The 46,204-nt window shown below is 62.3% G+C and carries 43 protein-coding genes; 17 read left to right on the forward strand and 26 right to left on the reverse strand.

The window, feature by feature from the left end:
- Positions 1-369: 369 nt before the first annotated feature.
- Positions 370-543: a hypothetical protein gene (locus CP49_RS47120; RefSeq protein WP_245310630.1), complete on the reverse strand. Its 174-nt coding sequence runs from the start codon at positions 541-543 to the stop codon at positions 370-372.
- On the opposite strand from CP49_RS47120, the gene CP49_RS09820 reads away from it, so the two are divergent.
- On the forward strand, positions 536-1,642 hold the full coding sequence (locus CP49_RS09820) for an efflux RND transporter periplasmic adaptor subunit (protein WP_245310631.1): 1,107 nt from the start codon (positions 536-538) through the stop codon (positions 1,640-1,642). The genes CP49_RS47120 and CP49_RS09820 overlap by 8 nt on opposite strands.
- Before the next feature lie 10 nt (positions 1,643-1,652).
- A complete protein-coding gene (locus CP49_RS09825) occupies positions 1,653-4,820 on the forward strand; it encodes an efflux RND transporter permease subunit (RefSeq protein WP_057850066.1) in 3,168 nt (1,055 codons plus the stop codon).
- A 159-nt stretch (positions 4,821-4,979) separates the two neighbouring features.
- On the opposite strand, the gene CP49_RS09830 is transcribed toward CP49_RS09825, so the two are convergent.
- The 3 genes from CP49_RS09830 to CP49_RS09840 all read right to left on the reverse strand — a co-directional run bounded on the left by CP49_RS09830 (position 4,980) and on the right by CP49_RS09840 (position 8,384).
- On the reverse strand, positions 4,980-5,981 hold the full coding sequence (locus tag CP49_RS09830; RefSeq protein ID WP_057850067.1) for an NADP-dependent oxidoreductase: 1,002 nt from the start codon (positions 5,979-5,981) through the stop codon (positions 4,980-4,982).
- 88 nt (positions 5,982-6,069) lie between these two features.
- A complete protein-coding gene (locus CP49_RS09835) occupies positions 6,070-7,386 on the reverse strand; it encodes a bifunctional folylpolyglutamate synthase/dihydrofolate synthase (protein ID WP_057850068.1) in 1,317 nt (438 codons plus the stop codon).
- Positions 7,386-8,384, reverse strand: a complete 999-nt coding sequence (locus CP49_RS09840) for a hypothetical protein (protein ID WP_057850069.1) — start codon at positions 8,382-8,384, stop codon at positions 7,386-7,388. Before CP49_RS09840 ends, CP49_RS09835 begins: the two co-directional genes overlap by 1 nt.
- Positions 8,385-8,674: 290 nt before the next feature.
- On the opposite strand from CP49_RS09840, the gene CP49_RS09845 reads away from it, so the two are divergent.
- Positions 8,675-9,448, forward strand: coding sequence for a ferredoxin--NADP reductase (locus CP49_RS09845; RefSeq protein WP_057850070.1), 774 nt, complete (start codon positions 8,675-8,677; stop codon positions 9,446-9,448).
- 441 nt (positions 9,449-9,889) lie between these two features.
- Entirely contained in the window at positions 9,890-11,521 is a 1,632-nt protein-coding gene (locus CP49_RS09850; RefSeq protein WP_057850071.1) for an FMN-binding glutamate synthase family protein, read from the forward strand.
- 200 nt (positions 11,522-11,721) lie between these two features.
- Here the strand turns inward: CP49_RS09850 and CP49_RS09855 are convergent, their stop codons facing one another.
- The 3 genes from CP49_RS09855 to CP49_RS09865 form a co-directional block, all read right to left on the reverse strand.
- Positions 11,722-13,725, reverse strand: a complete 2,004-nt coding sequence (locus CP49_RS09855) for a carbohydrate porin (RefSeq protein WP_057850098.1) — start codon at positions 13,723-13,725, stop codon at positions 11,722-11,724.
- Positions 13,726-14,266: 541 nt separating this feature from the next.
- Positions 14,267-14,527 (reverse strand): hypothetical protein, encoded by a 261-nt coding sequence (locus CP49_RS09860; RefSeq protein ID WP_057850099.1) that lies wholly within the window; start codon positions 14,525-14,527, stop codon positions 14,267-14,269.
- A 153-nt stretch (positions 14,528-14,680) separates the two neighbouring features.
- Positions 14,681-15,502, reverse strand: a complete 822-nt coding sequence (locus tag CP49_RS09865; RefSeq protein ID WP_057850072.1) for a creatininase family protein — start codon at positions 15,500-15,502, stop codon at positions 14,681-14,683.
- 141 nt (positions 15,503-15,643) lie between these two features.
- On the opposite strand from CP49_RS09865, the gene CP49_RS09870 reads away from it, so the two are divergent.
- From CP49_RS09870 to CP49_RS09900, 7 genes are all read left to right on the forward strand, one after another.
- Positions 15,644-16,663, forward strand: a complete 1,020-nt coding sequence (locus CP49_RS09870; protein WP_057850073.1) for an ABC transporter substrate-binding protein — start codon at positions 15,644-15,646, stop codon at positions 16,661-16,663.
- 6 nt (positions 16,664-16,669) lie between these two features.
- Positions 16,670-17,482: an ABC transporter ATP-binding protein gene (locus CP49_RS09875; RefSeq protein ID WP_057850074.1), complete on the forward strand. Its 813-nt coding sequence runs from the start codon at positions 16,670-16,672 to the stop codon at positions 17,480-17,482.
- Positions 17,479-18,267 (forward strand): ABC transporter permease, encoded by a 789-nt coding sequence (locus CP49_RS09880; RefSeq protein ID WP_057850075.1) that lies wholly within the window; start codon positions 17,479-17,481, stop codon positions 18,265-18,267. Before CP49_RS09875 ends, CP49_RS09880 begins: the two co-directional genes overlap by 4 nt.
- Positions 18,267-19,256, forward strand: coding sequence for a 2-hydroxyacid dehydrogenase (locus CP49_RS09885; protein WP_057850076.1), 990 nt, complete (start codon positions 18,267-18,269; stop codon positions 19,254-19,256). The genes CP49_RS09880 and CP49_RS09885 overlap by 1 nt, the downstream gene beginning before the upstream one ends.
- Positions 19,256-19,957: a protease inhibitor Inh/omp19 family protein gene (locus CP49_RS09890; RefSeq protein ID WP_057850077.1), complete on the forward strand. Its 702-nt coding sequence runs from the start codon at positions 19,256-19,258 to the stop codon at positions 19,955-19,957. The genes CP49_RS09885 and CP49_RS09890 overlap by 1 nt, the downstream gene beginning before the upstream one ends.
- A 140-nt stretch (positions 19,958-20,097) precedes the next feature.
- Positions 20,098-20,496 carry a YciI family protein gene (locus tag CP49_RS09895; protein ID WP_057850100.1) on the forward strand — a complete coding sequence of 133 codons (399 nt, stop codon included), beginning with the start codon at positions 20,098-20,100 and terminating at the stop codon, positions 20,494-20,496.
- Between the two features lie 31 nt (positions 20,497-20,527).
- Positions 20,528-21,802: an RNA polymerase sigma factor gene (locus CP49_RS09900; RefSeq protein ID WP_057850078.1), complete on the forward strand. Its 1,275-nt coding sequence runs from the start codon at positions 20,528-20,530 to the stop codon at positions 21,800-21,802.
- Positions 21,803-21,804: 2 nt separating this feature from the next.
- Here the strand turns inward: CP49_RS09900 and CP49_RS09905 are convergent, their stop codons facing one another.
- The 6 genes from CP49_RS09905 to CP49_RS09930 form a co-directional block, all read right to left on the reverse strand.
- On the reverse strand, positions 21,805-22,116 hold the full coding sequence (locus CP49_RS09905; RefSeq protein WP_057850101.1) for a putative quinol monooxygenase: 312 nt from the start codon (positions 22,114-22,116) through the stop codon (positions 21,805-21,807).
- Positions 22,117-22,404: 288 nt separating this feature from the next.
- A complete protein-coding gene (locus tag CP49_RS09910) occupies positions 22,405-23,022 on the reverse strand; it encodes a DUF6064 family protein (RefSeq protein WP_245310632.1) in 618 nt (205 codons plus the stop codon).
- Positions 23,023-23,087: 65 nt separating this feature from the next.
- Positions 23,088-24,005 carry an aldo/keto reductase gene (locus CP49_RS09915; protein ID WP_156438228.1) on the reverse strand — a complete coding sequence of 306 codons (918 nt, stop codon included), beginning with the start codon at positions 24,003-24,005 and terminating at the stop codon, positions 23,088-23,090.
- A gap of 329 nt (positions 24,006-24,334) precedes the next feature.
- A complete protein-coding gene (locus CP49_RS09920) occupies positions 24,335-24,523 on the reverse strand; it encodes a hypothetical protein (protein WP_057850080.1) in 189 nt (62 codons plus the stop codon).
- Between the two features lie 139 nt (positions 24,524-24,662).
- Positions 24,663-25,832, reverse strand: coding sequence for a saccharopine dehydrogenase family protein (locus tag CP49_RS09925; RefSeq protein WP_057850081.1), 1,170 nt, complete (start codon positions 25,830-25,832; stop codon positions 24,663-24,665).
- A 456-nt stretch (positions 25,833-26,288) separates the two neighbouring features.
- Positions 26,289-26,753 (reverse strand): cupin domain-containing protein, encoded by a 465-nt coding sequence (locus tag CP49_RS09930; protein WP_057850082.1) that lies wholly within the window; start codon positions 26,751-26,753, stop codon positions 26,289-26,291.
- A gap of 364 nt (positions 26,754-27,117) precedes the next feature.
- Between CP49_RS09930 and CP49_RS09935 the strand changes: the two genes are divergently transcribed.
- Positions 27,118-28,098, forward strand: a complete 981-nt coding sequence (locus CP49_RS09935) for an alpha/beta fold hydrolase (protein WP_156438231.1) — start codon at positions 27,118-27,120, stop codon at positions 28,096-28,098.
- Positions 28,099-28,637: 539 nt separating this feature from the next.
- The gene (locus CP49_RS09940; protein WP_245310633.1) at positions 28,638-29,660 is read left to right on the forward strand and encodes an alpha/beta hydrolase; all 1,023 of its coding nucleotides are present in this window, start codon (positions 28,638-28,640) and stop codon (positions 29,658-29,660) included.
- 420 nt (positions 29,661-30,080) lie between these two features.
- Here the strand turns inward: CP49_RS09940 and CP49_RS09945 are convergent, their stop codons facing one another.
- A complete protein-coding gene (locus tag CP49_RS09945) occupies positions 30,081-30,287 on the reverse strand; it encodes a hypothetical protein (RefSeq protein ID WP_057850084.1) in 207 nt (68 codons plus the stop codon).
- Positions 30,288-30,601: 314 nt separating this feature from the next.
- Positions 30,602-31,612, reverse strand: a complete 1,011-nt coding sequence (locus CP49_RS09950; protein WP_057850085.1) for an AraC-like ligand-binding domain-containing protein — start codon at positions 31,610-31,612, stop codon at positions 30,602-30,604.
- A 335-nt stretch (positions 31,613-31,947) separates the two neighbouring features.
- On the opposite strand from CP49_RS09950, the gene CP49_RS09955 reads away from it, so the two are divergent.
- The gene (locus CP49_RS09955) at positions 31,948-32,829 is read left to right on the forward strand and encodes an MBL fold metallo-hydrolase (protein ID WP_197423064.1); all 882 of its coding nucleotides are present in this window, start codon (positions 31,948-31,950) and stop codon (positions 32,827-32,829) included.
- Positions 32,830-32,880: 51 nt separating this feature from the next.
- Positions 32,881-33,549 (forward strand): DUF1326 domain-containing protein, encoded by a 669-nt coding sequence (locus tag CP49_RS09960; RefSeq protein ID WP_057850104.1) that lies wholly within the window; start codon positions 32,881-32,883, stop codon positions 33,547-33,549.
- A 36-nt stretch (positions 33,550-33,585) separates the two neighbouring features.
- Here the strand turns inward: CP49_RS09960 and CP49_RS09965 are convergent, their stop codons facing one another.
- From CP49_RS09965 to CP49_RS09990, 6 genes are all read right to left on the reverse strand, one after another.
- Complete coding sequence (locus tag CP49_RS09965; protein ID WP_057850105.1) at positions 33,586-35,040, reverse strand: GntP family permease; 1,455 nt, start codon at positions 35,038-35,040, stop codon at positions 33,586-33,588.
- Between the two features lie 14 nt (positions 35,041-35,054).
- Positions 35,055-36,083 (reverse strand): patatin-like phospholipase family protein, encoded by a 1,029-nt coding sequence (locus CP49_RS09970; RefSeq protein WP_057850087.1) that lies wholly within the window; start codon positions 36,081-36,083, stop codon positions 35,055-35,057.
- Between the two features lie 38 nt (positions 36,084-36,121).
- Positions 36,122-36,352, reverse strand: coding sequence for a LapA family protein (locus CP49_RS09975; RefSeq protein WP_057850106.1), 231 nt, complete (start codon positions 36,350-36,352; stop codon positions 36,122-36,124).
- A 58-nt stretch (positions 36,353-36,410) separates the two neighbouring features.
- On the reverse strand, positions 36,411-36,986 hold the full coding sequence (locus CP49_RS09980) for an HdeD family acid-resistance protein (protein ID WP_057850088.1): 576 nt from the start codon (positions 36,984-36,986) through the stop codon (positions 36,411-36,413).
- A gap of 348 nt (positions 36,987-37,334) precedes the next feature.
- Entirely contained in the window at positions 37,335-38,039 is a 705-nt protein-coding gene (locus tag CP49_RS09985) for a class I SAM-dependent methyltransferase (RefSeq protein WP_057850089.1), read from the reverse strand.
- An 18-nt stretch (positions 38,040-38,057) separates the two neighbouring features.
- Positions 38,058-38,771, reverse strand: a complete 714-nt coding sequence (locus CP49_RS09990; RefSeq protein ID WP_156438232.1) for a hypothetical protein — start codon at positions 38,769-38,771, stop codon at positions 38,058-38,060.
- Positions 38,772-38,909: 138 nt separating this feature from the next.
- On the opposite strand from CP49_RS09990, the gene CP49_RS09995 reads away from it, so the two are divergent.
- Positions 38,910-39,506, forward strand: coding sequence for a TetR/AcrR family transcriptional regulator (locus tag CP49_RS09995; RefSeq protein WP_057850091.1), 597 nt, complete (start codon positions 38,910-38,912; stop codon positions 39,504-39,506).
- 60 nt (positions 39,507-39,566) lie between these two features.
- On the opposite strand, the gene radC is transcribed toward CP49_RS09995, so the two are convergent.
- From radC to CP49_RS10020, 5 genes are all read right to left on the reverse strand, one after another.
- Positions 39,567-40,283: a RadC family protein gene (radC, locus tag CP49_RS10000; RefSeq protein WP_057850092.1), complete on the reverse strand. Its 717-nt coding sequence runs from the start codon at positions 40,281-40,283 to the stop codon at positions 39,567-39,569.
- A 112-nt stretch (positions 40,284-40,395) separates the two neighbouring features.
- The gene (locus tag CP49_RS10005) at positions 40,396-41,355 is read right to left on the reverse strand and encodes an MBL fold metallo-hydrolase (RefSeq protein WP_057850093.1); all 960 of its coding nucleotides are present in this window, start codon (positions 41,353-41,355) and stop codon (positions 40,396-40,398) included.
- Positions 41,356-41,517: 162 nt separating this feature from the next.
- Complete coding sequence (locus tag CP49_RS10010; RefSeq protein WP_057850094.1) at positions 41,518-42,417, reverse strand: SMP-30/gluconolactonase/LRE family protein; 900 nt, start codon at positions 42,415-42,417, stop codon at positions 41,518-41,520.
- 95 nt (positions 42,418-42,512) lie between these two features.
- Entirely contained in the window at positions 42,513-43,337 is an 825-nt protein-coding gene (gene map / locus CP49_RS10015; protein ID WP_057850095.1) for a type I methionyl aminopeptidase, read from the reverse strand.
- 115 nt (positions 43,338-43,452) lie between these two features.
- Positions 43,453-44,769 (reverse strand): mechanosensitive ion channel family protein, encoded by a 1,317-nt coding sequence (locus CP49_RS10020; RefSeq protein WP_057850096.1) that lies wholly within the window; start codon positions 44,767-44,769, stop codon positions 43,453-43,455.
- Between the two features lie 229 nt (positions 44,770-44,998).
- Between CP49_RS10020 and CP49_RS10025 the strand changes: the two genes are divergently transcribed.
- Positions 44,999-46,204 (forward strand): potassium/proton antiporter (locus CP49_RS10025; protein ID WP_057850097.1); only part of this gene is annotated, 1,206 nt, incomplete at its 3' end.

Here is a 46,204-nt window from a genome sequence, read left to right on the forward strand (position 1 = left end):
CAGCGCTCTGGCAACTCGATGAAAGGCTCGACATGTTCTTCTGCAGGCATTGCAGCGACGCCTCGGTGCCCGGCGGCACGCTGGAGCAATGCGCCATGTAATCGGAACGACATTGGGACTTGATCGCGTCGCGTTGCGCCTGGCTAGGTGCCTGCGCAAGCGCGGGTGCTGCGGTTGCGAATATCGCGGCCGCCAATAGCGGGCCTAGCTTTCTCGCCCGCATCAACGTGTTGATCATTGAATAAATCCTTTGTCGTCGCCGGAAGCCCCCGCTTCGACCGAAGTGAATTCTCGAATGCGCCTTTAGGAAAAAATCGGGCTGCATCATTTTCGCTTTCCGGTTCCGCTGCAAGCGGATTGTTGCTATTTTCATGGGGTGGCGGAAAGCCAGTTTTTGAATAAAGCCTTTTCCAGAACAAAACCTATTGGGGCACTAAAAATGAAGGCTTCGCGTTCGCCTGCACGCTTGAGATCATACGGCATCGCCGGACAAAGGGGCGCCGCGGCCTGCCGTGCAGGTTTCGCGATTGCGGCGATGGGCATCTTAAGTGCCTGCGAACAAAATACTTTTGTCCCGCCGCCGCCGCCGAAGGTCGATGTCGCGGTGCCGGTGCAACGGCCTTTCACGCGCTATCTGGAAGCGACCGGCAATACCGCAGCGATCAAGAATGTCGATCTGGTTGCGCGCGTGCAGGGCTTTCTGCAATCGATCAACTACACGGACGGCGCCTACGTGAAGGAAGGCACGTCCCTGTTCACGATCGAGCCGGACACCTACAAGCTGAAGCTCGAGCAGGCGCAGGCCGCGGAAACCGGCGCGCAGGCAACGGTGAGGCAGGCCGAGGCGGACTTCAAGCGCCAGCAGGAATTGGTGCAGCGGCAGGCCGTTTCCCAGGCCACGCTGGATACCTCAACCTCGACGCGCGACAACGCGCAAGCGAACCTGCTTCAGGCCCAGGTCAATACCAAGATCGCGGCGGTCAATTACGGTTATACCAATGTGACCGCGCCGTTCGACGGTGTCGTCAGCGCGCATCTCGTCGCTGTCGGCGAACTCGTCGGCGTCTCGTCGCCGACGCAGCTCGCCACCATTGTGGCGCTCGATCCCATCTGGGTGAATTTCAACGTCAACGAACAGGACGTGCTGCGGATACGTACGGAGGCCCGCCGGCGCGGGATGACGGCGGACGACCTCAGGCAATTGCCGATCGAAGTCGGGTTGCAGACCGAGACCGGCTATCCGCACAAGGGCAGGCTCGACTATGCCGCGGTGACGCTCAACCAGTCGACCGGCACGCTCCCGGTGCGTGGCGTGCTGCCCAATTCCGACCGCGCGTTGCTGCCGGGGTTCTTTGTCCGCGTCCGCGTCCCGATTGATCAAGAGCAGAATGGGCTGTTCGTACCGGATGTTGCGCTGGGGAGCGATCAGGCCGGACGCTACCTGCTGGTGGTGAACGGCGAAAATATCGTCGAGCAGCGCAAGGTGCGGGTCGGGCCGCTGGAAGGCGAGCTGCGTGTCATCGAAGAAGGCCTGAAGGCCGACGACCGCGTCGTCACCGCCGGGCTGTTGCGCGCGATTCCCGGCCAGAGGGTCGATCCGCAACTGAAAAAGATCGAAGCACAGCCAATAGCGGCCAAGTAGGAGCCGGGCCATGATTTCGAAGTTTTTCATCGAGCGGCCCGTTCTTTCCAACGTCATCGCGATCCTGATGATCCTGATCGGCGGCGTGTGTTTGTTCCGGCTGGCCGTCGCGCAGTATCCTGAGGTCGTGCCGCCGACGGTGCAGGTCACCACCCGCTATCCCGGCGCCAGCGCGAAAACCGTGATCGATACGGTGGCGCTGCCGATCGAGCAGCAGGTCAACGGCGTCGAGGATATGCTCTATATGCAGTCCTACAGCGGCGCCGACGGCACCTATACGCTGACGGTTACGTTCAAGATCGGCACTGACCTCAACTTCGCGCAAGTGCTGGTGCAGAACCGGGTGTCGAGCGCGCTGGCGCAGCTGCCGCAGTCGGTGCAGAACCAGGGCGTCACCGTGCAGAAGAGATCGACGGCGATCCTGCTGTTCGTGACGCTGACGTCGCCGAACGCGACCTATGACAGCCTGTTCCTGAGCAACTACGCCACCATCAACATTCGCGATGAGCTGTCGCGTCTGCCCGGCGTCGGCAACGTCACCGTGTTCGGGGCCGGCCAGTACTCGATGCGGGTCTGGCTCGATCCGAACAAGCTGTATGCGCGCGGGCTGATGCCGCAGGATGTCATTTCGGCGATCCAGCAGCAGAGCCAGCAGGTCACCGCGGGCCAGGTCGGGGCACCGCCGGCGCCTGCAGGGCAGGCGTTCCAGTACACCCTGAACGTCAGCGGCAGGCTCGCTGACACCAGCGAGTTCGAGAATGTGATCGTCAAGACCGGCACCAGCGGCGACGTCACGCGCGTGCGCGATGTCGGCTGGGTGGAACTCGGCGCTCAGACCTATAGCCAGGCGTTCTCGCTCAACAACAAGCCGGCCACCGGCATAGGCGTATTCCAGTCGCCGGGAGCCAACGCGCTGGAGGTCGAGCAGGCGGTTCAGAAAAAAATGGCGGAGCTGGCGAAGGGATTTCCGCAGGACATCAAGTACGACACGCCGTTCAACACCACCAAATTCGTCTCCGAATCGATCAATGAGGTCTACAAGACGCTGATCGAGGCGGGTTTGCTCGTCCTCGTCGTGATCCTGATCTTCCTGCAGGACTGGCGCGCGATGCTGGTGCCCGCGACCACGGTGCCGGTGACGATCATCGGCGCCTTTGCTGCGATGGCGGCGCTCGGCTTCACCATCAATATCTCGACCTTGTTTGCGATCGTGCTCGCGATCGGCATCGTGGTTGATGACGCCATCGTCGTGGTCGAAGGCGCCGCGCATAATATCGAGAAGGGCATGTCCGGCCATGACGCCGCGATCAGCGCGATGGACGCGCTGTTTGCGCCGATCATCGGCATCACGCTGGTGCTGATCTCGGTGTTCCTGCCCTCGGCGTTTCTGCCGGGATTGACCGGGCAGATGTATGCGCAGTTCGCGCTGGTCATTGCCGCAACCGCGCTGCTCAGCGCCATCAACGCGGCGACGCTGAAGCCGACGCAGTGCGCGTTGTGGCTGCGCCGTCCCGTGCCGCCGGAACAGCGCAACTTCTTCTACCGCGGCTTCAATGCGGTCTATAACCGCGTCGAGGCCGCCTATGGCCGGTTGATCGGCCGCCTGGTCGCGCACAGCAACGTTTCGGTGATCTGCGCGCTGATCTTGATCGCGATCGGCGGTTATGGCCTGTCGCGGGTGCCGACCGGCTTCATCCCGATCGAGGATCAGGGCTATCTCTTGGTCGCCGTACAACTCCCCGACGGCGCGTCGCTGGATCGAACCCAGCGCGTGCTCACGCGGGTCAGCGAGATTACCGGCAAGGCGGCGGGCGTCGAGCAGGTGATCAGCATTGCCGGCATCTCCGCGCTCGACAATTCTTCCAGCCTCGCCAATGCCGGCGTGGCCTATCTGATCCTGAAGGAGTGGAGCGTGCGCGGCGAGGGCGAGGATTTACGATCGCTGTTCGTCGGATTGAACGAAAAACTGTCAGTGATCGAGGAAGCGCGGATCCTGGTAGTCCCGCCGCCGCCGATCCAGGGCATCGGCAACGCCGCCGGCTTTGCGATGCAGGTGCAGCTCCGGGACGGCAATTCCGATTTCAGCAAGCTGCAGGCTATTACCGGCGCGATCGTTGCCAATGCGTCATCACAGAGCGCGCTGCAGCGGGTGAGTTCGCCGTTCCGCTCGATGGTGCCGCAGTTCGACATCGAGGTGGATCGAATCAAGACCCAGACGCTGCATGTCACGACCGACCAGATCTTCTCGACGCTGTCGTCCTACATGGGTTCGACCTTCGTCAACCAGTTCAACAAGTTCGGTCGTACCTTCCAGGTCTATGCGCAGGCGGACGCGCAATTCCGCCTGACGCCGCGTGACATACAGAACATGATGGTGCGTAACAGCAATGGCGACATGATCCCGCTCGGCACCGTGGCAAAGATCACGCCGGCGGTCGGTCCGTCGCTGATCAGCCTGTACAATCTGTATCCTTCCGCAACCATCATCGGCCTGCCGGCGACGGGTTACAGCTCAGGTCAGTCGATGAATCTGATGGAGCAGATTGCCGCGAAGACCATGCCGCCCGGCACGGGCTTCGAGTGGACGGCGATGTCGTACCAGGAGAAGGTCGTCGGCGGCCAGATCTACTGGGCGTTCGGCCTGGCCCTGCTGCTGGTCTACCTCGTGCTGGCCGGACAATATGAAAGCTGGTACGCGCCGATCTCAGTGATTCTCGCGGTGCCGCTGTCATTGCTCGGCCCGATGATCGTGCTGGCGGGCTTAAGGATCGAGAACAACCTCTATACCCAGATCGGCATCATCCTGTTGATCGCGCTGTCGGCCAAGAACGCCATCCTGATCGTCGAAGTGGCGTTGGAATTGCACGTGCGCGACCGCAAGCCGCTATTGGAATCCGCCGTCGAGGCGGCGCGAGCCCGGTTCCGGCCGATTCTGATGACGTCGTTTGCGTTCATCTTCGGCATGATCCCGCTGGTGCTTGCGACCGGTGCCGGCGCCAACGCCCGGAAGTCGATCGGCATCACGGCGGCCTCCGGCATGCTGGCCTCGACGTGTCTCGCGGTGCTGTTCGTGCCGACCTTCTTTGTCGTGATCCAGCGGTTCGAGAACTGGCTGAAGGAGCGGAAGGCGAAGAAGGCAGGGGTGCAGGCGGCGCCGCAAGCGCCGGCGGCGCATTAGGCAACAATTTATCCGTCGTCCCTGCGAACGCAGGGACCCATAACCGCAGGTTTTCATGGTTATGGCGAGCTGGAGCTCCAGCTCGTCGCCAAACTCGATGCGGTGGCTATGGGTCCCGGCTCGCGCTTCGCTTGGCCGGGACGACGGCTGATAGAGAGTCTACACCCTCACCATCCGCTTGCCGCGGTTTTCGCCGGCGAGCAGGCCGATCAGCGCTTTCGGCGTGTTCTCGATCCCATCGATCACGTCTTCCTGCACCTTCAATTTGCCTGACGCGACCCAGGACTGCAGGTCGGCGAGCGCCTGACCGCTCTGGTCCATGTAGTCCATCACGATGAAGCCCTGCATGATGAGGCGTTTCACCACGATCAGGCCGGGCACGCCGCGCGGGCCGTGGGCGGACGGCACGCCGTCATATTGGGAGATCGCGCCGCAGCAAGCGATGCGGCCGCGGTTGTTCATCAGCGAAAGGCAGGCCTCGAGAATGTCGCCGCCGACATTGTCGAAATAGACGTCGATGCCCTTGGGAGCTGCGGCGCGCAGCGCCTTGAAGGTGGCGCCGTCCTTGTAATCGACCGCGGCGTCGAAGCCGAGTTCGGAAGTGAGCCATTGGCACTTGTCCTTGCCGCCGGCGATGCCGATAACGTTGCAGTCCTTGATCTTCGCTATCTGCCCGACGATCGATCCGACCGAACCGGCGGCTGCCGACACAACGACAGTCTCGCCTTCCTTCGGCTTGCCGACGTGCAGGAGACCGAAATAGGCGGTGAGGCCGGCGATGCCGTAGACGCTGAGCAGATGCGTTATCGGTTCCATCCTTGGCATCTTCGTGAGATGTTTTGCTGGTACGGCGGCGTAGTCCTGCCAGCCGGTGTCGCCGAACACGATATCTCCAGGGGCAAGTCCAGGCGCCTTCGAGGAAACGACCTCAGCAATGCTGCCGCCCGCCATCACCGTGTTGGCCTCCACCGCAGCGCGATAGGTGGCGCCGTGCATCCACGCCCGGTTGGCGGCGTCAAGCGAGATATAGCGTGTCCGCACCAGCGCCTCGCCGTCCTTCGGCGCGGGCACGGTACCCTGGACCAGGTTGAAATGCTCAAGGCCGAGCTTGCCGCTCGGCTTCTCGACCAGCAGGATCTGACGATTGACGGTGTCACTCATGATGCTCTCTCCCCTCGGTGTCGTTATATTCTGGCGTTTCCCGGATGAAACCGGCCGCGCATCCGACTGCGGGGATTGTGCGCCACGTTCAGAAAAACTCCAAATCCTCGGCGCGGCCGCCCTTGACGACGGTCGCGTATTCGACCGCCAGGAATAATCCGCCGGCCACATATACGCTTCGCTTTTGGCGCCGAGCCATCTCCTGCGAGAGCCGCGCCGCGTCTGCGACCGTCGCGGCGACATGAATGTTCGCCTTGGGATTGCCGAGCCGCGCCGCGGCAGCGATGGCTTGCGCGTCGGCTCCCTTGTGATGCGCTGCCGTACAAATGATCGTGTCAAAGGATGGCGCCAGCGCGCCGACGATTTCGTCGGCCCTTTTGTCGCGCGACGCGCCGGTGACGAGAATCCAGCCGTCGCGGCCATGAGTCGACATGAGGCTTGCGAGCGATTGCCGGATGCCATCAGGCGTGTGGCCGACATCGATCACGGTGAGCGGGTCTTGCCGGATGGTTTCGAGGCGGCCGGGCCAGCGCGCCTCGCGCAGTCCGGCGCGTATCGCGGCTTCGATCCGGTCGGGAGCCTTGCGCGGCTGCTCGCGCTGCAGCCAGAGCAGAAACAGGGTGACCGCAATGGCTGCATTGTTGAATTGAAACGCGCCAGGCAGGCTCACCTCAAGGCGGCGATAATCATGATATCCGAACTGGAAATCAAAATACTGATCTGAGGCCGCCACAGTCTCGTTGTCGATCCCGATCTCGTCGCGGACAAACAGCGAGGTGCGGCCCGCGCCGCGATTGTGTTCGACGAGATGCGGCCGCAGGCCTCGGCAGTTCTCGCCATAGACGATCGCGCCGCCGGCGACGCAGGCATCGCTCTTGTCGGAGGCGATCAATTCGAGCGAACTTCCGAGCAGTTCGACATGCTCGTAGTCAACAGAGGTGACGCAGGTCTCGCGCGCGCCGATCAGACGCACCGGATCGTAGCGGCCGCCGATGCCTGCCTCGAACACGACGAAGTCGCACTCGCTTTCCTGGAAATGCAAACAGGCAAGCGCGAACAGTGCTTCGAAAGCGCCGAACTTCTCGTCCACACGCTTCGAGACGGTGGCGACAGCGGCTTCGACCCGCCGCTTCAGGCGCACGAGTGCGTCGTCGCCGATCTCGACGCTATCGATCTGAATCCGTTCGTTGAAGCGAAAGAGATGCGGCGACGTGAACAGACCGGTGCGCAGGCCGTAGGCGCGGCCGATAGCGGCGCACATCGCCGCCGTGCTGCCCTTGCCGTTCGAGCCGGTTACCACCACCGCGTTGCGCTGCAGCCGCGCGCGATCGATGGAAAGATGCTCGAGCAGCTCGGCCATGCGTGCGAGGCAGACGCCGTCGCCGTATTTCGGCAGGTCGAACACTACAGCAGTCCCATGGCGGAGAAGGTGTGATGCCAGATCTTCAGGATCAGGTCGCCGCGACTGGAATCTTCCAGCAGCCGGATCGCCGGGTTGGAATTGACCTCGATGATCTCGATAGCATCTGGATTGCCGCCGATATCGACGAACATGTCGATGGCCGCAACGCGAAGCCCGATCGCGCGGGCGGCCTGCCGCGCCAGGGTGACGGCCTTTTCGGATGGCGCCGGCGCCAGCACCATCGTGCCGCCCGCGCTCAGATTCATGCGCCCGGGGATCTCGCGACGTTCGCCCTTTGCCGGGACAGTATCGAGCGACGGATCCTGGTTCGGCAGCGAAGCAGGCGAGAGGCCGCGTGCGCGCAAGGCATCATTGTGGACGGTGAGCAATTCACGCATGGTGTGCACGCCGTCGCCCGATACGAATGGCGGATATTTTCGCGCGCAATAGAGCGCGTCATCGTCGAGCAGGAAAATGCGATACTCTGTTGCATCGACGATCGGCTGGATCAGGACGGCGTCGTAATACTTCATGACGTCATCGAGATACCGGACGAGCGCTGCTTCGCCGTGAACGGCCTGCGCGAAATCGCCGCGTGATCCCGTGAGCGGCTTGACGAAGGCCGCGCCGCCCAATCTTCTGAAATAGTCGATGGCATCGCCGCGCTCATGTCCCGCCGGGCGATGCGCGCGGTGGCGGTCGTGCAGGAAGAAATATTCGCCGCCGAGCGCGGGCACGCCGGCTTCTCGCAGAATTCTGCTTGCGAAGTGCTTGTCGGATGCCAGCGTGGCAGCGGTCGCGCTGTTCTGCGGATACCAGGAGCATCGGCCGGCGCCGAAATGAAGCAACCCGCCGCGCGAGGCAACGCTGAAGATCAACCCCGACCCGCCGTCGAGGTCGCGAAACGCCAGCCCGAATTCGGCGCAGGAAAATTCGGCATAGACCGCCTGGTCCGGATAGAAGCCCGGTTTTCCCTTTCGAAACTCACTGGGGCTTCGCATGCGATCTCTTTTGAAACGTTCTTAATTCGGCGTAGTCATTTATTGCCAGATCGGCGCCGAATTCAGCAAGTTAATTGCGTGAAGGTGGCGTTAACGAAGCCAATCGAACCTTTTTGCAAATTAAGCCGACTGCCATTCCGAGTTATCGATTGTGCTGCAGGTCATATTGACTATGTCTGTCCCGTGCGCAAATGAAGCGCCAAATTGCCAATGATTTCGCTGATTTTTGGCACTTCGAGGCCCGAAGACCGAAACGTTCTACATCGAGACGTCAGGAAAAACGAAAACCCATGAGCGCATTCTATAGAGAGAAGGTTCTTGCTGTCCGGCACTGGACCGATACGCTTTTCAGCTTCCGAGCCACCCGCGATTCCGGTTTTCGCTTCCAGAACGGCCAGTTTGCGATGATCGGCCTCGAGGTCGAGGGCCGGCCACTGCTGCGCGCCTACAGCATGGCGAGCGCCAATCACGAGGAAGAACTCGAATTCTTCTCCATCAAGGTCGCGGACGGGCCGCTGACCTCGAAGCTGCAGAAGATCCGCGAGGGCGACGAGATCCTGATCGGCCGCAAGGCGACCGGCACGTTGATCACCGACAATCTGATTCCGGGCAAGCGCCTGCTGCTGCTGTCGACCGGCACTGGTCTCGCGCCGTTCGCGAGCCTGATCAAGGACCCCGATGTCTATGAGCGCTTCGAGACCATCGTGCTCGTTCATGGCTGCCGTCAGGTTTCCGAACTCGCCTATGGCGAGGAACTGGTCGCCAAGCTGCGCGAGGACGAACTGTTTGGGCCGCTGCTGTCGGAGAAGCTGCTGTACTACCCGACGGTGACCCGCGAGCCGTTCCGCAACCGCGGCCGTATCACTGACCTGATCTCGTCCGAGCAGTTGTTCAAGGATATCCATCAGCCGCCGCTCAACATCGAGACCGATCGCGTCATGATGTGCGGCAGCCCGGGGATGCTGGAAGAGCTGAAGCAGATGTTCGAGTCCGGCGGCTTCCTCGAAGGCAGCCACAACACGCCCGGCCATTTCGTGATCGAGAAGGCGTTCGTCGAGCGCTGAGACGGTGTTGTCATTCCGGGGCGATGCGAAGCATCGAACCCGGAATCTCGAGATTCCGGGTTCGCGTCTGCGACGCGCCCCGGAATGACAGCTTGGCCAGTAGCTCCCCCCACACCCCCACTGCGATAACAACCCCCAAACGTCGCGCGGCCCGTGGCCGACGCGGCGATGAGGGAGCGTTTGCGTGGCCGGTACGCGACGAGATCGGTCCGCCGCTATGCCCGCTAGCGGGCGGTTGCACAGCCACCTGAGCGGCGGGGCGCCGGACCGCTACGCTGCACTGCAAAAGGTGACGGGTTCATTTCGGTCTGGTGAAGCAGCTGATATTTTTTTGAGCCACCGTCACTTCCGTGAATGCCGCCCGGTATATCCGTGTAGCGTTCGTTCCGGCGGTTGGACTAAGCTGGCGCCGGCGACGCGACAATCCGGCTGAGGGGTTCCATGGATACGCTGCTGCTTCCGTTCTCGCCACGCTACATTATTCTAACGGTCTGTGCCGTCGTGACGGCGTTGCTGATCGGCATCGGGATTTTCGACAACAATCTAAAAGTCTGGGAATTTCTGCTGGTGCCGATCGCGATCTTCGGCGCGCTCACGGTGCTCGGCATTCGTGATCTCCTGCAAAAGAATCACGCGGTCCTACGCAACTATCCGATCTCGGCGCACATCCGTTTCCTGCTCGAGGAAATCCGCCCCGAGATCCGGCAATACTTCTTCGAGAGCGAGAAGGACGGCATGCCGTTCTCCCGCGATACCCGCGCTTTGGTCTATCAGCGCGCCAAGATGGTGCTCGACAAGCGGCCGTTCGGCACCCAGCAGGACGTCTATCGCGATGGTTATGAATGGATGCACCATTCGATGGCGCCGAAGCCTCGTGCCGTCGAGCAATTCCGCGTCACCATCGGCGGACCCGATTGCACCAAACCGTATTCGGCATCGGTCTTCAACATCTCGGCGATGAGTTTTGGCGCGCTCAGCCCCAACGCGGTGCGGGCGCTAAATGCCGGTGCGAAGAAGGGCAGCTTTGCGCATGACACCGGCGAGGGCGGCGTCAGTCCTTACCACCGCGAACACGGCGGTGACATCATCTGGGAAATCGGCTCGGGCTATTTCGGCTGCCGCAACCGCGACGGCTCGTTCAACCCGGAGGAATTTGCCCGCGTCGCCAGCGACGATCAGATCAAGATGGTCGAACTCAAGGTCAGCCAGGGCGCCAAGCCTGGACATGGCGGGGTGCTTCCGGCAGCCAAGGTCTCTGAAGAGATCTCAAAAATTCGCGGTGTCCCCATGGGCGAGGATTGCATTTCTCCGGCCACGCACCGCGCGTTCTCGACGCCGCTGGAAATGATGGTCTTTATCGGCGAGATGCGACGACTGTCCGGCGGCAAGCCCGCCGGATTCAAGTTGTGCGTCGGTCATCCCTGGGAATTCCTGGCGATCTGCAAGGCGATGGTTCAGACCGGGATATATCCTGATTTCATTGTGGTCGACGGCAATGAAGGTGGCACCGGTGCTGCGCCGCTGGAATTCATGGACCATCTGGGGATGCCGATGCGCGAAGGCGTCAGTTTCGTCCATAATGCACTGATCGGCATCAATGCGCGCGACCGGATCAAGATCGGCGCCGCCGGCAAGATCGCGACCGCTTTCGACATGGCGCGAGCGATGGCGATCGGCGCCGACTGGTGCAACTCGGCGCGCGGCTTCATGTTTGCTCTCGGCTGCATCCAGTCGCTGAGCTGCCATACCGATCGATGCCCGACTGGCGTGAGCACCCAGGATCCGCTCCGCGCCCGCGCGCTGGTGGTGCCGGACAAGACCGCACGGGTCTACAATTATCACCACGCTACCCTGCACGCCCTGTCCGAACTTATCGCCGCCGCCGGCCTCGACCACCCGCGGCAATTGCGGCCGATCCATTTCTCGCAGCGATCCTCCACGAACGACACATTGTCATTCGTGCAGCTCTATCCGTCGCTGCGTCCGGGCGAGTTGATCGAAGGTACTCAGGATCCGCGCTTCCGCGATGCCTGGGCGATGGCGCGCGCGGATTCGTTCCAGCCAGCGGGATGAGCGTTAGCGTTGGAGGCGCGTGCTCGCTGTCGTCCCTGCGAACGCAGGGACCCATACCGCGTGATCTATCGATGGCGCGGGATGGCAGACGGCGGGAGACAACAATCTGGGCCGGTGGCTATGGGTCCCTGCGTTCGCAGGGACGACAGAGAGTATCCGGGCTACGTTCCCGCTTTCTGCAGGGACAACGGAGAAAATATTTAGAATTCCCCGTGGAAACGGCCGGAGAAGATGTGCACCGGACCGCGGTCGGCGTTGTAGGCGGGGTTGGTGATAAACTGGTAGTCGGCGGTGAGCGTGAAGTTCTTGTCGATTGCGTAGGCGTAGTAGGTCTCGAGGATTCGTTCGTTGCTGTAGTTGAGACGGCCGTCGCCGATCAGCAGGCCGAGACCGCCGGCTGCCAGGAAATCGCGGTGCGCGCTGGAGAGACCATTGATTGCACCGCCCAAACCGAATGTATCGCTCGGGCGTCCCCAATAGCTGCCCTTGACTGACAGGCCTGCCGAGACGCTGCGGTCGATGTCGGTAAATGACAGGATTTCGTTGCGGCCGTCGTTCCAGCTTGCGCGGGCGAACAGACCGACGTCTTTCATGACCTGTTGTTCGGCGTTGACGTAGAATCCGTATTTGAGATTTTGGCGCCGGATGTCTGTCATGACGTTGTTGATATCGAGCGCCGGGTCTGCGGCGCTGATCGCCAGCGCGTTGCGGTAGTTGCCGGTATTGCCGCGATTGGCGAAGATGCCGAGCCGCAATTTGCCGGGTTGGTCGAACACGGTGTGACGTTCTTCGAATTCGATCACCGCGCCGCCGGTCTTGAAGGTGAGAACATCGCTGTTGGGAGCAGAGGGCACCTGAAACAGGCCGGCGCGCACCGCCCAGTCCTTGCGATTGAGTTCGACCACGGCGCCGCGGGTAAATCCGGGGAGATCGGCCGGAAAGTCATAGGCCGCGGACGCCCACATTGCCCAGTTCATGAAATCCACGCGCGGGTCTTTTGCGTAGGAATTGCCGTCAAAGATATCTCCGACGGCAAATCGCCCGACCGTCACCGTGACCCGGTCGATGTCGCGCTTGCCCGGCAACTGATTGGCCGCATCGGCCACTTCTTCCTGTTCGCCGCCCAGCCCGAACGTCTGCCGGAAGAAATAGCGCTGTGCGCGGAATCTCGGATATTCGGCGCCGCCTTTTTGCGCTTCGCCGTTTGAAAAACCTGCCAAGCCTAGTGTGCCGCCGATTCCAAAGCCCTGCGCAAGCTCCGGACCAAAATAGAACTCTCCGCCGTCCCACAACCGCCAGCCGAGAAAGGCTCCGACCGTCCAGGTCTCTCTCACGCGTCCGGCGCCCGGCAGGCTGTTCGTACCTTGATACGGCGAGCGGAAGCTCGGATAGCCCTGCGGAAGGAATGTCGTCTGGGCGTGGACGTTCCAGTCCTTGGACGCGGGAGGGGTGGGTGGCCTGATGGCGTAATCGCTTGATGTCGCGGAATCCGGCCCGTCCCAGATCTTGTAGTTCAATCCGAGCTTGACCGTATGGATCTTCGGATCGACCCTGACGTCCGGCAGCGGCACGTCCGCAAGCCCATAGGCTCGGGCTCCCAGATCGATGTAGTCGTATTCGAGTTTTGCGCTCCATCTGGCGTCGGCGGCATACTCGACGCCAGCGCCCGCGGTCCAGCCGAGATGTGTACGCCCGCGCGTAGATAACACGCTTCCGTCGACATCATTGATGTCGACATGGGCCCTAGCCCAGGCGACGCCGCCGGTCACATAGGGCAACAGCGTTCCGAAGGCGTAACCGACACGGCCCCGGGCCGTGGCAATATAGTCGAACGTCGTGTTGAACGGAGCCGGCGCAAGCCTCGGACGATCAAGCGTGCTCAGGAACGAAACATCGGCTTCGCCCCCCAACACCAGGTTGTTCGGGAGCTGAAAATTGTAACCGGCCTGATAGCCGCCGATCAGGCCGGTGATGCTGTGGGGAAAAAACACGCCTTGCAGCGGCAGCGGATTGGTATCGGGGCCAAAGCTGCCGCCGCCATAACCGACATGGCCGCCGAGATAGAAGCCGGTCCAGTTGTGGACGGCTCTAACGGCCGGGGCCTTTAGGGACATGTCGGCGGCGCTGGCAACGCCGTCCAATGCGAGCAGGCTGAAGCCCAGGCCAGCCAACAAAGAATCTCGGGATCGGCTGCGGCGGGTCATCGTGCGGGCACTCTCGGCGCTGACATTCCGGCGGTCGCTCTTATCACTGCTGATTTGCCGGCGCGCGACCACCAAAGAGATCGCATGAAATCACCGGCCCAGCCTCTATTTTGTGGATTAGCGGCTGTTCCCCGGCCGAAAGCCGGATCGAGCAGGAGCGCAATCCGCTTTGCGAGCTTTCTTGGGAACAGTTCGCAATTGCAAGAAGGATTGAACCGTTTCGTCTAAATGACATCGTCGCGTGACGTGCGTGCAACATACCGGCCCTGGCCAGGGCGACGGTTCGCAAAAAGGTTGACCCGCCCGGGGGGGACAACCGGGCGGGTCGGGTTCGGCACGGGAGTGGATGAGGCGCCCGTGCCGGACGCAAATCCACGACAAAAGCGTTTTCGAGCGAAGCATGCCCTCGGACTTGATCCGTGGGTGGCCTTCCGGTTCGTGTGAAGAAAACGCGTTAAACAAAAGAAGCTTTTTCCTGGTCTGAAGTGGTTTGCTTGGAAAGAAGACGCTTCTCAAACTGCAACCAAGTCAGCCGCAGAAATCAGTAACCGCAGGTACGCACGCGGCCGATGTAATTGCCGAAGGCGTCGAACTGGCGAACCCAGCCGCAGCGGCGATAGCCGTCATAGTAGTAACCGGGGCCTGAAGCGGCGATCGCGGTGCCGACGATGGCGGCGCCAACGAGGCCGGCTCCGACGCCCCAGTGCAGCGGCTTGGCTTGCGCCTGGGTGGTGGAAGCGATCGTGCCGGTGGCGGCAAGGGTAGCGAGAGCGAGAGCGGCGAACTTGATCTTGATCGACATGGAAGGCTCCATCCTGTGTTAAGCGGCCATTGTGGTCCGCATGCCCAGTTGGACGGAGGCTCCTCGAAAGCGGTTCGAGGCTGTGGCTGGAAATATGGTTTCGTCGTTTATTTCTTCGATATTTCAAATGGTTACGAGAATAAGTCTTCGGTTCTATGCTTTACGAAGAAACAATTCCGGATCGAATTTGTCGACGTCGTCGAGCAATTCGCAGAACGCACGCGCGCCGTGATCGAGCAATTGTTCGCCTTTCTCCGCGGAAGCTTTGGTGGCGTCGCCGACCGCCCCGCTTTCATTGAGGTCCTGCGCCTGCCATGCGAAGGGGACCGGCCGATGAGCCGAGAGCCAGCGAAATTTCTTCTCCATCGCGATGCTGGCGGGACGAAAATCGGCGATCGCTTCCTTGCGCACAGTGTGCGGATAGCGCGCCAGCATGATCGAGGTCTCGACCGCGCCGCCATGAATGCCGTGCCGCAATTCTTCCGCGGAAAACAATCCATCCGGCGTACCGAAGCGCGACCAGCTCGTCGTCACCACGAGCAGCCCGTGATGGGCGCGCAGATCCTGCGCCACCAGCGACATCGCCGCACTGTTGCCGCCATGGCTTGTCACGATCACAAGCTTGCGGATTCCGGACCGCGCAACGCTCTTGCCGATCGCCATCCACTCCTTCAACGCGACTTCGGTCGGCAGCGTCTGCGTGCCTGCATAGTCGATATGCTCAGTGGAGATGCCGACCGGCTGCAGCGGCAGAAAGGTGACGGGAAGCGCGACAGGCAACAGCTCGCGCACCCGCGCCAGATACGCCTCGCCGATCAGGACGTCGGTTTCCAGCGGCAGATGCGGGCCGTGCTGCTCGGTGGCCGCCAGCGGCAGCACCGCGATCCACCGTGCGGCGTCGGCCTTGGTGCCGGCCTTGGCGATGTCGGGCCAGCGGATGTCGGTCCAGTCGCGGGGCGGAACGGTTGAAGCCATCGAGCGAAGCGTTTCTTTGGATGAATTTGCAGGGTAGTTTGTTATTCCGGGGATTGGTCCGATCCCTGGACCAAACCCTTAGGGGACGTAGTCAACGTCCACAGCCCCATCATGGGCCAGAACGATCGACGGAGTCCAATCATGAACCCGGCCTTTTTGCTGCGAGCGTTAACCGCAGGTCTTCTGGCGCTGCTGACGGGGCTGGTCCCAGCGCGCGCGGAAACCCTCGACAAGGTGTCGTTTGGAACCAACTGGGTGGCGGAGGCCGAGCATGGCGGCTTCTTCCAGGCGGTGGCCGACGGCACCTACAAGAAATACGGCCTCGACGTCACCATCGTGCCGGGAGGCCCCAACACCAACAATCGCATCCTGCTGACCGCCGGCAAGCTCGACTTCTTCATGACCGCGAACACGCTGCAATCGTTCGATGCGATCACCAATAACGTACCGGTGGTCGCGGTCGCTGCCATCTTCCAAAAGGATCCGCAGGTTTTCCTGACCCATCCGGAAGCCAAATTCACCAAGCTCGAGGATCTCAAGCCGCTCACGCTATTCGTCTCCAAGGAAGGCGTCGCGAGCTACTTCCAGTGGCTGAAATCCGAATACGGGTTCAGCGAGAGCAAGGTGAAGCCCTACACCTTCAATTCGCAGCCCTTCATCGTGAACAAGCAGAGCGCGATGCAGGGCTATGTCACTTCCGAGCCCTTCGCCGTCGAGAAGGCGGCGGGCTTCAAGCCCGGTGTGATCCTGCTCGCCGATCACGGTTTCAACGCCTATTCGACGCTGATCGAGACACGCCGCGAGATCGTCGACAAGAAGCCGGACCTCGTGCAGCGTTTCGTCGATGCATCCGTCATCGGCTGGTACAATTATCTCTACGGCGACAATTCTGCCGGAAATGCGATGATCAAGAAGATGAATCCGGAAATGACCGACGAGCTGCTGAGCTACTCCGTCACCAAGATGAAGGAATACGGCATCGTCGATTCCGGCGATACTTTGCGCGACGGCATCGGCGCCATGAATGACGCGCGGGTGGCGAGCTTCTTCGACAAGATGGTGCGAGCCGGCGTTGTTCGCCCCGATATCGACTACCGCCAGGCCTACACGCTGCGCTTCGTCAACAAGGGCGTCGGTGTCGATCTGCGGCCGAAGAACTGACCGAGAATGGCCGAGCCCGCTTTGTCCGAGACGGATATCGATACCGCGGGCCTTGCGGTGCGTCTGCGGGCCGTTATCAAGACCTATGAGAACGGCGTGACCGCGCTCGGGCCGCTCGATCTCGATGTCGCAAAAGGCGAATTCATCTCGTTGCTCGGGCCTTCCGGCTGCGGAAAATCGACCGCGCTCCGGTTGATCGCAGGGCTCGGCGCGCCGAGTGCAGGCACTGTGAGCGTTTCCCATCGCGTCAACAGGGCGGATGGGCGGCATCCCATCGGTTTTGTATTTCAGGAGCCGACCCTGATGCCGTGGGCGAGCGTGCGCGAAAATGTGCGCCTGCCGCTGAAGCTTGCGCACGCGACGGCGGCCGAGGCGAACAGCCGCATCGAGAACGCGCTGGCGCAGGTCGGGCTTTCCGAATTTGCCGATGCATACCCCCGTGAATTGTCCGGCGGCATGAAGATGCGGGTTTCGCTGGCGCGCGCGCTCGTCACCGACCCGGATATTCTCTTGCTGGACGAGCCGTTCGCCGCGCTCGACGAGATCACGCGCTTTCGGCTCAACAACGATCTGCTTGATCTGTGGCGCAAGCTGCACAAGACCGTCGTCTTCGTCACCCATTCGGTGTTCGAGTCGGTCTACCTGTCGCAGCGGGTGATCGTGATGACGGCGCGGCCGGGCCGTCTCGCCAGCGAGTTTCGCATCGCCACAGTGGAGCCGCGCGGAGAGGAGTTTCGGACCTCGGCGGAATATGCCGGCTATTGCCGCGCGGTCTCCAGCGCCCTGTCGCCGTCCTATTCCGGGCAGCGCAGCGCATGAATTCCTTCCAGAATATCGGCCGGATGCTGCTTCCCGTCGCCGTGCTGGCGGCGGGCCTTGGCTTCTGGGAACTCGTGGTGCGCGTCAACGACATCCAGCCCTACGTGCTGCCGAGCCCTTATGTCGTGTTTCAGACGCTCGTCGGTGACTGGCCGGTGCTGTCGGAATCGCTCGGCGTCACCCTGCTGACCACGCTGGAAGGCTTCATCGCTGCGGCGGTCGGCGGTGTCGCGCTGGCGCTGTTGTTCAATCAGTCCAAATGGCTGGAATATTCGCTGTTTCCCTATGCGGTGATCCTGCAGGTCACGCCGGTGATCGCAATTGCGCCGTTATTGCTGATCTATCTGCCGCAACAGACTGCGGTCATCGTCTGCGCCTGGATCGTCGGTTTCTTTCCGGTCCTGTCCAACACCACGCTCGGGCTGAATTCGGTGGACCGCAATCTGTCCGGGCTGTTTCAGCTCTACGGCGCCTCAAAGCTGCAGACGCTGCGGTACCTGAAATTGCCGGCGGCGCTGCCGTATATTCTCGGCGGCCTGCGGATCGCGGGCGGCCTGTCGTTGATCGGTGCCGTGGTCGCCGAAATCGCGGCGGGCACCGCGGGCGCCGGCTCCGGCCTTGCGTTCCGGATCGCCGAGTCCGGCTATCGCCTCAACATTCCCCGAATGTTTGCGGCGCTGTTGTTGCTGTCGGTGGCCGGGATTGTCATCTATGGGTTGCTGGCGCTAGTTTCGCATCTGGTACTACGGCGCTGGCATGAGAGCGCGCTTGGAAAGGAAAATTAATGGCTGCCGCGAATACTTCGTCCGAAAAGATCGATGTCCTGATCTACGGGCCAATCAGGCCGATTCTGGAAAACGGCTTTTCGGACCAGTTCGTCCTGCATATGGCGGAGAGCCGCGCCGACCTCGAGCGATTGACGCCCGAAACGATCGCGAAGATCCGCGGCATGGCGGTGACCTATCACATGGTGCCGGCGGACGCGAAGGCGCTGTCGCAATTTCCGAAGCTCGAGATCATCGCGAGCTTCGGCGTCGGCTACGACCACGTCGATTCGTCTTACGCGCGCGAGCACGACATCGTCGTCACCAACACGCCTGACGTGCTGACGGAAGAAGTCGCCGACGTCGCGATGGGGCTCCTGATCGCGACTTTGCGCGAGTTCGTCAAGGCCGACCGCTATCTGCGCTCCGGCCTGTGGCAGACGCAGAACTATCCCTTGAGCGCCGGCTCGCTGCGCGACCGCCAGATCGGGATCGTCGGCATGGGTCGCATCGGCCAGGCGATCGGCCGCCGGCTTGAAGCGTCGCGCGTGCCGGTTTCCTATCATTCGCGCAACCCGTCTTCGGCCGTCTCCTACAAGCACTATCCCGACCTGATGGAAATGGCGAAGGACGTGGACACGCTGATCGTGATCGTACCCGGCGGCGCCTCCACCGCGAAGATGATCAATGCCGACGTGCTGAAGGCACTCGGGCCGCGCGGCGTGCTGATCAACGTCGCGCGCGGCTCCGTCGTCGACGAACCGGCGCTGGTCGCGGCGCTGAAATCCGGCACCATTCTCGCGGCCGGCCTCGACGTCTTCGCCAACGAGCCGAACGTGCCGGACGAATTGAAGGCCATGCAAAATGTCGTGCTGTTGCCACATATCGGCTCAGCTTCGGTGGTAACGCGCAACGCCATGGATCAGCTCGTCGTCGATAATCTGAAAAACTGGTTTGCCGGCAAGGCGCCGCTGACGCCTGTTCCGGAAACCCCGGTGAAGGGGCGCTGATGTCGCTTGCGCGTTCCGGTATCGCAGTGGCAGCGCTAACGGCGCTGCTCATGCTTGCGTCGCCGTTAGCGGCGCAGGATGCTGCGAGCTTGAAGAAGGAGATGATCGGGCAGTGGGAGCTCGCTACCACCGAGCGGAGCAAGACCTGTGTCATTACGATGAAGGCTGATACGACGCCGCAAGGGCTCAAGCTCGAGCTTGAGCCCGGATGCGCCAAAGCGTTGCCGTTCACCAAGGACATCGCGGCCTGGAATATCAAGGGGCTGGACATCGTGCGGCTGCAGGACGCCGCCGGGCAGCCGGTGATCGACTTCACCGAAGTTGAAAGCGGCATCTTCGAAGGCTTGCGGACCGGCGAGGGTGTCTACATCCTGCAGAACCTCGCCGCCGCCCGTTCGCTCGCCAAATCGATGGACCAGATGATCGGCGACTGGTCGATGGTCCGCGGCAACGGCCAGACGGTCTGCGGGCTGACGCTGACCAACACCGAAGCGACCGGCGATAATTTCCAGGTATTCCTGAAGCCGAAATGCGATCCGGCCGTTGTGGCGTTTGCGCCAAACCAGTGGCGGCTGGAGCGCGGACAGATGATCCTGATGTCAGCCAAAGGCGACACCTGGCAGTTTGAGGCAGACGACAACGCGCAGTGGCGGCGGGTGCCTGACACCGCCGACCCCCTGATCATGATCCGCGGACAATAGTCCGGGGCAGGGCAGCCGGTCCGTCTCGCCCGAAATATTTCCGAAGCGCATGTCGATCCGGCCGCCGCCCGATCGTCGTTCCCTATAGCGAGACGGAATGGCCGGCCTGATGCCGCCAGCTCGCAGCACAGGAGTTGTTCATGCGCTTCATGTCCATCGTCACTTCCCCGCAACCGATGAAGGCCCCGACGCCCGCCCTGATGGAAGCGATGGGCAAGCTTGCCGAACGCGAGATCAAGGCCGGTCGGATGGTCGACATGGGCGGGCTGACCCCGCTGCAGCAGGGGGCGCGGGTCTCGATCGAAGGCGGCAAGCTGAGGGTCACCGACGGCCCGTTCGTGGAGGCCAAGGAAGTGGTCGGCGGCTACGCCATCTTCGAGTTCCGCGACAAGGCGGAAGCGCTCGCCATGGCCAAGGAGTTCATGCAGCTTCATCTCGACCACATGCCCGGCTGGGAAGGCACCTGCGAGCTGCGCGCCATGGCCGGCCACGGCCTGGAAACGACCTGCGGCGACGTCGAATCTCCCGCGCACGCCTGATGGCGCGGCAAAGCCGATCTGATCGGCGGCGATGACGGCCGCCGACGTCCACCGCACCATTCTGGCGGTCTGGCGCATCGAACAGCCGCGCCTGATCACCGGCCTGTCGCGGATATTGCGCGATGTGACGCTGGCGGAAGACCTGACGCAGGAAGCCCTGGTGGCGGCGCTCGAACATTGGCCCGCCACCGGCGTGCCTGAAAAGCCCGGCGCATGGCTGATGGCGACCGCCAAGCGCCGTGCGCTCGACGATCTGCGCCGCCGCAGCATGCTCGCTCGCAAGCACGAGATGCTGATACGCGATCTGGAGCAGGAGCAGCAGGCGATGCCCGATCCGGACGCTGGCCTGGACGATGATATCGGCGACGAACTGCTGCGGCTGATCTTCACCGCTTGCCATCCGAAATTGTCGCGCGAGGCCCGCGCGGCGCTGGCGCTGAAGATGATCTGCGGCCTGACGACGGAAGAGATCGCGCGCGCCTTCCTGCAACCGGAAGCGACCATCGCCCAGCGCATCGTGCGCGCGAAGCGGACGCTGTCGGAATCCGGGCTCGCCTATGAAACCCCGCGCGGCGCGGAGCTTTCGGAACGGCTGGCCTCGGTGCTGGAGGTCGTCTACCTCATCTTCAACGAGGGCTACACGGCCGCCCACGGCGACGAATGGCTGCGGCCGCAGCTCTGCCACGATGCCTTGCGCATGGGCCGCGTGCTGACGCTGGTCGCGCCGCAGGAACCCGAAGCGCACGGCTTGCTCGCGTTGATGGAATTGAACGCATCGCGCACCGCGGCGCGCACGGATGCGGCCGGCGATCCGATTCTATTGATGGACCAGAACCGGGCGCGGTGGGACCGGCTTCAGATCCGCCGCGGGCTATCGGCGCTGGCGCGGGCCTGCGAACTCGGCGGCGGGCCCGGATTCTACGCGTTGCAGGCGGCGATCGTCGCCTGTCACGCCAGAGCCGCCACACCCGATGAAACGGACTGGCCGCGCATCGCAAAGCTCTACGCCGAACTCCTGGGCCTGGTGCGCTCGCCGATCATCGAGCTCAACCGCGCGGTGGCGATCGGCATGGCCGAGGGGCCGGCGGCCGGCCTCGCGATCGTGGACGGATTGGCAGGCGAGCCTGCGCTGAAGACCTATCACCTCTTGCCAAGTGTCCGCGGCGATCTGCTTCACAGGCTCGGCCGCTTCGCGGAAGCCCGCAGCGCGTTCGAGCTTGCGTCAACGCTTGCGACCAACACGCGCGAACGCGAATTGTTGAAGCGACGCGCCACCGAGGCCGGCGGTGACGCGCCGCAGCTTTGATTTCAGATGAAACGGAACTGTGACCGTTCGCGCCTGGCGAGTTTCGGGATCGCCTGCCCGAGGATGATGTTCTTGAAGTGGTCGGTCTGCTGATGCTCGGCGAAGGCCGCTTCGCCCGCGAATACCTCGTAGAAGAAGAATTCCCGCGGCTTTGCGACGTTCTGGTGAATCTGGAACGCCTTGACGCCTGGCTCGCGCTGCGCCTGTGGCAGAAAATCCTTCAGAAGGTCCGCGACGGTACCCTCTTCGCCCGAATTGACTTCCCAGAAAGCGGTGACGACCAGGTTCTGGTTTGCGTTGTCTGTGGCAGCCATGGTGTTCTCCTGTGAAACATCCAGCACGCGCTCGATCTCGAGAGCTGGCGAAGCGATAACCGATTTCGTGACAAGAATGATTCGACATAAGTCGAACCGTGATGTCATGGCAAGGCCGGAACACGAGCCGAGCAAGCTGCCGATGACCTTTTGTCCGCGGGCGCGGAGCTTCTTCAGATTCCCCAGTAGCCGCCAACGTGCGCAGCGATGGCACGACAGGCGATCAATTGGGCGTTCGCGGCGCGGCTTGTTGAGGAGGGGTGTCGGTGCGTATCCGGCTGCCCGCATTTACGCGGGCAGAGACGATCCGCGCTGACGGATGATCGTCCAGATCCAGCCTGCAGCGGCGAGCGCCAGGGCGGCATAAGGGGCCCAGGCTTGTGGCTCTCCCATCGTCCTGAGGGTTATGCCGCTCAGGAGGCACCAGAGAACGGGGATTGGCAGCAGCACTGGCAAAAGCCTGCCGCGGGCGAGGAGCAGAACGCCGAGCGTCGCGATCGCCGTCGGATCCGGCGCGATACCAAAGACTTCAGATGAGGCCCAGCCGCGTCCCTGCAGCGGCGCAAGCAGAGGCTGTCCGGCAATCGCGAAGCCAAGGACGAGATATCCGATCCAGCCGGCAGGCCCGCGCCGGTCGAAGGCAAGACTATTGAGCGAGGACGCGACGATGAGCAACATGCCTTCAACGGCGAAAGCCGGCGCGACATAGGCGGCAGCCCAGTTGATGGTCGCGTAGCGCTGCCACAGGAAGGACCACCCGACGAAGATCCAAAGGATCGCGAGGACGAGTGCGATCCAGCGTGCCCAGGTTCCTGGCCGCCACGCGATGAGCAGGATGATGATGACCCCGGTGGCGAGCGCTAGGACGTGCAGCGGCCAGAGCGCCGCATTGTGCGATTCGAACATGCGCCAGTAGACGCGCGGCGAAAACAGCAGGAAATCCTCTGCCCGATAGGTCCACCACTCCGACATCAAAGAGCTTTCACGTGGGCCGAGATGCGCTCGCGCATAGCGGGGTCCGGCATGGGACCAGCGGTGGCCGAGATGTTTTCACGGACGTGGTCGACGCGGCTGGTCGCCGGAATGGCAACGGTAACGGCCGGGTGGGAGAGGATGAACTTCAGCATGAGCTGCGCCCAGCTTGAGGCGCCGAGTTCGGCTGCCCACTCGGGCAGCGACTTACCCTGGAGCCGCTGGGTCAGCGCACCCTGCCGGAATGGCCGATTGACGATCACGGCGATGCCGCGCTCCGACGCCAGCGGCAACAGCCGCGCCTCCGCCTCGCGGTCGACGACGTTGTAGGAGAGCTGCACGAAATCGATAGGCTCGTTCCGCATGATCTGTTCGACGAGATCGTGCCGGCGGCCTTCGGACGTGGTGATTCCAACGTAACGGATGGCACCGGCCGCCTTCATCTGGAACAGCGTCTGCAGATGCGGCTTCCAGGCGAGGAGATTGTGAACCTGAACCAGGTCGAACTTCGGCACGCCCCAGAAGCGACGCGATTGCTCGATCTGGGGCGGGCCTGCCGCGCCTGAGGACGTCCAGACCTTTTCGGCCGAGAATAGCGCGGAGGGGCGCCCGAGCTTTTGAAGGCCGTAGCCTATCACCGGTTGCGACGAGCCATACATGGGGGAGGAGTCGATCATGCGGCCGCCCGCCTCGAAGAAGGCGGCCATGACTCGAGCGCATTCATCCCTCAGCGCCGGATCATTACCGACGTTGAAGGTGATCCAGGTCCCCAGTCCGACGATCGGTATCTCCTCACGGGTCGAGGGTATAGCACGGCGGGCGGGTTGCCCTTGCTGGGCATGCAGCGCGCTCGGCAAGAGCGCGGCTGCGGCTGTTGCCATGGAGGCTTGCAGGAACGTTCGGCGTGTGGTCCGCATCCGATGCTCCATCATTGCGGCGAAGGAAACTTCCGCGCAAAAGGCGCAGAAACGCCGCCGCCAGCTCTGCAATACAAAACTGCAGATTAAGGCATTGGATCAGATATGTAGTCGCGTCCCGAGCTCAATCTACGATGGACCGCCGATATCGCCAGGTGGAATTCGGTCCTCTCAAACTTGCGTGACCGTTCCTGCCGACGATGATATTGACCGGGCGCTGGCGATAAGCTGGCGTCGATGTGGTTGATCGAATGGCATCCGACCTCAACGCAACCGATCATCGAGCCGCACCGCGGCCAGGGCTGGCGAGCTGTTGCGAGCCCTCGCGCTTATTCGTCTTCGTCGGGTTCTCTGACGATCGGCGGCTGCTCGTCGTCCGGTTCGGTGTCGTTGTCTTCATCCTCGTCCTCGTCATCATCATCATCGTCATCGTTGGGGACACGCGGCGGCAGCGCGCCCATGATGGTGACGAGTCTCCAATCGGCCGCGGAATAGTTCTCAGGGATGCGCTGGGTCATGGTCGGCTCCTTTGCTGGACTTCGCGACAATCATGTGTGGCGCAAGCGGCCATTGAACCGGATTTGAGGTTCGCGCTCGAAGCCGCGGTTTCGTTCAACTCACGTAATCCAGCACGCCGCAGCATTTCTGAGCGTTACCTCAATGCGCACTGAAGGTGAGGCCGGCGCGCTGCTCCAAGCGCTTGCGCAACGCCGGACCCATCAGCGCGCCCGGCGTCCAGGCGCCACCCTCGCCCTGCACGTCGCGCACGAGGCAGAGAGCGCTCTCGGCGATCATCTTGCTCGTCGAGCCGTAGCCCGGATCGCGGTCGCCCGTGACTACCGCCTCGACCCGTCCGCCATCCGGCAACTCGCCCCGGAAGAGGATGTCGTAGAAGCCCTTCTCGCGCTCTTCCCGAGAAGGACCTCCGCCGGGTTTGAGACCGCCAGTCCGGAACAAGGAAACCATCGTGGTGAGCGCCTCCGTCGCCACGCCGGCGATTTCCCCAAAACCCGGGGCGACCATCATCTCGTCGTAAACGAAGTCCGCGCCGTAGGGATGACCCAACAGGAGATTCGTGCGGTGCACGTTCTTGGTGTTGATCGGCGCCATTGGGAAAGGCACGAGCCATACATTCAGGCTCGGGTCGTATTCGGGGACAAGGCCCGACGGCTGAGATGGCCCGGTGAATCCCGGGGTCAGCGCGAAGGGATCGCTCAGCAGCCGGATCAGGGCGGGGTCGCGTGCGGCAGCGGCCAATGTCGCCTGAGCGCTCGCCGCGGTGCCGCCAGACATGCCGCCTTTCACCTTGCGCAGCCGGGCCTTGACCCGCCGCGCGGGGCGTCCGAATTTCTCGCGCGCCTTCTCCTGCAACGTGAGCACGCCGAGATCGAACGGGATTGAATCGAAGCCGCAGGAGAAGACGATGCGCGCGCCGGTCCGTTTCGCCTCTTCGTGATGGGCGTCGATCATGCGCCGCATCCAAGCCGGTTCGCCGCACAGATCGACATAGCCAGTGCCCGTCGCCGCGCAGGCCGCCACAAGCTCGGGACCGTGGAGCTGATAGGGTCCGACCGTCGTGATAATCACGGCCGCACGTTCGCACATCGAACGCAGGCTGGCCGGCTCGGCGGCATCCGCCTTCACCAAAGGCAAATCGCCTGATGCGCCGATGTCGGCACGCACCTTCTGGAGCTTGGCGGTCGAGCGTCCAGCGATCGCCCAGGACGGAGCATCATCGCCGCGATAGGATGTCGCCAGATATTCGGCGATCAGACGGCCGGTGTAACCCGTCGCGCCATAGACGATGATGTCGAAGTCCCGCTTCACGGCGTTGGTCCTCCTCGAGATCCGGAAGAGCTATCTTCAGACCGCGTGCAATCGCAGGACACGGGAACACTCAGCACGAGCAGCAAGTGCCATTTGAGGGGCCGCCGCTTCGTTGAACCGTCCCATCGCGTTTGACGGAGGATACCACAGTTCCTGCCTTGGGGCGCGCAACGTCCGGCTGGGCTCAAAAAAGGACATCGGACCCGAGAGGGGACTGGTCTGCTTTACCCTCAAGAACGGACATCAGCTTTGGCGGTTACGGTGTCTGCTTTGTGCCAGGACCCGACATACCGCTTAGGCAAACACAGCGGCAAGACTCTCGCTCAATATGAAGGCCCCGCTCGGCTTCGGCCGCAGCGGGGCCGGTCTAGGGGTGGTCTCATGGTGCCAAGGAGGCTCGCTTCCAGACACGATAGTGATGGATACCACCGGTTTGCAGATTAGAGTTGGTATGCTTCACTGTGTCTTCTTGCGGGGATCATCAGCCGGGTTGATGTAGTCGATGCCACCTGGGCCGATGAACTGAACTTGGAGGATCCCCTCCTCGTTTCCCGTCCAAACATAGTGAGCGTGCTTCGCCGGCAGCGCCTGCAAGGCACCCGCCTTCATCACCTCGCCTTTCGTAGAGTCAAACTGTTCGCCCATGCCAAAGCCGACGCTACCGCTGATCACGGTGACGGTCTCGGCATAGGGATGGGTGTGTGGCGGAACTTTATAATTGGGCGGAAGCTTGACGCGCTGGACCACCACGCTGCCAGCTTTCGTTGGATCGCCTACCAGGACCGCGATTTGGCCGCCCTTCGGAATGTTCGGACTGTCCTTCCATGTCAGCGCATCTGGTTTGACCATGGTCACGGCATCTTGCGCCAGTGCCGAACCCGCCAGTGCGATTAAGGCTGCCAAGGTCAGAAGCTTTTTCATGAGGTTCTCCTTACATGGTTGCTCCATTTTTCAGAGTGCTATTGCTTGCCGACGGCACGATTGCTGCCCAATCCCCCAGGAAGGATTTCGGCACGTCCCGCTTCAGGGCAGTTTGAGATAGTCTACTCGACGCCGCCGAGCCACGAAAGGGACCCAATGACTTGCCCGCGTGGACTCTCAACAAAGCGATGTCGGGTCAGGGTCATTTCGCGTCGGTTTGGCCGCATACCGACGACTTCCGCTCTATCCCTATAAACAGACATCGTTACCGTGCGTCGGCATGTCTCAAATGCCAACAACGGACCTTCAGGCACCGTTCGACGCGACGCCGCGGCCATAATACGGGCGAGATTCGGGGTGACGGTTGCGCATCCCCGACGAAAAAGAATCAAGACGAACAGCCGGGGAAAGAAGCCAGCAAAACTGGGAGGAAGCCATGGTCCGCTTATCGGTCCTTGCCTCTTTGCTGCTGAGCCTTGTAATCCCGTCCAGCGCAACGTCTGCCCCATTGGCCAAGGAGGTCGAGATCAATGGCGTGCGGCTGCCATATGTAGAGCAAGGCTCTGGGGAACCCGTGGTCTTCGTTCATGGGGTACCCTCCGACCTTCGCTCTTGGGAGCCGGTCAGGGAGAGCATCGCCAAGAAGTATCGATTCATCGCCTACACCCAGCGATATTTCGGGACAGGGCCGTGGCCCGACGATGGGAAAAACTTGAGCGTTGCGACCCTAGCGGACGACCTTGCCAAGTTCATCGCGACGCTCAATGCGGGGCCTGTTCATCTCGTCGGCTGGTCCTACGGCGGCCAGGTTATCACGACTGCAGCAGTGAAGAATCCCTCATTGGTCCGCAGCCTCATTCTGTATGAGGCGAGTGTCGCTTCGATGCTGCCGACTGACAGCGCGGAAGGGAAAGCGGCGCGCGAGGACCGCGCCAAAATGCTTGCCCCGGTTATCGCAGCGGCCAAGGCAGGTGACGCTGTTCAGGCTGCCAAGCTACTACAGGAGGCTGTGTTCCAACTCCCGCCCGGCGAGTTCGACCGCTTCCCGCAGGACCGGCAGACTCGCGTGCTGGACAATGCGAGGACCCTGCCGCTGGTGTTTGCAGCTCCGCCACCGCCGGTTATCACCTGTGACATGCTGAAAAGTTTCGCCCGGCCGACGCTGGTCATGCGCGGGGAGAAGACGCAAGCCTTCTATACGCTGATCGCTGAGGCGATAGGCAAGTGCGTGCCGGGTGCCCAGTTGGTCGTTCTTCCGAATGTCAACCATGACGGGCCGGTTCGTGATCCGGCAGCCTTCAGCGCTGCCGTTCTCGACTTCCTATCGAAGCATCCAGGACTCTGATCTCGTACACCGATGCGGCGAAGCGCACGAAGTCAATATTGACAAGTCGTGCGCTGCGTCCATCGCTTCCTCTTGCCGTTCACGAGCGTTGAACGCTCGTAGGGTGTGTCGGCGTATGCCGACGATGTGATCGACCGCACTCCTCAACGATGCATCGAAGCGAAGTCCGTTCCGGGTCAATCGCTACCGAATTGGGCTGCCCGCACGAAGTCCGATTTACGCCCGTTAGCGACCGGATAGCGGACAGCTAGTATTGGCGGCTTCGTGGCAAGAGCCGACTTAGCGCTGTTTGCTGCCGGTCGAGGAATGCCATCGCGAGATTTGGGCAGACATACTGCCTTGTAACGCACCCAAACCTGACGGAGGGTTAATCGGTTCCGACATGACTCGACGGTCTGCGCGTGATCGCGCGGCAGAGTGAAGGTAAATCGCCTGCACTTGCGGCCATAGGGGCCGCGGCTTCGCGGACGAACATCGACCGCCAAACTTCTCCGTCATTGGAGGCTAGAGCGATGTCTTACAGAGCACAAATCGTCACGTTGCTGACGGCCGCGGCTTTGACCACGTTCGCAGCGTTCTCATCCGGCAGAGCGGCCGATCAGACTCCGAAACTCTTGACCGAGCACCTCATGATTGACGCTGTCGATCCTGGGATAAAGCTGTACGTGAGAAACAAGCGCCCGGAGGGCATGACGCAATTTACAGCACAAAAAACGCTGCTGTTTGTCCATGGTGCGACCTCGCCGGGCGAGGCGACATTCGATTTTCCGCTCGAAGGACTATCCTGGATGGAACACATCGCCCAGCGCGGCTGGGATGTGTATCTGGTGGATGTGCGCGGCTACGGTCGATCGACGCGGCCGCCGGAAATGGATCAGCCGGCCGCCAGTAATCCTCCCATCGTCACGACCGATGTCGCGGTGAGGGATGTCGGCTCCGCCATCGCTTTCATCATGCAGCGGCGAGGCGTCTCCAAGCTCAGTCTCGTCGGCTGGTCATGGGGGGCAGTCATCGCCGGTGCTTACACGGCCGACCACAACGACAAGGTCGACAACCTCGTGCTCTATGCGCCTGTATGGCTGCAAGCCCCGCCGCCCGCGCAAACTGCGCCCCCTCCGTTGGGCGCCTACGTTGCTGCCCCGCCCACGCGGGAGCGCCTGCAAGCCGGCGCACCTGATGATCGAAAGCGCGACTTGATACCGGAGTTCGAGGCGTGGGCGGCGGCCGCCATCGCCTCCGATCCCGTCGGCTCCAAACAGACCCCTCCGGTGCTCCGGAGCCCGGCCGGCGTATTTCAGGACAACAGGAATTACTGGCAGGCAGGCAAGCCATATTATGATCCGGCGCAGATCAAGGTCCCTACGCTGGTGATCGTCGCGGAGTGGGATGGGCTCGCCCCTCCGGAGGGCGCGCAAGCCGTTTTCCGCAAACTACCGAGCGGCCCAGACAAGCGGCTTGTCATGCTTGGCGAGGGGACCCATTTGCTTATGCTGGAGAAGAATCGGATCCAACTTTTCCATGAGGTGCAACTCTTCCTCGATAGGGCGCGTCTGACAAACTGAAAGCTCTTCGCCCTCTTCGCGGAGCAGTGCCGCCATTTCGATCACGACGGTCGTGCGCGTCATTGGGTGCCGGCTACTTGGCAATGCGCCCTTTAAGAAGTTGCGCTGAGAAGCGCCGAGAGTCCGGTTTGGGTCATTCGCGTCGATCCCGACGGCGCCCAGCACGTCCCCTTTAGCGCCGCCAACGGACATCAACCCCCCATGACCGCGTAAAGGTGCCAGGGTCGGCCATCCAGATGGTTTACCGAAGCGGTCGGCAAACGGCCCAAAGCAATTGCTTGACCATTATCAAGCGGCCGGCAGGAACTCACATCCCGATCCAGCTACTTGTACGCGACCGCACCGCTCGACAGGCCCGCCAGTGAGAGGAATCTTGAAGTCTCGGAATTCGGCCTGCGGGACGCATAATGCGTTCCACGATCACCGATCAAGGTTGGGGACCCATTCCTCTGCGGTTGAGTCCCAATGATGGGTATCGTCGAAGTGTTTCCAGAGCGGCCGCCTTGGTTTGCTCTCACCCTTCTGCCGTTTTGCATTCAGTGCGCTGAGTTGGACGACGAGCGCCCCAGCCATCATCACCCATTCGCGAGCGTTATATCGGGAGTTCCATTTGATTGCCGCGAGCATCGGATGCCTCCTTCAAAGTAAGAAGCCTTCGCCATCTTAGCCCGGCCAAGAACACAGTGATGTAAAGTACTTCACAGTCAGCCTTACATCTTCGACATAGCCGCGGGCGATCCTATCAGGGAATGCGTCTGGCGGGGCTGCCGGAGGGCGGAGTGCCCCAGATCATGTCCTCTCTATACAATGACCGGACATCATCGACGAGGTCGGGTGGGTCCGAAAAGTGCCAGAAGTAGACCTCAGCACGAAGCCAGTCGGTTGCCTTGGTGGATCGACTGAACGCAGCAAACGCGATTGCCGGCCTGGAGCTTCCCAAACTACGGTTGCTTCCGAAGCTGCTGCGCTTGACCTCTCAGCGTCTCCGAAGGACTTTCCCCAAAATACGTGCGGTACGTGATCGAGAACCGGCCCATGTGGGTGAACCCCGTGCTCATGGCAATCTCGGTGACATTCGCTTCCGGATCAGCCCGCAGCAAGGCCTGGCGAGCTTGCCTCAAGCGGGCGTTCCGCAGGTAGCGCATCGGCGAGACGCCCTTGAAATCCCTGAAGTGCATAAAGAGTGTTCGGCCCGCAACCCCAGTCGCCGAAACGAGGTCGGCCACTGTGACCGCCTGATCGAGGTGGGCTTCGATGTAGTCGACCGCGCGCCTTACGTCACGCGGCGCAATCGGCCTCTCGAGGCGTCGCAGCGCGTTGCTGTAATTGTGCGGATGCGACAGCAGCAGTGCGGTAATAATGAACTGCTCGAACTGGCTCATCGTCGCCGGGCTCCAGAGCACCGATCCCGTCTGTTCCAGGTCCGCGACGGCCATCATCACGTAGCGTGCCAGACTGCGGCCGTACCCGGCGGCGAGGTCGACGGTGGGCGCAAAGTCGAGGGGAGCGGTTGGTGCCTCGCCGAGCAGGGCGGCAAGCTGACCTGTAAGGCTGGATTTCGTCAAATACAGTTGGATGCGGCTGCTATCGGCCTCCGATACCAGCCGACATCTCTCGCGCGTCGGCGAGATGATCGTGGCAAGGTTCGGATTGCAAACGACGTTGTCACGGCCAATGGTGGCTTCAAGTTGCCCGCGAAGCGGCAGGTGGATCCAGGTGTCCGTGCGGGCGGGGCTCGGAGACAGGACAACCGATGCGCCGCCGTATTGCACGTAGCCCATGTAGAAGCCCGGCGTATAAACGCCGTTGAGGCGCGCATCGAGCTGGCGGGCCTGCCGCCCTGCGATGTCGAAGCGGTAGCCTTTCGCGCGCAGGAACGCACCGGTCTCTTCCACATTGCGGCTGCGGAAGATGGGCATCTGCTCCAGAAGCGGCGCTGTGCCAGGCTGCATGCTCGCCTCCGTGTTGATCGAGCATACCACGCATACCGGGGGCATGGGCATCGGGGCCGGGAAATGTTCCGATCATTCTTGCAGTTTCTGGATAATGATCGTTGGTTCCCGGAAGGCGATTTCCACGTTTTACGCGCTTTCCGGATAGAGCCTCGCGGCACCCGGATATCCAGCACCCAAATGCGCCAGTTAAGCTTCGCGCCCAACGGAGCGATGCCTATCGATGGGGGCCAATCAAGGAGGAAGCAGTCGTGACTGCAGGGCATGTTCACAGAATAGCTCGTCGCCAATTTCTGCGTGAATCGGCTGCAGCGGCTCTGGCCGCAGCTGCATGCGTGTCTTCGCTGCGACCGACAAGGGCAGCCGTCCATACGGTACCGGTCCACAAATCAGGCAGCCTCGAGACTCTGGTCGTAAGCGACGGCCATTTCTTCCTTCCAGCGGGCTTCCTCGTGACGCCGGCCTCTCCGCCTGCCGAACGCGAAGCCGCCCTGAACGCCGCCGGACAAACCGGCGAACGGCTCCAGCTCGTGAACACTGTCGCGGTAATCCGTAGCCAGTCCGATGTGGTCCTGGTCGACACGGGCACCGGCCCGCGCCACCAGCCCACGGCGGGAAAGCTTGCGGAGAACCTCGAAGCTGCCGGCATTCCACCGGCGGCCGTGACCAAGATCGTCCTGACCCACGGTCATCCCGACCACCTCTGGGGCATCCTCGACGCGAATGACAAACCGATCTATCCGAATGCGAGCTATTTCGTTTCGGCCGTCGAATGGAACCTTTGGGCTGACCCGGATGTGATGCGAAGGTTGCCGGCAGTCTTGGCAACCAGCGATCGCATCACCAATGGCGCCAAGAACCATTTCTCGCGCGTCAAGGACAAGATAAGGACGGTACGGGATGGCGATGAGATTGTCAGTGGCGTGCGGGTCATCGATACGCCAGGGCATACGCAGGGCCACATCTCGGTCGAAATCGCAGGTGGAGATGGTCTCGTCGTCGTTGCGGACGCGCTTACGCACGCTGTGATCTCATTCCAGCATCCGTCGTGGCCGGTGCCAGTCGACCATGAACCCGATCGGGGCATCTCGACCCGCCTACGCCTGCTTGATCGACTCGTCGTTGACAAGCGCCGGCTGATCGGCGCTCACCTGCCGTTCCCTGGCACCGGCTTCGTAGAGCGCAAGGATGGCGCCTATCGCTTCGTTCCGACTTGAAGTTCGCGCAAAGCCGAATTGAGCGTGGTCGCTTTCGGGAGGCGCAGTGAGATGGCTGATCAATGGCTATTCAAGAGCGAGACTTACGATAACTGCAATTGCGCCATGAATTGCGGTTGCCAGTTCAACTTGCCGAGCACCCATGGCTACTGCCAGTCGGCCTTTGTCGGCACCGTCGTCGAAGGCCACTTCAACGATACGCCGCTCTCAGGCTTGAAGTGGGCGGCGCTGTACAAGTGGCCTGGCGAAATCAAGGACGGAAACGGCCGGCGCCAGATCGTCATCGACGAGCGTGCAGATGAAGCTCAACGGATCGCGCTTGAAGCGATCATCTCGGGCGAGGCATGCAAACCGTTGAGCAATCTTTTCGCCGTATTCGCGTCCACTTGCTCCGAATTTTACGAGACGTTGTTCCTGGCGATTAATCTCGATGCCAACTTGGAACTCAGAACGGCAAGGGTAGAGATACAAGGCGTCATGCGGAGCGCCGGCAGGCCGAAGATCGACGAGTTCACTGGGCAGCCATTCCACATTGCGCTGGCGCGTCCTAGTGGCAGTTTCGAGTTTACCTACGCAGAAGTCGGGTTGGGTACCACCTCGGTCACAGGTGACATGGAAATGGCGTTCGAAGATTCATGGGCGCACTTTTGTGTTCACCACTTCAATCAGGATGGCTTGGTCAGGCAAAGATCGCGGCTCACGGCATGGCTTGGCACATGACCCCGCGTTCCCGTGAATGACGTCGGTGCCGATGGCTCAGAACGATCCCGCCACCGAGCCGAGCGCGATGACGGCAGCGAGGGCGACGAGTGCGCCGACGATGCCGACCATGACGATGTCGCGATAGCTCTCCCGGTGCGTCGATCCGCAGACAGCGAGCAGCGTGACGACCGCGCCGTTATGCGGCAGGCTGTCGAGCGTACCCGAACTGATCACCGCCACGCGATGCAGCAGCGCGGGATCGAGTCCGATCTCCGCCGCGCGCGCCATATACGTCCCCCCGAGTGCGTCGAGCGCAATCGTCAGCCCGCCCGATGCCGAGCCCGTGAGCGCGGCGAGCACGTTGGTCGCCACCGCGAGCGAGACCAGTGGTCCGCCGCCGATGCCGAGAACGGTGTCGCGCACGACGTCGAAGGCGGGCATCGCCGCCACCACGGCGCCGAAGCCGACCAGGCTCGCAACGCTCACAGCCGGCAGTACGGCGGCGTTGGCGCCGGCGTCCATGGTTGCGCGCAGGGCCGGCAATCGCCGATGGCTGACGGCGAGGACCGTCACGATCGCACAGGCGAGGGCTGTGATGACAGCCCATACGCCGCCGACGGCTGCGAGCGACGTTTCGCCCCAGCGAGCATCGGCGAGAAAGCGGGTGTCCAGCGCCGGCAGGATGAGCAGCGACATCGCGAGATTGACGAGAATCACCACAATGAGCGGCAGCCCGGCGAGTGCAACCGACGGCGGCGCGTCGGTTACTGCACCGTGTAAGATCTCCGCCGGATCGAACTCCCGTGCGGTGGTGGCGCGTTCGCGCAGCTTTTCGTCGGTGGCAAGACGGGCGGAAGGCATCGGCACGCCGTCGCCGAAGCCTTCGCCGTTTTTTCTTGAACTGGCCTCTTCGCGGTTGAGCCACCACAAGCCGAAGCCGAGCATGATCAACGATGCCAGAATGCCAAGGCCGGGCGCGGCGAACGGCGTGGTGCCGAAGAACGGCATCGGGATGGCGTTCTGGATCGATGGCGTGCCGGGCAGCGCCGACATTGTGAAGGTGGAGGTGCCGAGCACGATCGCCGCCGGCATCAGCCGCCGCGGGATGCCGGCGTTGCGAAACAGCTCGTGCGCCATCGGTGCGAGCACGAAGAAGGCGACAAACAGGCTGACGCCGCCATATGTGACCAGCGCTCCGGCGAGCACCACCGCGAGCACAGCCCGCCGCGTGCCCAGCCGCTGTGTCATGAAGGCCGCGATCGCGGCGACCGAGCCGCTGTCTTCCATCAGTTTGCCGAACAGGGCGCCGAGCAGAAACAGCGGAAAGAACTGGGCCAGAAAGCCTGCCGCGCTGACCATGAAGGTCTGGGTCCAGTGGGCCAGCAGCGGCTCGCGGGAAAACAACGCGGCGACCAGCGCGGCGAGCGGCGCGAGCAGCAGCACGCTCCAGCCCCGATAGGCGAACAAGATCAGCAGGCCGAGCCCGATCAGGATGCCGAGAAGTCCCAGCAGAGTCATCGCCCTCAGCACTCCGCAAGCAGTGCATCGATATCCGCGGTGGAGCGCTGGCCGAGGTCGTCAGCATGCGCCTTGAGGAATGCGTCGGCGCTCTTGCGTCCCTCTTCCCTAAGCAGCGACACGAACTCCCATTCAGCATTGAGTTTCGATGATGCACCGAACTCCGTCAGTTTGTCGGTCATGATCCGGTGCGTGCGCATTCCGGCCCAGCGCGCGCCCTCGCCGTGGCCGGGGTCCGCCACCTGGCGCAGCAGCGCGATCATGCGCAATTCCTTCATGAGCGGCGAGTTGAAGGAGATTTCGTTGAGGCGGTTGAGAATTTCGTTCGCCGTGCGCGGCGGTTTCGGTCGTTCGCGCGGATTGATCTGCACCAGGATGGTGTCGTGAGCGTCGCTTTCGCGCACCAGCGGCGTGAGGGTCGGATTGCCGGCATAGCCGCCATCCCAATAGGGTTCGCCGTCGACCTCGATCGCCTGGAACATGGTTGGTAGACAAGCCGAGGCAAGCAGGACGTCAGCCGTGATCTCCGCGTTGCGGAAGATGCGGCCGCGGCCGGTTCGCACATTGGTCGCGGTGACGAACAGCCTGATTGATGCCCGCGCCAGTCGGTCGAAATCGATGCTTTTGGCGAGGATGGCACGCAGCGGGTTGAGGCCGAGCGGATTGAGATCATAAGGCGAAAGCACACGGGCCATCAGGTCCATGGCGACATAGGCGGGTGACGTGTCGAGCGTCCAGCGGCCCATCAGTCGGTCGAGCGGCGAGCGCTGCAGCGGGCTGAACGCGGCGGCGTGCGACACGCTTCGCCAAAAGGCCGCGAGCGCCGCCCGCGCGCCATCGGCACCGCCTTGCGTCCATCCGTCGGCCACCAGGGCTGCATTCATTGCGCCCGCCGACGTGCCGGAGATCGCCTCGATCCGCAGCCAGGACTCCTCGATCAGCCGGTCCAGCACGCCCCAGGTGAAAGCGCCGTGGGAGCCTCCGCCCTGCAAAGCGAGGTCCACCAGGACAGGTTCGCGCGCTGTTTCGTCCATCGTCACCCTCGTTGATCGGAGATGAAACGACACTCAACTCAGGACGCTCCGATACTTCCTCTCGATCCTTCGTAAGACCGGCGCAGTAGTGCGAACAGGCTGCCGCCCGTCGCCGCGCCAAGCAGGTAGGCGACGGCGACCAGCACAGCGAGCGGCACGCGGGCATTCAAGCCGAGGAAGGACATGGTGACGACCTCGAAGTTCTGCAGCGCGAAGATGACGGTCGCAGCGACGAACAGAATGATGACGGCGAGGTATATCCAGCGCATGGGCGCCTCCTTTTCGTCGATCAAGGGACTGCGCCGCGCGTAGTCCGCCAGTCGCACTTCAGCGAGCGCGGCGCAGGCCGAAGCCGAGTCCGATCCAGCCGGCGCCGGCCATGATGAGATCGATGGCGAGGAACAGGCCGAGGATATAGAGACTCGAAACCGGCCAGCGCAGCAGGATCAGTACGCCGAGCAGTAGCGTGATCACGCCTGATAGCGCCACCCAGATCCAGGGCGCTTCCCGTTTCATGCTGAAGGCCAGCACGATCCGCATGATGCCCGAGACGAGCAGCGATGCGCCGAGAACGAGGGTCAGTAGCACTGCGGCTAGCAGCGGATTCTGGAACGTAACGAAGCCGGCGATGATGTAGAGCACGCCGAGCAGGGCCCAGAGCAGGAATTTGCCCCAACTCTTGATCTGGAAGGCGCCAAACACCTCTGCGACGCCGGCGATGATCATCATCACGCCGACCACGAGGACGCTCACGAAGGTGGCCATCGCGACGCTGCCAAGCGCGATAAACCCGGCGATGAGGTAGACGACGCCGAGCGCGACGATCCAGCCCCACTTGGCGCGCAGCGGCGCCGTATCCGAGCCGGCCTCAGGGCCTCTTTGGGTGTCTGAAGTGCTGGTCATGACGGTCCTCCGATGCGAAAACCTATCCGACGTTATTTGTCGGTCCGTCGATGCGACAGTGCGCGGCGCGGAATGTTCGACGCGTGGATATTAGCGCAACTGCGCGTTGCGATCACCTGGTTTCAACATCGTCGGTCGTGATTTCCATCGTGCGAGGTCTTGCCGCGGCGCGATGCGGATCGGCTCGCTGGGATGGGCGATTTGTTGAGCGGTAGCAGTATGCTAGATCAGCCGCATCCCCTTCAGGCTCGCGCACCCGCGAGAGGGGACGCGGGCAGGGGGCCGTAGCTGACGATCATTCATGATGATCCGGCGGCGGCATTTTCCCTCTGCCCAAGGCAACCTCGGTCACGGCGAATCAGACAGCGGCTCTGCAAACGTTCGTCTCTTTGTTGCGCGCAAGAAGTGGAGGCTGAGCCATCGCAGCGGTCCGCCGTCGAGTTCATCCAATCCCTCGTCTGACAGCGGCTCGCTCAAACTGTATAGATCGAAGCGCCCATGCCGGCCGTGTTTCGCGCTCCAGTGACTCCGTGTTTCGAGATTGCCGGCGTAGTCGATCAGCAGCAACCGGCCGCCGCATCTGAGAACCCTGGACGCTTCACTGAGACAAAGCCGGCGCCGGCTCGGCGGTATCATGTGCATCACGGTCGTGATCGTAACGAGATTGAAGCGGCCGTCGTCGAACGGCAACCGAGCCGCATCCGCGTGATGAAACGCGATGTCAACGCCGGCGCGGTGGACCTTGCGGCGTGCGGTAGTGAGCATGTTCTCGGAGACGTCGATACCGACGACCGACCCGCCCGGCTGCGCTCGCCGGTAAGTTGCTATCGCCTGTGTGCCCGTTCCGCATCCGATGTCCAGCACGCAGTGACCCGGGGCGACGCCCGCAAGGTCAAGCAGCTCCTCCCGGTACTGCTGCTCCCGCCCTCGCGTCAGGATCCACATCAGCAGATCATAGATGCGCGGAAATCCGATGCCACGGCTTGCCTCGGCGCCGGCGGCTTTGCCGCTGGCTTCGGTGATATCCGCGTTTCCCAACGGTTGATCACCCATGGCTTGTTCCGTTCTCGATTACGCAACCGCCAGGCGGCCGGGCTTCGCGGCGGCCGTTCGCAGCTTTGCCGCAATTGCAAAATGCACGAAGAGAAAGATCGGAACGACCATCCCCGGCACGAGGACTCCTGGTACCGTGCTCATGACCAACGTGCCGGGTTCTTCGGTGAAGATACGGAACGGTGTGCCAGGCATTGAGAGCAACCCGAGCGAAACCGCGACGACAAGGTCGAGAGCGCCGAACGCGTTCCAGGTGGCGAGCAAAATCCGGGGTACGCCAAGGCTGAGTGCCAGCGCTGACGCCAGCGCGATCGCGAATGCCGCTGTAAGGATGTCGCCGATCCCGGCGACTGGCGCGAACGGTGCAGACAAGCGGCCGTCCGCATGGAAAAGTAGAAAGACAACGCCGCCCAGTCGCCCCGCATGCACCCCAACCAAGGCCGGCAGCGGCACGGCGAGAACGGCACTGCGGAATTCGGGGACAAGAGACCAGCCTCCGAAGAGGAGCGCGAGGATCGTGGCGAACGGCAGTAGAGTGCCCGGCATCGGGCCAAAAGCTCCCGGCGCCAGCCAGCCGAGCGCGGCAATCGCGACTACAAACCCGAGCCATGCCGCCGCCGCCGCGAACAGGGCGAGCTTTGCCGCGGCCGATAGCGGCGACAGCCCGACCAGCGTACCGACGAGGGTTGTGTACAGCGCCGCAACGAATATGGCAGCGATGATATCGAGCATGGTGTCCTCCTTTGCGCGCATCAGTACAGGGTGTATGATGATGAACACCATGTTCGGTATGGTCCACGGACGAACGACGAGCGATGTTCGCTATCGGACAATTTCGAGAAATTGTCCGGGAATTTATGGCTCTGATAGATGGCCGAGGTGATCGATCGCCGCGCGCTACGCACCCGCAAGGCGCTGCACAGCGCGCTCATGTCCTTGATTTTGCGCAAGGGCTACGAAGCCACCACGATTCAAGACATCATCGACGAGGCCGATGTCGGCCGCTCTACCTTCTATGGTCACTACACCGGCAAGGAAGACTTGCTGCGGAATGGCTTTCAGATTCTGCGCCGCGAGCTCACAGATGCACAGCGCGCTGCCCGCGCCGGGACTGATGGAGCGCAAGACGAGCCTCTGGGGTTCAGCCGCGCCATGTTCGAGCATGCTGCCGGCTACGCGGACGTCTACCTTGCGATGGTCGGCGGGCGCGGAGGCGTCGTGGCGATCAGCGAACTTCGCAAGGTTCTCTCGGAGTTCGTGCGTAAGGAGCTGCCGGCTGCGCGGGACGACGGCGCCGTCTCGCGCGAACTGGTGGTGCAATTTGTCGTCGGCACCCTCTTGACTGTGCTGACGTGGTGGCTTGAGCGAAGGCCCGGACTGACGCCGTCTCAGGCCGACGCGATGTTCCGCCGTTTGGCGCTCAATGGAGCAGGGGCATCGATCCGAACCAGGTCACGTGTTGGGTGAGCTTCGCCACGTGGTAGCGCCATGTGGTGGCTGGCTCTTCCAATGCGGTGGTCCGCCCCGCTAAGACAGCAGCCCAAGACTCCTGAAGCTCGCGTGCCCGTTCTTGCCGACGATGATGTGGTCGTGCACGGCGATTCCGAGCGGCTTTGCGATCTCGACGATCGCCTTGGTCATGTGGATATCGGCCTGCGAGGGCGTGGGATCGCCGGAGGGGTGGTTGTGCACCAGGATCAGCGCAGTCGCCGATAGTTCGAGCGCGCGCTTGATCACCTCGCGCGGATAGACCGGGGTGTGGTCGATGGTGCCGGTCTGCTGCACCTCGTCTGATATCAACTGGTTGCGCTTGTCGAGGAACAGCAGGCGAAACTGTTCCTTGTCGGCGAACGCCATGCCGCTGCGGCAATAATCGATCACGTCATTCCAGGACGACAGCGCAATCTTGCGCTTTATCTCGCCTTTCGCGACGCGGTTCGCGGCGGCCGCCAGCAGTTTGATCTGGTTGACCGAAGCCTCGCCGATGCCGTCGACCTCGCGCAGCCGCGCCACCGGCGCGTGAATGACTTCGGCGAACGAGCCGAATCTTTTCAAGAGCGCTTTCGCCAACGGCTTGGTGTCGCGGCGGGGTAGGGCCGGGAAAAGCGCCATCTCCAATAATTCGTAGTCGCTCAGCGCCTCCGGACCGGCCGCATAGAAGCGCTCGCGCAAGCGTTCGCGGTGGCCGTGATAGTGCGGCGTATCGGCGGGTTGATCCGGGGGATTGCTGGTCTTGGCTGGCATCGGCCGTAAACATGCCGTGCTGCCCAGCTTTTGCAACCCGGAATTGCGGGTACCTGAGGAAAAGGCGCCGTGCAGAGCACGGCGCCCTCGGGTCGTTCAAAACTTGCCGCGATCACGCTTTCACGGCCGCGAACGCATAGCCGTTGCCGTCCTTTGACAGCGTGCCGACATTCGGGAAGCCGAAGTGATAGCCGGCGATCATGCCCTTTTCGGCGATGACGCGATCGAAGAACGCGCGCCGCGTGGCTTCCGCTTTCGGTCCGTCCGAATCGAACATCGAGAACCAGCCGGGATTCTTGACGAACAACTGGTGTATACCCGTGACGTCGCTCTGGATGAACAATTGCTGGCCGCCCGATGCCACCAGGAACGACATGTGTCCGATGGTGTGGCCGGGCGTGGCGATGGCCTTCACGCCAGGCGCGAGCTCGGCGCCGTCATTGTACTGTTTGATGTTCTTCCAGGTCGGGAAGGTCGCCTGAATCCGTTTGACGTGGGGGCGGAAGGATTCCGGCATCTTCTCTACCAGCGCCGGATCGGTCCAGAACTTGTACTCCACCTCGGGCATCAGGATTTCCGCATTCGGAAATACTTGCGCGTTGGTCTCCTTCACCCACAGGCCGGAGATGTGATCGGGATGGAAATGCGAGATCACCACCGTGGAGACGCTAGCCGGGTCGAGGCCGGCCGCCTTCATGTTGTCGGCGAGCTTGCCCACAGTCGGCGGCCCGTTGCTGCCGAAGCCGGTGTCGAACAGCACGACCTTGCCGCCGGTCCGGATCGCGGTCACCGTAAAGGGATTGTCGAACTTGTCGGGGCCGATCCCGCCGGCCGTCAGCGCCTTCTTGACGTCGTCGAGCGAGGCGTTCTTGACGAAGCCCTCATTGAGGACACGCTCGATGGCTCCTTCATGCAGGCTGAAGACCTCGATCTCGCCGACCTTGTATTTGAGGCTGTCCGCGGCCCGCTGCGCCTGCGCCGCCCCGATGAATGAAACCGGTCCCTTGAGGCCGAAAACGAGCGCTGCCCCGGTGCTCCCGAGAACCAGATCGCGACGTGAAATTTCGAACATTGCCCATGCTCCCTTGGTTGATCCCTTGCCCGCCAGAGACTTCTGTTCCGAAGGGCCCCACGCTACGTGCTACCCCACACAACCCAGGATATTCCGGTGGCATTGCGACTCAATGACAGGTGGGCTGCCGCAAATGCGGCGCGGCTTGGCGAGGCAGGGCTTTCAGCACATGCGAGGCATTTGCAAACAAGGTTCGCGGCCGGGGCGGTCCACACGGAAGGCCTCGATGAAACGGCCCTCCTTCTGGGTCACGAACACGGTTCTGCCGTCGGGGCCGCCAAACGTAAGATTGGTCGGCTGCTTTCCGCGCAGGGGCACCTCGCGCTCGAGCGACCCGTCGGGCGCGATAATGGCGATCGTGCCGGCCGAAAGCCGCGCGAGATAAATCCGGCCGCTGGCGTCGGTGCGCAGGCCGTCGACCTCGAAATCCGCAAAACCCCTGACCAGACGCGGGTTGAGCAATTTGCTGCCGTCGAGGCGATAGGCCCAAACCTGCCGAGAATTCGACTCGCTGACGTAAAGCGTCGCGCCGTCCGGGCTCAGATCGATCCCGTTGGTCACGCCGAGGCGTCTTGTGCTGGACATCACTTCACCCCGACCCTTGTCGTCGGCGCCGCGCGTAATGCGCCAGATCTGACCGCCCGAGGGCGATGCAAATCGCGGGTCGCTGGCATAGAGCGTGCCGTCCGCCGCGATCGCGAGGTCGTTCGGCTGATTGAACTGGTCGGAGTGAAAGTAGATGCGCGGCGCGGTTTCGCCGGGCGCGATGACCCAAACATTGTGCTTCTTGAAATCGGCGATGTACATCCGCCCCTGCCGATCGACGCGGATGCCATTGCCGATGCTATCAGCAGGAAGCGACGTGAAGAGCTCGGATTGCAAGGCGCCGGGCGCCAGCTTGCCGATCGTGCCGCTACGTTGAAAATTGACGACGTAAAGGTTGCCTGATGCGTCGACGGCGGGACCTTCGATGCCGGGAGTGTACTCGCCCTCTGGCGTCTCTTGCTGGCGAACAGGAGATCTTCGGCCGCGTTGCTCGGACGCACGAGAAGGACGGCACATGCGATGAGGCAGGCCGCAACGAGTTCCGCCAGAGGGCCGCGTTCCGCCGTCGCCAACATCAGCTCCCTGCGCGGGAGAGTCAGGCACCGACCCAACTACGCCGTAACCAGCGGTTTCTCGCCGTTGCGCTGCGACAGCGTGAAGATCTCGACGCCGGTCGCGGTGACGCCGACCGAATGCTCGAACTGCGCCGAAAGCGAACGGTCGCGGGTTACCGCGGTCCACCCGTCGGACAGGATCTTCACATGCGGCTTGCCGAGATTGATCATCGGCTCGATGGTGAAGAACATGCCGGGCTTCAGCATCACGCCCTCGCCGGGCCGGCCGATATGGATGATGTTCGGCTCGTCATGGAACATGCGGCCGAGGCCGTGGCCGCAGAAATCGCGCACCACGCTCATGCCCTGCGGTTCGACAAAACTCTGGATGGCGTGGCCGATGTCGCCGGTGGTGGCGCCGGGCTTCACGGCGGCGATACCGCGCATCATCGCCTCATAGGTGACCTCGATCAGCCGCTCGGCCTTGCGGGCGATCGGGCCGATCGCATACATGCGGCTGGAATCGCCGTACCAGCCGTCGACGATGAAGGTGACGTCGATATTGACGATGTCGCCTTCCTTCATCGCGCGCTCGCCCGGCATGCCGTGGCAGACCACGTGATTGATCGAGGTGCAGGTCGAATAGCGGTAGCCGCGGTACATCAGCGTCGCCGGATAGGCGCCATGGCTGAAGGCGAAGTCGCGGACGAATTCGTCGATCCGTGATGTCGGGACGCCCGCCTTGACGATGTCGGTGAGCTCGTCGAGGCATTTGGCGACCAGCGCGCCCGCCTTGCGCATGCCGGCGAACCCGCTCGCGCCATGCAGCTTGATCTGGCCGGTTTTTCGCAAGGAGGTGTCTGACGCTTCGATATAGCTCATGGGCGGGTCATGCTTCGGGGAACAGGAATGGTTGATTTAATGGTTTAATCTAGTGATCGGAGCGGTCTGCGGCAAGCCGAGCTTGAGGTGCCGGAGACTCTAAAAAGACTTGCATCTACCCGGAAACTTCCACCACGGGCTCGACCGGCAGCGCACCGCCACGGATGCGGATTTCGCGCACCGGATAGGGAACACGGATCCCCTCGCGCTTGAACGCATCCCACAACTCCAGCATCACCTCGCTCTTGACGTTGTCCAGGCCGTCCGGATCGGGCAACCAGAAGGTCAAGGAGAACTTCATCCCGGCCTCGGCGAATTCGGTCAGGATGCAGTTCGGGGGCTTGCTCTTGATCGCGCGCGGCACGGCGCCGGCAATGTCGATGGCCAGCTTGCACACCGCCCGCGGATCGGCGTCGTAATTGGTGCTGAACAGCACCTTCACCAGCGTGTTCTTGTCGGTATAGGTCCAGTTGACGACCTTCTGCGTCACCAGATCCTCGTTCGGGATCAGGAACTCGCGGCCGTCGCCGGCGGCAACCGAGATGTAGCGCGTCTTCATCGCGCTGATCCGGCCCGAACTGTCGCCGATGGTGACGAGATCGCCGGGCTTCACCGATTTGTCCGCCAGCAGGATGATACCCGAGATGAAGTTGGCGACGATCTTCTGCAGGCCCAGACCGATGCCGACGCCGGCCGCGCCGGTAAAGACTGCAAGCGCCGAAAGATTGATGCCGACAGCGCCAAGCGCGATCGCGATCGCCACCACCATCAGTCCGATGCGGATAATCTTGACCAGCAGTACCTGGATCGACGGCGTCAGGTCGCTGGCGCGGGTAATCCTGCTTTCGATGAAGTTGCTGGCGATGTTGGTCAGCCACAGCGCTGCGATCAACAGTGCGCCAGCCTTGATCAGAAGCAACGGCGTTAGCCGCAAGCCACCGATCTCAATCGCAAACGAGTCTAGCGTTTCTGCTGCCGGTTCGAGCTGACCGAGGATGCTCAGCGCCGCGACAAACCATGCCGTTATCGACACAAGCCTGACGATGAAGGCATTGCGGATCACCGAGGTCACGAGCCGGATCACGAGCCACGCCAGCGCCAGCTTGGCGGCGACCATCAGGAGGTAGCTGCGGCTTGGCCACGTCAGGTGGTACATCGTGACGCGCTCCGCGATCACCATGACCGCGAACACTGCGGTCGACGCGCTACCGACCAGCACGCGGACGAAATGCCGGAGCGGCAACGGCCAGCGCATGGCCAGCGACATCATGTCGACCCGCGCGCGGATTGCCGTATCCGCCGCATAGGCGATGCCGGCGGCGGCCAGGATCAGCCCAAACTGCAGATAGAACCATGGCGAGGTGATCTCTGCACCGACCGATCGCGCGGTCGATTGCAAAAACTCAATGATCTCTTTCGGGAACATGTCCATCGGCAAAATCTCGTCAGACGCAGCGCAGACAAATTTGATTCGAACGGTGGGCAGATTTCCACAAACAGGGCGGGCGGGCCATCGATACATGGGCCGGCCAAGTCAGTTTAAGCCCTTAAACTCGGGCACATTGCCGCTATCGCAGAAATGGGTTGGCGATCAACTGTGGCAACGATAAGGATGCAATTGCAAGTATTTGCGACGATTGCGAAGGTTATTTCGGAGATTCATGGCTTCTCTCGACCAGGTCAGCATAGCCATCTTTCTGGGCGCCATTCTGGTCATGGCGGGCATTCTGTCGAGCCTGCTTGCACTGCGCTTCGGGGCGCCGTTGCTGCTGGTCTTCCTCCTGATAGGCATGCTGGCGGGCGATGCCGGGCCGGGCCAGCTCAGCTTCGATGACGTCCGCACCACCTATCTGGTGGGATCGGTGGCGCTGGCGCTGATCCTGTTCGACGGCGGCCTGCGAACCAAGTTTCAAAGCATTCGGACGGTGCTTGCGCCATCGATGGTGCTGGCGACGATCGGCGTGCTGCTCACTGCGCTGATATCAGCGCCGGCCGCTAAATATGCGCTCGATCTGAACTGGACCGAAGCGCTGCTGGTCGGCGCCGTTGTGGCATCGACCGATGCCGCGGCGGTGTTCCTGCTCGTTCACACGCAGGGCCTGCGCCTGCGCCCCCGTGTCGGAGCAACCCTGGAAGTCGAATCCGGTACCAACGATCCGTTCGCGATCTTTCTCACCCTGATGCTGGTCGAATTCATTTCACGCGGTGAAAGCTCGCCTGCGCATGTTGTCATGGAACTCGCGCGCGAAGGCTTGCTCGGCGCCATCCTCGGCGTGATCGGTGGCCGTCTGGTGGTGGTGGCGCTTAATCGCATGGCGCTGCCGCAAGGCTTGCATGCGCCCTTTGTCGCGACCGCCGCCCTGGTGATCTTCGGCGTGGCGCAGATCTCGCACGCCTCTGGATTTCTCGCGGTCTATCTCGCCGGCATCATCATCGGCAACCGGCCGACGCGCGCGCATAACTCGGTGGTGACGTTTCTCGATGCCGCGACCTGGCTGGCGCAGATCGTGATGTTCGTTCTGCTGGGCCTTCTGGCCTCGCCGCAGCGCCTTCTGGACAGCGTGGGTCCCGCTATGATCGTGGCGCTGGTGCTGATGCTGGCGGCGCGGCCGCTCGCGGTGCTGCTGTGCCTGGCGCCGTTCCGGTTCAACTGGCGGGAAAAGGTCTTCATCGCCTGGACCGGACTGCGCGGGGCGGTCGCGATCTTTCTCGCGTCGATCCCGATGCTGGTCGGGCTGTCGAAAGCCTATCTCTATTTCGACGTCGCCTTTGTCGTGGTCGTGATTTCGCTGCTGCTGCAGGGCTGGACGCTGGCGCCGGCGGCGCGCTGGCTGCACGTGGCGCTGCCGCGCGCCGACCGCGGTCCG

The sequence above is a fragment of the Bradyrhizobium valentinum genome, from assembly GCF_001440405.1.
Classification (GTDB): domain Bacteria; phylum Pseudomonadota; class Alphaproteobacteria; order Rhizobiales; family Xanthobacteraceae; genus Bradyrhizobium; species Bradyrhizobium valentinum.

What these genes read in the sequence shown, in the direction of transcription:
- CP49_RS09820 (WP_245310631.1), top strand. Translation starts at nt 536, where the DNA reads ATGGGCATCTTAAGTGCCTGCGAACAAAATACTTTTGTCCCGCCGCCG.
- CP49_RS47120 (WP_245310630.1), bottom strand. Translation starts at nt 543, where the DNA reads ATGCCCATCGCCGCAATCGCGAAACCTGCACGGCAGGCCGCGGCGCCC.
- CP49_RS09825 (WP_057850066.1), top strand. Translation starts at nt 1,653, where the DNA reads ATGATTTCGAAGTTTTTCATCGAGCGGCCCGTTCTTTCCAACGTCATC.
- CP49_RS09830 (WP_057850067.1), bottom strand. Translation starts at nt 5,981, where the DNA reads ATGAGTGACACCGTCAATCGTCAGATCCTGCTGGTCGAGAAGCCGAGC.
- CP49_RS09840 (WP_057850069.1), bottom strand. Translation starts at nt 8,384, where the DNA reads ATGCGAAGCCCCAGTGAGTTTCGAAAGGGAAAACCGGGCTTCTATCCG.
- CP49_RS09845 (WP_057850070.1), top strand. Translation starts at nt 8,675, where the DNA reads ATGAGCGCATTCTATAGAGAGAAGGTTCTTGCTGTCCGGCACTGGACC.
- CP49_RS09850 (WP_057850071.1), top strand. Translation starts at nt 9,890, where the DNA reads ATGGATACGCTGCTGCTTCCGTTCTCGCCACGCTACATTATTCTAACG.
- CP49_RS09855 (WP_057850098.1), bottom strand. Translation starts at nt 13,725, where the DNA reads ATGACCCGCCGCAGCCGATCCCGAGATTCTTTGTTGGCTGGCCTGGGC.
- CP49_RS09860 (WP_057850099.1), bottom strand. Translation starts at nt 14,527, where the DNA reads ATGTCGATCAAGATCAAGTTCGCCGCTCTCGCTCTCGCTACCCTTGCC.
- CP49_RS09865 (WP_057850072.1), bottom strand. Translation starts at nt 15,502, where the DNA reads ATGGCTTCAACCGTTCCGCCCCGCGACTGGACCGACATCCGCTGGCCC.
- CP49_RS09870 (WP_057850073.1), top strand. Translation starts at nt 15,644, where the DNA reads ATGAACCCGGCCTTTTTGCTGCGAGCGTTAACCGCAGGTCTTCTGGCG.
- CP49_RS09875 (WP_057850074.1), top strand. Translation starts at nt 16,670, where the DNA reads ATGGCCGAGCCCGCTTTGTCCGAGACGGATATCGATACCGCGGGCCTT.
- CP49_RS09880 (WP_057850075.1), top strand. Translation starts at nt 17,479, where the DNA reads ATGAATTCCTTCCAGAATATCGGCCGGATGCTGCTTCCCGTCGCCGTG.
- CP49_RS09885 (WP_057850076.1), top strand. Translation starts at nt 18,267, where the DNA reads ATGGCTGCCGCGAATACTTCGTCCGAAAAGATCGATGTCCTGATCTAC.
- CP49_RS09890 (WP_057850077.1), top strand. Translation starts at nt 19,256, where the DNA reads ATGTCGCTTGCGCGTTCCGGTATCGCAGTGGCAGCGCTAACGGCGCTG.
- CP49_RS09895 (WP_057850100.1), top strand. Translation starts at nt 20,098, where the DNA reads ATGCGCTTCATGTCCATCGTCACTTCCCCGCAACCGATGAAGGCCCCG.
- CP49_RS09900 (WP_057850078.1), top strand. Translation starts at nt 20,528, where the DNA reads ATGACGGCCGCCGACGTCCACCGCACCATTCTGGCGGTCTGGCGCATC.
- CP49_RS09905 (WP_057850101.1), bottom strand. Translation starts at nt 22,116, where the DNA reads ATGGCTGCCACAGACAACGCAAACCAGAACCTGGTCGTCACCGCTTTC.
- CP49_RS09910 (WP_245310632.1), bottom strand. Translation starts at nt 23,022, where the DNA reads ATGTTCGAATCGCACAATGCGGCGCTCTGGCCGCTGCACGTCCTAGCG.
- CP49_RS09915 (WP_156438228.1), bottom strand. Translation starts at nt 24,005, where the DNA reads ATGCGGACCACACGCCGAACGTTCCTGCAAGCCTCCATGGCAACAGCC.
- CP49_RS09920 (WP_057850080.1), bottom strand. Translation starts at nt 24,523, where the DNA reads ATGACCCAGCGCATCCCTGAGAACTATTCCGCGGCCGATTGGAGACTC.
- CP49_RS09930 (WP_057850082.1), bottom strand. Translation starts at nt 26,753, where the DNA reads ATGAAAAAGCTTCTGACCTTGGCAGCCTTAATCGCACTGGCGGGTTCG.
- CP49_RS09945 (WP_057850084.1), bottom strand. Translation starts at nt 30,287, where the DNA reads ATGCTCGCGGCAATCAAATGGAACTCCCGATATAACGCTCGCGAATGG.
- CP49_RS09950 (WP_057850085.1), bottom strand. Translation starts at nt 31,612, where the DNA reads ATGCAGCCTGGCACAGCGCCGCTTCTGGAGCAGATGCCCATCTTCCGC.
- CP49_RS09960 (WP_057850104.1), top strand. Translation starts at nt 32,881, where the DNA reads ATGGCTGATCAATGGCTATTCAAGAGCGAGACTTACGATAACTGCAAT.
- CP49_RS09970 (WP_057850087.1), bottom strand. Translation starts at nt 36,083, where the DNA reads ATGGACGAAACAGCGCGCGAACCTGTCCTGGTGGACCTCGCTTTGCAG.
- CP49_RS09975 (WP_057850106.1), bottom strand. Translation starts at nt 36,352, where the DNA reads ATGCGCTGGATATACCTCGCCGTCATCATTCTGTTCGTCGCTGCGACC.
- CP49_RS09980 (WP_057850088.1), bottom strand. Translation starts at nt 36,986, where the DNA reads ATGACCAGCACTTCAGACACCCAAAGAGGCCCTGAGGCCGGCTCGGAT.
- CP49_RS09985 (WP_057850089.1), bottom strand. Translation starts at nt 38,039, where the DNA reads ATGGGTGATCAACCGTTGGGAAACGCGGATATCACCGAAGCCAGCGGC.
- CP49_RS09990 (WP_156438232.1), bottom strand. Translation starts at nt 38,771, where the DNA reads ATGCTCGATATCATCGCTGCCATATTCGTTGCGGCGCTGTACACAACC.
- CP49_RS09995 (WP_057850091.1), top strand. Translation starts at nt 38,910, where the DNA reads ATGGCCGAGGTGATCGATCGCCGCGCGCTACGCACCCGCAAGGCGCTG.
- radC (WP_057850092.1), bottom strand. Translation starts at nt 40,283, where the DNA reads ATGCCAGCCAAGACCAGCAATCCCCCGGATCAACCCGCCGATACGCCG.
- CP49_RS10005 (WP_057850093.1), bottom strand. Translation starts at nt 41,355, where the DNA reads ATGTTCGAAATTTCACGTCGCGATCTGGTTCTCGGGAGCACCGGGGCA.
- CP49_RS10010 (WP_057850094.1), bottom strand. Translation starts at nt 42,417, where the DNA reads ATGTGCCGTCCTTCTCGTGCGTCCGAGCAACGCGGCCGAAGATCTCCT.
- map (WP_057850095.1), bottom strand. Translation starts at nt 43,337, where the DNA reads ATGAGCTATATCGAAGCGTCAGACACCTCCTTGCGAAAAACCGGCCAG.
- CP49_RS10020 (WP_057850096.1), bottom strand. Translation starts at nt 44,769, where the DNA reads ATGGACATGTTCCCGAAAGAGATCATTGAGTTTTTGCAATCGACCGCG.